Origin of the sequence: Herbaspirillum sp. AP02 (assembly GCF_015767275.1) — a bacterium.
GTDB lineage: Bacteria > Pseudomonadota > Gammaproteobacteria > Burkholderiales > Burkholderiaceae_D > Herbaspirillum.
Genome location: NZ_JADWMY010000006.1, coordinates 56,959 through 113,703, shown reverse-complemented (window position 1 = coordinate 113,703; position 56,745 = coordinate 56,959). Strand labels below are relative to the sequence as shown.

Genomic DNA, 56,745 nt, shown 5'->3' with positions numbered 1-56,745 from the left:
ACCTGAAGAACCCCTACTCGACCCTCTCCGGCGCGACCCCGGTGATGAAGTCCTCGGAACACTTCTTCTTCAAGCTGTCCGACCCAAAATGCGTGGAATTCCTGCGTGAATGGGCGCTGGACAGCAACCGCCTGCAACCGGAAGTGGCCAACAAGGCCCGCGAATGGCTGGATGGCGAAGGCGGCCTGGGCGACTGGGACATCAGCCGCGACGCGCCCTACTTCGGCATCGAGATTCCCGATGCACCGGGCAAGTATTTCTACGTCTGGCTGGATGCGCCCATCGGCTACCTGGCCTCGCTGAAGAACTACTTCGTCAAGACCGGCCGTGATTTCGACGCCTTCATGGCCGATGACAAGACCGAGCAATACCACTTCATCGGCAAGGACATCACCTACTTCCACACCCTGTTCTGGCCCGCCATGCTGAAGTTCGCCGGCCGCAAGACGCCCAATAACGTCTTTGCGCACGGTTTCATCACCGTCAGCGGCGAAAAGATGTCGAAGTCGCGCGGCACCGGCATCTCGCCGCTGCGCTACCTGGACATCGGCATGAACCCGGAATGGCTGCGCTACTACATCGCCGCCAAGCTGAACGCCAAGGTCGAGGACGTGGATTTCAACCCGGACGACTTCGTGGCCCGCGTCAATGCCGACCTGATCGGCAAATACGTCAACATCGCCAGCCGTGCCGCAGGCTTCATCGCCAAGCGCTTCGAAGGTCGCGTCTCCACCCAGTGGGCGACCGCCGACGATGCCTTCCTGGGCAAGCTGCGCGGCGTGGCTGACGAAATCCTTGGCCTCTATGAACAGCGCGAATACGGCAAGGCCTTGCGCCTGGTGATGGAACAGGCCGACACCATCAACGCCTACGTGGACGCCAACAAGCCCTGGGAGCTGGCCAAGGACAGCAGCAAGGACGCGCAACTGCACGAAGTCTGCAGCCGCCTGCTGGAAGCCTTCCGCATCCTGACCATCTACCTGAAGCCGGTACTGCCGCAACTGGCCACCCAGGTGGAAGCCTTCTTCAAGGTGCAACCCTTCCAGTGGAGCGACGTGACCACGCCGCTGGCTGATGGTCACGTCATCAATGCCTACTCGCACCTGATGCAGCGCGTCGATCCCAAGATGCTGGATGCCCTGTTCGAGGCGCCGGAAGCCACTGCAGCAGCGCCTGCTGCGGAAGAAAGCACCATCGAAGAACTGGCCCCGGAAATCTCCATCGACGACTTCGCCAAGATCGATCTGCGCATCGCCAAGATCGTCAACTGCGAAGCCGTGGAAGGCTCCACCAAGTTGCTGCGCCTGACCCTGGATGCCGGCGAAGGCCGCACCCGCAATGTCTTCTCCGGCATCGCCTCGGCCTACAAGCCGGAAGAACTGGTCGGCAAGCTGACCGTGATGGTGGCCAACCTGGCGCCGCGCAAGATGAAGTTCGGCATCTCCGAAGGCATGGTCCTGGCGGCCTCGGCCAAGGACGAAAAGGCCAAGCCGGGCATCTATGTGCTCAACCCGTGGCCGGGTGCCGAACCGGGCATGCGGGTACGCTGAGCACGACCGGCACCGGATCGCCTGCACTGGAGGAGACACCCTATGGATTTCCTGATACGCGAAGCCACATCGGAAGACGCCACCCTGATTGCCGACCTGACCCGGCATAGCTGGGCCAACAAGGTGGCGCCCACCTCCTCCGGCCACCGCGAGGCGGCCGACCATGTGGTGGAAGACCTGCAGCACGGCGGGGCCTTCATCCTGCTGCGCGGCGAGACGCCGGCCGGCTCTGTGCGCTGGCTGCCGCTCGATACCGAGAGCGACGTCTGGGAAATCCGCCGCATGGGCATCGCCCCGGCCTTCCGTGGCGAGCGCCTGTCACAGCACCTGATGGAAGCCCTGATCCACCGCGCCCAGTCGGCCGACGTGCGCGAGCTGCGCCTGGCGGTGCGCACCGACCAGGCGCAACTGGTGGACCTGTATGCCGCCTTCGGCTTCGAGATTGCGCCGGAACTGGAGTACACCCGCGCCAATCCGCACGAGGCAGCGCCGATCGTGATGCGCCGGGTGATGCGGCACTAACGCCTCACCAGGGCCTCACCGAAGCACTCCCGTCCCCTCCTCCCGAACAAGCGACGCCCTGGTGCGTCGCTTTTCTTTTGCCCGCCCCTTCCCCTGGTTCCGCGCCGCCAAACCCAGCCCGGAACAGATGTTCATCAAGCCGTAACAATCGCTCGCTACCATCGTGAAAACGTTGTCAGGCGGCCGTCCCGCCTGGCCTGCCGGGGGGCGGGTCGGGCGCATGGTCCGTTTCTTCACTTTTTCGCAATTTCGCTCTCCAGAAAAGAACAATGGCCCAAGCGGATCGACAGGAAACCGCCTACATGGCGGTGCGCGTGGCGCGCCTCTACTATTTCCAGAACATGACCACGGCGGCCATTGCCGACGAGATCGGCACCTCGCGCGCGACCGTCTCCCGGTTGTTGTCCTACGCGCTGGACCGGGGCCTGGTGGAAATCCGCGTACACGATCCGCAGCAGGTCTCCGGCAGCCTGGAAGCCGCCATCGCCCACCACTTCCGCCTGCGCTCCATCCAGGTGGTGCCGGTGGCCGCCGCCGCCACCGAGAAGGAGACCCTGCAGCGCGTGACCTGCCATGCTGCCGCCTATGTCAATTCGCTGGTGACGCCGGGCACCGTCATCGGCCTGGCCTGGGGTACCACAGTGGCGCAGATCGCCGACCAGTTGCTGCCGCGCCATATGCATGACGTGGACGTGGTGGCGCTCAATGGCTCCGGCAGCGGGGCCAGCTTCATCAACAGCTTCAGCGAATCCATCGTCTCCCGCTTTGCCCAGAACTACGGCGCGCGCGCCCATCACCTGCCGGTACCGGCCTTCTTCGACTATCCCGAGACGCGCAGCGCGCTGTGGCGCGAAAAGAGCATCAAGGCCATCCGCGACCTGCAGGAACGCGCCTCCATCCTGCTCTTCTCCATCGGTGCCGAGGCCACCGGCAGCTACATCCACACCGCCGGCTACCTGGGCGCGGACGAGCGCCGCATCCTGCGCGAAGACGGTCTGGTGGGCGACATCGCCACGGTCTTCTTCCGCGCCGACGGCAGCTGGCGCGACGTCGCCTTCAATGCCCGCAACAGCGGCCCGGACATGGACTGCTTCGCCCGCGCCACCCATGCGCTGTGCGTGGTCTCCGGCATCGGCAAGCTGCCCGGCCTGAAGGCAGCGCTGCGGGGCGGCTTCATCAACGAGCTGATCATCGACGAAACCAGCGCGCGCCTGCTGGTGGAGCAGATCCGCAGCGGCGCGGCGGCGGCCTGATCGCCCGGCCCGCATCCTTAGTCCATCACCAGGAACAGCACATGGCAGCGATTTCCCTGCGCGGCGTCGGCAAACACTGGGGCCAGGCCCAGGCAGTCAAGGACATCGATTTCGAGGTCAAGTCAGGCGACTTCACGGTCCTGCTGGGACCATCGGGTTGCGGCAAGTCCACCACCCTGCGCCTGATTGCCGGGCTGGACAAACCCAGTAGCGGCAGCATTCATATCGACGGCCAGGATGTGACGCAACTGGCACCGGCGCAGCGCCAGATTTCCATGGTGTTTCAGTCCTATGCGCTGTTCCCGCACCTGACGGTGCGCGACAACATCCTGTTCGGCGTGCGCGTGCGCAAGGAGCCGCGCAGCGGCCATGCGGCGCGCCTGCAGCGCGTGGCCGACCTGCTCGGCCTAAGTCACCTGCTGGAACGCCGCCCGGCGCAACTGTCAGGCGGCCAGCAACAGCGTGTGGCACTGGGGCGGGCAATCATCGCCGATGCCCCGGTCTGCCTCATGGACGAGCCGCTGTCCAACCTCGACGCCCAGTTGCGCCAGGAAATGCGGCGCGAAATCCGCACCCTGCAGCAGCAACTGCAGATGACCATGATCTACGTCACCCACGACCAGACCGAAGCCATGAGCATGGCCGACCAGGTGATCCTGCTGCGCGAAGGCCACATCGAACAGGATGCGCCCCCGGCCGAACTGTATGCCCGACCCGCGACCGCCTTCGCCGCCCGCTTCATCGGCACGCCGCCGATGAATCTGCTGGCGCTGGCGCCGCATCCCCAGGGCATGGCCATCAGCGGCAGCACGGTGCTCATCCCCACCGCCAGCCAGCTGCCGCTGCAGCTGGGTCTGCGTCCCGAGCACATCCGCCTGGCCGACCAGGGCGTGCCGGCGCAGGTGGAGACGGTCGAGTACTTCGGTGCCGACACCATCGTGGGTGCGCGCATCGGCGCGGCCTCCCTGCTGGTGCGCGCCCCCGGCCAGCACCGACTCGCCATTGGCGAGACCGTGCACCTGGCCTGGGATGAACGTGACCAGACCTTCTTCGAAGGCGACAGCGGCCGACGCCGCCCCTGAACCAACGACCGATTTCCGCAGCAAGCCAACCTTCCACCTCATGGAGATGCATCATGCGTAGAACCTTCCTCAAGTCCCTGGCCGCACTGGCCGTCAGCGCCGCTTTCAGCGCCCCGGTCCTGGCCGCCAACCCGGTCGAGATCAGCTTCTATTACCCGGTCGCCGTCGGCGGCGCAGTGACCAAGACCATCGACAGCATGGTGGCCGACTTCGAAAAGGCCAACCCCGACATCAAGGTCAAGGCCATCTATGCCGGCACCTACCAGGAAAGCATCGTCAAGGCGCTGACCGCCTTCAAGGGCGGCACCCCGCCGACCCTGGCCGTGCTGCTCTCCACCGACCTGTTCACCCTGATCGACGAAAACGCCATCGTTCCCATCGACAGCCTGGCCAACAGCGCCGAAGACAAGAAGTGGATCGACGGCTTCTACAAGGGCTTCATGGAAAACAGCCAGACCGAAGGCAAGACCTGGGGCATCCCCTTCCAGCGCTCGACCATCGTGATGTACTACAACAAGACCCTGTTCAAGGACGCCGGCCTGAACCCCGACAAGGCGCCCGCCACCTGGAATGAGATGGTGGAGGCCGCCAAGAAGCTGACCAAGCGCGACGCCGCCGGCAACGTCAGCCAGTGGGGTGTGAAGATTCCTTCCACCGGTTTCGGCTACTGGATGTTCCAGGCCATGACGGCCTCCAACGACACCCTTCTCATGAACAGTGCCGGCACCAAGACCTATTTCGACAAGCCCGGCGCGGTGCAGGCCCTGCAGCACTGGGTTGACCTGGCCGCGCGCGACAAGGTGATGCCGGCCGGCGCCATCGAATGGGGCACCACGCCCAAGGACTTCCTGGAACAGAAGGCCGCCATGGTCTGGACCACCACCGGCAACCTGACCAATATCCGCACCAACGCCAGCTTCCCCTTCGGCGTGGCGATGCTGCCGGGCATCAAGCATCCGGGCAGCCCCACCGGTGGCGGCAACTTCTATGTCTTCAACAAGACCTCCCCGGCCGAGCAGCAGGCGGCGATGAAGTTCATCCGCTTCGCCACCGAACCGGCGCGCGCAGCCCAGTGGTCGATCGCCACCGGCTACGTGGCACCGCGCCAGGACGCCTGGGATACGCCGGAAATGAAGAAATACCTGCAGGACGTCCCGGCCGCCGACGTCGCCCGCGAACAGATGAAATATGGCGTGGCCGAACTCTCCACCCACGACAACCAGCGCGTGACCAAGGCCTTGAACGACAACCTGCAGGCCGCGCTGTCCGGCACCAAGACCCCGGACGCCGCCTTGAAGGACGCCCAGCGCGAAGCCGAGCGCATCCTGCGCGCCTACGGTCGCTAAGCGCCGCCTGCACAAGGCCTGCCGATGAAACGCCTGCCCTCCTCCGTGCTGCCCTGGCTGCTGCTGTCGCCGGCGATGGTGCTGCTGATCGCCTTCACGCACTATCCGGCGCTGGCGACCCTCTGGCACAGCTTCTTTTCCACGCCCAAGGGGGCAAGGCCGTCGGTCTTCGTCGGCCTGGACAACTACCGGCTCATGGTCGAGGACCCGGTGTTCTGGCAGGCCCTGTGCAACAACCTCTGGTTCGCCCTGGGCACCATCCCGGTGGCGATCGCCCTGGCCATCCTGATGGCGCTGTGGGTCAACGAGAAACTGGCCGGGCGCGGCGTGCTGCGCCTGGCCTATTTCACGCCCACGGTGTTGCCGATGATCGCCGTGGCCAATATCTGGCTGTTCTTCTACACGCCGCAGTACGGCCTGCTGGAGCAGATCACCGGCGCGCTCGGCCTGCCCTCGCACAACTGGCTGGGCAATCCGCATAGCGTGCTGGCTGCGCTGATGGTGGTGGCGATCTGGAAGGAAGCCGGCTTCTTCATGATCTTCTACCTGGCCGCGCTGCAACAGATTTCGCCAGTGCTGGCCGAGGCGGCGGCGCTGGAGGGGGCATCGCGCTGGCAATACTTCTGGCGGGTGCAGTTTTCCTTGCTGATGCCGACCACCCTGTTCGTGCTGATCAACGCGCTGATCAATGCCTTCCGCCTGGTGGACCATATCGTGGTCATGACCCGGGGCGGTCCCGACAACGCCAGTTCGCTGCTGCTGTACTACATCTATGAAGTCGGCTTCGCCTTCTGGGATTCGTCGTATGCGGCGGCCCTGACGGTGGTGTTGCTGGCCTTGCTGGGCGTCATCGCGCTGGTGAAATTCCGCATTCTCGACCGCAGGACCCACTACCAATGAACGCCCCTGGCTCCCCCTTCGGCCAGCACCGCCGCGTGCTGGAAACCCTGTCCGCCTGGGTGCTGGCGCTGCTGTGGCTGTTGCCGCTGCTGTATGCGCTGTGGACCGCCTTCCACCCGGCTGCCTACGCCACCCGCTTCGTGCCGGATGCGCCGCTGACCTTGCAGAACTTCGTCAATGCCTGGCAATCAGCGCCGTTCCTGCGTTATTTCCTCAATACCTTCCTGCTGGTGACGATGATCCTGGCAGCCCAGGTGGTACTGGCCACGCTGGCCGCCTATGCCTTCGCGCGCTTCACTTTCCGTGGCAGTAATGTGATGTTCATGCTGGTATTGCTGCAATTGATGGTGATGCCCGACATCCTCATCGTGGAGAACTACCAGACCATGAACCTGCTGGGCCTGCGCGACACCATCCTCTCCATCGGCCTGCCCTACTTCTCCTCGGCCTTCGGCATCTTCCTGCTGCGCCAGACCTTCAAGACGGTGCCCCGCGAACTGGATGAAGCCGCCACCGTGGAAGGGGCCTCGGCCTGGCAGATCCTGATGCAGGTCTACGTACCGCTGGCGCGGCCGATCTACATCGCCTTCGGGCTGGTATCGGTGAGCACGCACTGGAACAACTTCCTGTGGCCGCTGATCGTGACCAACTCGGTGCAGTCGCGGCCGCTGACGGTGGGCCTGCAGGTGTTTTCGTCGACGGACCAGGGGGTGGACTGGTCCATCATCACCGCCGCCACGCTGATGACCTCGGCACCGCTGCTGCTGGCCTTCCTGCTGTTCCAGCGGCAGTTCGTGCAGTCGTTCATGCGGGCGGGGATACGCTGAAGAAATGCAGTCAAGTCAGGGGTTTCGGCGTGCGAGCTGTAGTACCACCTGTGCCAGCAGATGGTCAATCTCGGCCATCGCCAGTCCGATGTCGGCATCGCTTACCGCAAGGCGCGCTGCACCAAGCTGGGTCGACGAAATGGCCTGGCTTGCGTGGCGCACTTCGGCGATACGCAATTGCGTCTTCGCCAACGCCAACTGGGCATGAGCGACAGTGATGGCCTCCTGTGCCTCGGAAACTTTGGACAATGCATTCTGTCGTTCGATTTCTTGGTCTCGCTGGATCTTGTCGAGCCGGATGCGGGCCTGTTCGTAGACCGCCACCGCCTGCACCACGCGCTGGTCTTTCTGGCCACCGTCGAAGATGTTCCAGCGCAATTGAATGCCGACGCTGGCGCGCTCCCGGCCGAACTCGTCATAGACGCGGCCATATCCGCTATCAGCCCTACCCGTTCCCGAATAACGTGCAACCAGATCGACCAAGGGGCGGTAATCCGCTTGCGCCTGGCCTATGCGCGCCTTGGCGGCATCCATTTCCCCCTGTGCCGTCATGCTCTCACTATCTTGGATCAGGTTGAGTTCTCCAAAAATACGCTCTATACCAATCGATGCGGGAGGCTCGGACAAGTGTGGCAGTCCGGCCGTCCCCTGCCTACCCGGCGTCATCCCTAACGAAAGAACGTAACGAAGCTGGGCATCGCGCAAGGCACGCGCGGCTCCCCGTTGCTCGATGTCGGCCTTCTGCAGCTCCAGCAACTTGGCCTCCCGCTCAACAAGGGCCAGCAAGCGTTTCTGTAATCGAACGGCCGACTCCTCTGATTCCGCTCGCGCCTGTAGCAGCCGATGGTCGGCGCGCTGCATCGTCAGTTGGGCCTTTTGCAGGCCCCAATAGGCAGCGGACAACTCCTGCGCGATCTTTTTCCGCGTCGAATCGTGACGTGCCTGCGCCTGCGTCTTCTCCGCCCTGGCTTCGTCGACCCGCGCAGTACGTGCACCGCCTGAATAAACTCGATAACTCAACTCCAGCGCGCCGCCCGCCTGATAGCCTGGCGTCGTACTTTTGACCTGGATAGGGATACTGACATTGTTGAATTTTCCATTAATGTCCAGGCCGGAGAAGTCATCGTAGGAACGTACACGTTGCAGCTGCGAGGACAAGTCGAGGGAGGGGAAAAATGCGCCGCGCGCCTCTTCGACGCGTGCCTGCAGCCGTACCAGGTTGAGGCTTTCCATGGCCACCTCATCACGAATGGACAAGGCCAGACGCAGCGCGTCTTCGAAGGAAGCCGGAGCGGGCTGTTCAATCACGGCCCCCGAGGCCACGGCTGCCGCGACCAGCAAGCCGCCAGCGGCCAGGGAGGTAAGCAGTCTTCTATTCATAACGTAATGCCGTCACCGGGCGCAAACGCGCTGCCCGTTGCGCCGGGATCAAGCCCGACAATAACCCGACCACAATCGACACCAACAATCCAAGCAAGGCCATCGACCAGGAAGGAATCAGCGGAAATCCAGTCAACCATGCCAGTGCAATGCCAATCAAGACGCCTGCGAGCAAGCCCAGCAGGCCTCCCAATGTGCTGATGAGTACCGACTCCATTAGAAACTGGAACAGAATATGTTGGCCAGTCGCACCGACGGCCTTGCGCAGGCCAATTTCGCGGGTACGTTCCATGACCGACGTACTGATGACATTCATGATTCCCATCCCCCCCACCAGCAAAGAGATTGAAGCAGCCACCACGCCAATGAGAGAGACGCCACGCAAGATTCGCTCGGCCGTACCGATGTACTTAGCCATGGTGTCGGACTGGTAGGCATATCGATGCTGATGCGCACGCTCGAAGAAGGACACTAGCTCCGCCGCAGCCGCGTCGGCGCGCTCCAGCGCAATCGCTTCGGCTTGAACGAAGTGGATGATCTTGCTCCCCAGTTGCTGCTGCAAGGTGGTGTATGGGAGGAGAATTTGGTTATTGCTATCCTGCCCACCGGCTGACCCTATGCTGGCGAGAAAGTCACGACTTTTCCGCTCCGTCAGGCCGATGACGGTGTATCTTCGTTCGCCAATGCGCAAAGCCTTGCCCACCGGATTACTGGAGGAACCAAACAGGTCGGCGGCGACGGTCGGGCCGATCACGGCCACGCCATGCCTTTTGACGATATCGTCCGGAAGGAAGAAGCGCCCGCTAGACAGCCTGTCGTTGTTGATGGCCAGGTAATGGCTGTTGACTCCGATGACCTGTGCATTGCTGTAGGCGCTGGCCGCTCGCACCAGCCATTGCCGCTCGCGCACTTGAATCACTGGCGAGAGACGCCTGACGTCGTTACAGCAATGTTTCTCCATCAGATCCAGATCGCTATTATCAAAGCCAGTCCCCTGACGTTGGGTCGTATCTGGTTTCTTCTCCTGATTCAACCGGAATACCCATACCGACCGCAGCCCGAAGGTCTCCAGTTCGTCGAAAATCAGACGCCGCCCGCCTTCACTGATCGTGCCGACAGCCATGACGGCCGCCACACCGACAGCTACGCCGAGGATGCTCAGCACGCTGCGCAGGCGATTATCCTGTAGCGAGATACCGGCCTGAACTAGCCCGTCCTTGCAGAAGCGCCAGTAATGGTGAAGCTGGTTCATACGAGCCCTCCATCCAGCCGACCGTCCCGCAAACGGATGATCCGGCCGGCGAAGGCGGCTATTTCTTCATCGTGCGTCACCATCACAACGGTGATGCCCCTGCGATTCAGTTGCGAAAATAATTGCATGATGTCGGCGCTGGATAACGAGTCCAGGCTACCGGTGGGTTCATCGGCAATGATGATGTCAGGGTCGTTGACCAAGGCACGCGCGATGGCTACGCGCTGTTGCTGTCCGCCTGAGAGTCGCGCCGGCGAATGTTCAGCTCGATCCACCAAGCCCACCATTTCCAGCATTTTCCCGGCTTTCTCGCGACGCCGCTCCGCGCTCAGGCCGGCGTATAGCAGCGGCAACTCCACGTTTCTGATAGCGCTGATGCGCGGCACAAGGTTGAACAATTGAAACACGAAGCCCAAGCGCCGGTTTCGTATTCCGGCTAGCGCCGACTCCGATGCGCCTGCCAGCTCGACGCCATCCATTCGGTAACTTCCACCATCGGGCTCATCCAGGCATCCGATGATATTGAGCAAGGTCGACTTGCCCGAGCCTGACGGTCCCATGATGGCGATGAATTCGCCACGCCTGACCGCAAGCGATATTCCGTGCAAGACGCCTACCGTCTTGTCGCCCAGTAGATAGGACTTCTCCAGGTCTCGGATCTGGATCATCGCGCAGCTCCGGCAGAGGATACCTTGACGGCGTCCCCATCATGCAGCGCCTTTCCCTGGTCCAGCAGAACCATTTCACCCTCATTCAGTCCCGACAGAATTTCGCTACCACCGAAATCCTCAATGCCCGTCTTCACTTCCCTGAAGCGAACGCGATTTTGCACTGCGGTGACGACATAACGCTTCCCATCTCGCGACAGGATCACCTTAGAGGGCAGCTTCAGAACATTTTCACGCGCAGTCACTTCCAGCCGAACGTCCACCTGCTGTCCTAGCAGCAATGGCGCCGTGATATTGGCCATCCCGACTCGGAAAGCCAGTTGATTAAGCGAACCATCACGGCTGGTCGCGGGAGCAACCCAGGTGATCGTCCCCGTCCACACCTGGCCCGGAAAACCCTCGCTGGTGATCAGCACGGTCTTGCCCAGAGTGACAGCAGCGCTATCACCGGCATCCAGACGTGCTTCGATTTCGCGCCCTTGCAACGGACTCAGGCGAAACAACACATCCCCTATCCACTACGACCGGCCCGGCTTTTGCAACTCCGCCAAATTCGGTATCTCCTTTAGCCGCCATAACGGGGCCTTGTTCCAGCTTTTTGACATTGAGTTCCATGATCTTCCTTTCACATATGAATGCAACAAATCGGCTGTTGCGGCCGTGCCTCCGGAAGCGGAGGCGTAACTACGCCTTCTACCTTACTTCGTCGGTTCGATCTCTATTTCGTGGCCCAACTCAGCAAAAACAGCGATGAGATCGGAAACGGTGGATAGGTCATTGAGCCGCTGAAGGTAACGATCATCCACCTGGATATTGAAACGCTCCTCCAGTGTCCAGAGCACCGTGGCAAAGCCCAGAGAATCAATCCCGATATCGGAGAGCAGATCCGCCGGCCGCAACGTTCTCACCTCCTTGACCTGAACAGTGTTGGCAAAGAGGATGGAGGAAAAATCGTCGTAAGTTAGTTTCATCGATACGCCCCAAAAATGAGAGAAACGTTGTTATTTCCGAACCCGAACGAGTTCTTCATTGCAATCCGTATTTCCTTGCGAAGGCCCGATCCAACCAAAATGTTCAGGCCAGAACTGCGGTCGGCATACCGTATCGGCGTCACGAATGATTCCTCGATGGACTTGATGACGTGCAGCGATTCCAATGCCGCCGACGCGCCAAGAAGATGCCCGCTCAGTTGCTTGGTCGGTGTTACGTGAATCCTGTCAAGCGATTGACCGAACACGGTTCGCAGTGCAAGTAGTTCGGCATCGTCGTTGAGCCTGGTTCCTGTGCCATGTGGATTGATCAGGTCGATTTCATCCGGGGCTACTCCAGCATCGACGAGCGCGGCCTTCATCGCCGCCACCAGGTCGGCGCCGTCGGGCAGTGGTGCAACCGGGTGGTAGGCGCCACCCGAGGCACCGTAGCCTAAAAGCTCGGCATGGATTCTGGCACCACGCTTGATGGCGCTGGACTCAGCCTCCAGCAGCAACATGGCAGCACCTTCGCCCATGACGAAGCCGTCGCGGTCATCGGAAAATGGGCGGCAAGCGACAGCGGGCGTATGGTTCCTAGTTGTCATCGCTCGCAATCGGTCAAAACCCGAGAAGACCAGTGGCGACATCGTAGCTTCCACGCCGCCGGTCAACACCGCATCGCAGCGACCACTGCGAATCATGTCCGCTGCAACGCCAATAGCATGGGCGCTGGAGGAACAGGCGGTAGAGATGGTCAGCTGTGGGCCTGTCAACTTCCACTGGATGGCAACCCGACTCACAATGGCATTGGGGTCCACGAAGGGCACAGTCAACGGGCTGATACCACGCGACCCGTTCCGGTGGAGCGCCGCGATTGCCTCCTCCGTGAAATACATACCACCCAGTCCACTGCCAAGACACACTCCCATGCTCCGTTGCGTCATCGCGCTCAAATCCTGCTCATGCACAAGGTCAGCTACAGTAGCGAGCGAGAAGCGGGTGTTGCGTGAAACAAGTTTTAAGTCAAATCCAGAAGCTGAGTCGAGAGCGTGATTGTCATCAACCTCTGCTGCAATCGTAGTCCGATATCCAGAGGTATCAAACCGCGATATCGGAGCCGGCGCCGAGCACGCTTGCCGCAATGCTCCCCAGCTCTTCTCAATGCCATAACCGAAAGGGGTCACACATCCCATGCCAGTAACGACGACTCGCCTGTTCATTTTTCCCGATGTCATGGTGGTCTCCTCCTTGAAATTACGTGCAGCCAGCTATGCGATGACCCTTGAGTAGAATCACGAAATTCGTGTTAGCGCCTCTCCGGAAAAATTCACCGGCCTCCAGGCCGATTGGTGCGCTCAATAAACCTGATCGTTGGCGGAATATATCGGCGAAAAACGCAAATACCAGTTCGTGGCCGGATGTAGTTCCATTTTCTTTAAAGACTACGAGATTTTTTTTGCTGGATTTCTATTTATGACTGCTTCGTTGCCATCATTAGAAAGTCACAACTGCCGACGGAATAATGTTTGCGTACGCTCGTAGCGAAGGGGCAATGAGGGAGTACCGACGCGTCGGACGGTCAAGTGGAGATGAGTAAAGGCCAGTCAAATAAGTCGACAACGGCCCGTAACTCTGATGGGATGGAGAAGATGAAATTGCAGAAGGACGACGCGATTTGACCAGGGGTTGCCACGTCGGTACAAACTAGTGGCCCGATATCTCCGAAATCGACATCCGCACCACCTTCCGGGTGGTCATGTCGAAATGGACGTTGAAGAGGCGATCCTCGTGGACGTAGTGGTATTTCCAGTCCCACACTTCCTCATTCTTGCGGGCAAACTGCACCACGCTGCGCGGGCGGCCGAACTGGCGGCGGATCTGCTCGGCGCTCATGCCCGGGCGGATGGTGTCGAAATGTTCCTGGGTCAAGACCTGGGTGTAATCGACCAGCGTGCCGGAGGCGCCGATGGCGAACATCCAGGTGCGGATGCCTTCCGGGCCTTTCGGATATTCCAGTGTGCGGGCGCCGTTGCCGTCGTCCCAGATGGTGTCGGGCTGGCCCATGACGCCGCGTACGTCGGCCTCGCTGGAAATGCCCTTCTGCAACTTGTCCAAACCGAACTCCTGGATGGGATTGCCGTTGCGGTCGCAGCCGAACATTGCCAAAGCAGCAAGAAAAGCGCCGAATTTTCCGGCATGGCGACGCAGGCGTATGAATAAGGGTTCACGCATAGGTATTTGATTATCCCTGATGAAGACAAGGTAAAATACGGCCTCTGTGTAACATTTGGCCTGAAAATATCATGCTCTTCGGAAAAAAGACCACCTACGTATCTGAGATCACCCAGTTCATCGACGAACTGAAGACGAAGAACCCGAAGCTGGAAGAATCGCAACGCGACGGCCGCGCCCTGCTGTGGGACAAGGAACCGCTGGACCTGGACAAGTCCGCCCGTGACAAGGCCTCGCGCGTAGCGCAGCAGCCCTACGTCTACCAGAGCCACTAAGCTTTTCGCATGACGGCTCAAGCAGGTGGCGCCGAATCCGCCGGTCAGGCCGGCGCGGAACCCAGCGCCGACGCCATCGACATCACCCCCGCAGGACAGCAGGACAGCACGCCCGATGTGATCGACGGCGTGGCATTGGCACGTCTGTATGGCGAACCGCTGTTCCAGCTGCCCAATGACCTCTACATCCCGCCGGATGCGCTGGAGGTCTTCCTGGAAGCCTTCCAGGGACCGCTGGACCTGCTGCTGTACCTGATCCGCAAGCAGAACTTCAACATCCTCGACATCCCGCTGGCGCAGGTCACCGCCCAGTACCTGGAATACGTCGAACAGATCCGCAAGCAGAACCTGGAGCTGGCCGCGGAATACCTGCTGATGGCGGCCATGCTGATCGAAATCAAGTCGCGCATGCTGCTGCCGGCCAAGAAGGCCGAGCCCGGCGAGGACCCCGAAGACCCCCGTGCCGAGCTGGTGCGACGCCTGCTGGAGTACGAGCAGATCAAGCTGGCCGCCCAGGAGCTGGACCAGTTGCCGCAGGTCGGCCGCGACTACGTGCGCACCCAGGTGCATATCGAGCAGACCGTGGTCACCCGCTGGCCCGACGTTGACATGAACGACCTCAAGGCGGTCTGGGCCGATATCCTCAAGCGCGCCAAGCTGACCCAGCACCACCACATCAGCCGCGAGGAACTGTCGGTGCGCGAGCACATGACCGGCATCCTGCGGCGCCTGCAGTCGGCGCGTTTCGTGGAGTTCTCGGACCTGTTCGATCCCTCGCGTGGCGTGCCGGTGGTGGTGGTCAACTTCATCGCCCTGCTCGAGCTGGCCAAGGAGACGCTGATTGAGATCACCCAGGCCGAAGCCTTCGCCCCCATCTATGTCAGACTGTCGTACTCGCCCAGCTAGGCTGGCGAGGATCACTGACATCCCCGGGCAGCGCGCACATGGCAGCCGCGCCGTCCGACCCGCAACCAGAGACTCCGCATGAAAATCATTTCCTCCATCGAAGAACTCCGCGACCACCTGCGCGGCCAGTTGCGCACCGCCTTCGTGGCGACCATGGGCAACCTGCACGAAGGTCACCTCTCGCTGATGCGCCTGGCGCGCACTCACGGCGACCCGGTGGTGGCATCAATCTTCGTCAATCGCCTGCAGTTCGGCCCCAACGAGGACTTCGACAAGTATCCGCGCACCTTCCAGGACGACGTCGAGAAGCTGGAGAAGGAAGGCGTCTACGTGCTCTTCGCGCCGACCGAAAAGGACATGTATCCGGAACCGCAGGAATACCGCGTGCAGCCGCCCAACGATCTGGGCAACATCCTGGAGGGCGAGTTCCGCCCCGGTTTCTTCACCGGCGTATCGACCGTGGTGATGAAGCTGTTCTCCTGTGTGCAGCCACGCGTGGCGGTGTTCGGCAAGAAGGACTACCAGCAGCTGATGATCGTGCGCAACATGGCGCGCCAGTTCGCCCTGCCTACCGAAATCGTCGGCGCCGAGACCTACCGCGCTGAAGACGGCCTGGCGCTGTCCTCGCGCAATGGTTATCTCTCGGCCGAGCAACGTGCCGAGGCGCCCTTGCTCTACAAGGTGTTGAACGATGTCGCCAATGAAGTGCGCGGCGGTCAGCACAATGTGGCGCTGGTGGAGCAACTGGCCATGGAACGCCTGGCCGGGCGCGGCTGGCAGCCCGACTACGTGGCCGTGCGCAAGCGCATCGACCTGCAGCCGCCCTCGGCCGCCGATATGGAACAGGGGACGCCACTGGTGGTGCTGTCGGCCGCCAAGCTGGGTGCGACCCGTCTGATCGACAACCTCGAAGTCTGACGCATGCGGGCGGCCGCGCCATTCGGACTGGCCGTCCTGGCCGTGGCCACCAGCGTTGCCGCCCATGCGGCCATCACCGTGCAGGACGACCTGGGCCAGAACGTGACTCTGGCGCAACCTGCACAGCGCATCGTCAGCCTGGCACCACATGTGACCGAACTGCTTTACGCGGCCGGCGCCGGTGCACGAGTGGTCGGCGTCAGCAACCATAGCGACTATCCTCCGCCAGCAGCCAGCCTGCCCACCCTGGGCGGCTACAACGCGCTCGACATGGAGCGCATCCTCAGCCTGAAGCCGGACCTGATCGTGGCCTGGCACAGCGGCAACAAGCCGCTGCAGCTGGCACGTCTGCGCAGCTTCGGCATCCCCATCTATGAGAGCCAGCCGGCCGACTTCGGCATGGTGGCCGGCTCTCTGGAAAAGCTGGGCCACCTGGCGGGCAGCGATGCCGCCGCGCAAGCTGCTGCTGCGAGCTTCCGCGCCCGCTGGCGACAACTGGCCACGCAATACCAGGGTCGCCCGCCGGTGAGCGTGTTCTACCAGATCTGGAGCCAACCGCTGATGACGCTCAACGGCCAGCACATGGCCTCAGCCGTGCTACGTCTGTGCGGCGGCCGCAATCTCTTCGCCGACCTGCCGCAACTGGTGCCCACCATCAGCGCAGAAGCCGTGCTGGCGGCCGATCCCCAGGTCATCCTCACCCCCGGTGACGCACGCGACCAGCCGCTGGAACGCTGGAAGCAATTCCCCCGCCTGCGGGCGGTGCGCGACGGGCAGCTTTATACGATCAATGCGGACTGGATGAACCGGGCCGGGCCGAGAGTGCTGGAGGCCGCCGAAGAGGTCTGCGGAAAGCTGGAGCAGGCGCGCCGGATGGCGCCTGCACAATAAAAAACATCCCTCGCCAGGAGGGATGTCGAGGATCAGGGAGTGATCTTCAGAAGCGGTATTTCAGGCCGGCTGCGAAAAAGTTCACGTCGGCATTGGAGTGGCCGGCCAGATCTTCATAACGGGTGTAGCCGCCATTGATGCTGACGATCTCGCTCAGATCGTATTCATAGCCCAGACCCAGCAGGTAACCGGTCCCCGACTTGGACGCCCGTTCGCTGACGCTGCCGGAGAATCCGAGATCACGATACTCATAGTGAGCGTCTTCGGTGAGCTTGGCCTGGGTGATCCCCCCTTTGAAATAGAGTCCCGGCAGGACGTTGGAGAATTTGTAGGAGGCGGTCAGATCGAAACCGCTCACGCGTGCCTTGGCACTGTCTCGCGAGAAGTGGTCCGTCTTTTCCACACTGGTTGCGCCGATGCGGAAGTAGCCCATCTCGACAGAGAAATTGGGAGTGAACTGATACCCGCCCCCAAAGCGAAACATGCCAGCATCGTTTTTCTCGATGGTGCCTGGCGAACGCTCGACATCAAGATCGTAGTGCGCTGCGCCGCCTTCGAGACCGACATAGAAGCCCTGCCCGGACTTCACGGCCTGTGCCGACGCGGTGACACTGACGACCGACAGCACGCCGGCGGCCAATAATTGCATTTTCTTCATCTGTTCCTCTTGTCATGATGTGAAAGAAACTTCCCGGCAGACTGAACCGACTGGACGGGAGCGGCTACCGGAAACACGAGGTACGTGGCCCGGATAGCCGGCGGCGATGATAGAAGTGGTGCAAATGCAGAGGAAGCGTAGCGAAAAATGGCAACGGAAATCTCGAAGACTCACGACAGCCAAATTAATAAATGTGGAGATTGAAGCGAATTTTGCGACGTCGATGTGGCGCGCAAGCGACGTCGCATTTAGTCGAGCGGCAAGGGCAGGAACTGCACCACCCCGTCTGCGGCGACCGGCACAAAGCGACAGCCGAAGGCGGCCTCCAGCGCCGCTGGCCGGCATATCTCCTGCGCAGGCCCAGCCCAGCGCTGCCCCTCACCGAGCAAGAGCACATGGGTGGCGAAACGGCTGGCCAGGTTGATATCGTGGCAGCTTGCCACCACGGCCTTGCCTTCTGCCGCGAGGGCGCGCAGCAAGGTCATGAGCTGCAGTTGCGCGGCGACGTCCTGGTGCGAGGTCGGTTCATCCAGCAGATACAGACCAGGGTCCTGTGCCAGCAAGGTCGCCAGGCCGACACGCTGGCGCTCGCCACCGGAGAGCCGGAGCAGGTCCGCGGCAACCAGCGACGACAGGCCCACCCGCTCCAGCGCGTCCAGCGCCAGTATCCGATCCTGCGCGGCCGGCTGCCATCCGCCTCGATGTACGAAACGTCCGGCCAGCACCGCCTCGATCACGGGCATGGAAAAGGCATCATGCTGCTGTTGCAGCAGCAGGCCGCGATGACGGGCCATCTCCGCCGGCGAGAGAACTTGCAGTACCTGTCCCTGCAATAGCCACTGCCCGGCGTGGGTTGCCTGCAGGCCGGCGGCGGCGTGCAGCAGCGTGCTCTTGCCGATACCGTTGCGCCCCAGCACGCACCAGAATTCCCCGGGTCGCACCTGCCAGTCCAGGCCTTCCAGCAGGATGCGGGAGCCCACCTGCAACGACACCTGCTGCGCCTGCAATAGGAAGAAAGCAGGGGCGCTCATGAACGCCCCCGCGCCAGCAACCACAAAAAGCAAGGCACCCCGATCAGCGCCGTGATCACGCCCACCGGCAACTGCACCGGGGCGACCACGGTACGCGCCAGCAGGTCAGCCAGGGTCAGTGCCGCGCCGCCGCCCAGCATGGCGCCCGGCAACAGCAGCCGCTGGTCGTTGCCGATCAGCAGGCGCAGACCATGCGGCACCACCAGCCCGACAAACCCGATGGTGCCGGCCATGGCCACCGCCATCGCGGTGCAGGCCGCAGCCGTACACAACACCATCACGCGCAGCCGCAGCACCGGCACGCCCAGCAACTGGGCGAAGGCATCGCCCCGCGTCAGCAGGTTCAGGGCCGGTGCAAAGCGCAAGGCCCATAGCAGGGCCAGTAGCAGTACCGCCGCGGTCGCCGGCAGCAGCCGGGCATCGTCAAGATCGCCGATCAGCCAGAACACCATGCCGCGCAATTGCGCATCAGGGGCCACCGACAAGGCCAGGGAGATCAGCGCACCGAAGCCGGCCGCCAGCATCACCCCGGTCAGCAACAGGCGCTGGCTGGACAGCAGGGGCGAAATCGCCAGATGCCGCAGGGACTGGCGCACCAGCCCGAACAACAGCAGCATCGCCACGGCCGCGCCCAGCAGGGCGCCCGGCGCGGTCGCCAACTGCACCGGCCAGCCCAGATGCAAGGCCGCCAGCATGGCCAGCAAGGCGCCCGCCGCCGAGCCGCCAGAGAGGCCCAGTACATAGGGATCCGCCAGCGGATTGCGCAGCAGCACCTGCATCAGGGCGCCCGAAAGGGCCAGTGCCGCCCCCACGGCAAAGGCCGTCAGCGCACGCGGCACGCGCAGGGACAGCAGCAGCGAAACCGTGTCGACCGAGGCCGAAGGACGCAGGCAACCGGTGCTGCCGCACAAGGCCGCTGCCGTCAGCGACAGCAGGGACAACAGCAGCAAGGTGCACAGCACGGGGAGGAAGCGTCGCATCGGCGGCAGGCTCGGGTCAGGAAGGAAAAATCAGTGGCTCCGCATCAGAAGTCATAGCGGGCCGTGAATTTTACCGCCCGCCCATCTTCCGGGTAGATGCCCGAGACCGAACCGCCACTGCAGTCATAGGCCTGGGAGTAATACTTGCGGTCGGCCAGGTTGGTCCCGGTCAGGGCAAATTCCCAGGCACTCACGCGCAGGGCGTAGCGGGCGTCGAAGGTGGTGAAGGAAGGCATCCTGGCGCAGGTGTTGGCGAAATCGTTGCCCATGCGCTGGCGGTCCACCCAGCGCGCACCGACATCGGCGCTGTGCTGGCCGGACTTCCAGTTGAGCCGGGTGGTGAAGGTATTGGCCGGCACCAGCGCCAGTTGCTTGCCGCTGTTGGCCCCCTCCTCGAAGCGGGCGTCGATGTGCTGGTAAGTGGCGTTCACGCCCAGGGTCTCGGTCAGCTGCAGCCGGCCCTCCACTTCCACGCCCTGGTGGCGGGTAGGCGCCAGGTTGCTGTTGGCGCCGAAGCCGCCATTGGCGGTGGGATCGTAATAGAGCTCGTCACGCAGACGGTGGCGGAACCAGCGCAGCGTCAGCTGCTGCCCGGTCTTGCCCAGGGTGGCCCCCAGCTCCAGGTCGTGCGACACCTGAGGCTTGAGCACGGCACCGGTGGGCAGCGCGGTGTAGCCGTTTTCGTCAGGCGTGGCCAGGCGATAGCTCTGGCCGGTCTTGGCAAAGGCGCGCAGCAGTGGCAGCGGCGCATAGCTGGCCTGCAGGTCCCAGGCATTGACGGCGCTGTTGCGGTCGTACAGGCCGGAGTCGCTCTGCTGGTTGAACACTTCGCGCCGTACGCCGGCGGCCACGCGGGCGTTGCGGGCGAATTCGATTTCGTCGCGCAGGTAGAGCGCCTTGGAGCGCTGGGCGGCATCGCTGTTGCCGTAGCTGGCGTTGTTATAGGCCGTCCATTCGGCCAGGTCGATGCCGGCGATGGCTTCGTTCTTCCACGTCCCCTGGTCAATCACATGACGCAGGCGCGGCGAGAATTGCGTGCCACGGATGTTGACCTGGGCGCTCGAGGCGCTGCTGATATAGCTGGAGCGGGAAATCTTTTCCCGGTGCGCCAGTTCGGCGGCGACATCGAAGGCGCCGAAACGGCGCTCCAGGAAGGCCGTCACGCTGTCGTTGTCGTAGGAACCGCGGTCCTGCGGCTTGCTGCTCTGGCGCGGGTTGGCCTCGTATTGCGCCTGGGTCAGGCTGCCGGGCAGGCCGAAGTCGGCACGCGACAGAGTGGCGCGCAGGCCAAAGCGCCAGTCGCTGGCGAACCACTGCACGGTGGAGCTCAGGTTTTCCTGGCTGGACTGGGCATTGTCGCGCCAGTTGTCGCTGCGCGACTTGGCATAGCTGGCATCGATGGAGAAGTTGTCCCAGCCGCGCGAGACCAGTGCCCGCCCGCCGCGCAGCCCCTGGCTGCCGACCTCGCCCACCACGGTGCCGTGGCCGCTGTTGGCCTGCGGCCGGCGCGTGATGATCTGGATGGTGCCGCCGGTGGCGCCGCTGCCGTACAGCACGCTGCTGCCGCCCCGCACGATCTCGATGCGCTCGATGTTCTCGATGGGGATGGAGGACAGCAACGGCGTGCTCAACTCGTTTTCGGAAATGCGCACGCCATCCAGCAGCACCACCATGTTCTGGTCGCCATTGGTGCCGAAACCGCGCAGGTCCAGCGGGAAGTCCTTGGGCCCGGCCAGGCTCTGGCGGCCATAGACCCCGCCCAGCTTGCGGATGGCTTCGTTGGCGTTGTCGATGCCGGCTTCGCGGATCTGCTCGGCGGTGATGACGGTGGCGGCCACCGGCGGGAAGGTCGGATCATTGGGGAAGCGCGAGGCCGACACCACCACCGGTGCCAGGGGCGCCGCCGGGTCGCTGGTGCTGACGGCGGTGACCGCCATGGCGGCCTGCGCCAGGGTGGACAGCATCAGGGTGGTACCGACACGCAGGGCAAAACGGGGACGCTGGCCGCCGAGGCTGGCCTGGGGATAAACGATATGCATGGAAAAGAGACTCGGTGAAGTGGTCCGGCCTGCCTCCCCGCGGGCCGGAATCAACGGAAGCCACGCCCGGCATCGCCACGCGCAGCTTCCTCCCGTTCTGGCCGGTCTCCGGGCTGCAGGCATGACCATCGGCCTTCCCATGCAGCGCCATGTTCGTCAGCCAGCCAACGCTGGCCGACTGAACCGGACACGGAATCTGCACAGTGGCATGGGGGATGGTGTTGCCGGCAAAACGCGACGTCTCGTCACTGTCTGGCCGGCGCCTGGTTACCGTTGCGGGGGCAGCACACCTTGACCAGCCCGGCCGCGTGCAGCGAACCAGACTGGTGCGTGTTTCCCGTTTAACTGCCGGCAAGAACACACCGACGGGCACCAAAACGGCGCCATTGTAGGTGCGCCCCGCCCGCACCACAAGCCGGCGGCGGTCAAATGCAGTCCACCGGGGCCAAATAAATGTCAGATGCTCGCCAAAAAGCAAGCCCGGCGCTGATCATGATGTAAATCAGCACAAGCCCGGCATGTGTATTGCTTTCAAGAAAAAGACGGATAGAATCCGAGGTTATATCGAAAAAATTCGAGATTCATGCGAATTTATTTCGGACAGTCGCGCCGGCCAGAGTGGTGGCAAGGGGCGAAAAAACGAAACAAATGGGGGGATTTCACTCGCTGTTTGGCCGATGAGATGGCCGTACCCGGCCCTATACTCGGCGCCATGGCATCGTCGACCCGCTGACCGTCTGGTCCGCTGGCCTCACCTGTCATCCCTGAATCGTTGTCGTGGTCTGCGAGCCTTCAGACTCCGCCCTTGTCTGCCGATATCTGTTTGATATCGCGGATGGGATGGTTGCTGTGCCTCCTGGAACGACGCATTTGATCCGCCTACGGGCAACTTTGCATAGCAGTGCGCTGCCGAGCGCACCAAATTTGTTGGGAGAATCAGTAATCATGAGCGACGACGTTGATCTGGAAGCATTGTTTGACGAAATTTCCTCACAGACATTACCGGCCATGAGTGCCGGTGAGGCCGCCGAGGCGCCCGGCGGCGCAGCCAGTGCTGGCGACGACGCCCAGCAGGGGCAAGAGGATCAGAGCGACAAGCCCATGTATGAACGCCTGGGCGGCATCGTTCGTCTGCTGCACGATTCGATGCGCGAACTGGGCTACGACCGCTCCCTGACCGACGTGGCCGAACAGATCGGCGACGCCCAGAGCCGCCTGGAACACATCGCCACCCTGACCGAACAGGCCGCCAACAAGGTGCTCAACGCGCTGGACTCCGGCATGCCGGCCCAGGACCGTCTGCAGGAGCAGGCCAAGGACATCAACGACCGCTGGACCAAGCTGTATGCCGGCCAGATGTCCATCGAAGACTTCAAGAAGCTGGCCGGTGACTCGCAGAAATTCTCTTCCTCGGTGATCGAATCGACCGAAGCGGAAAAGGCCCGCATGCTGGAAATCATGATGGCCCAGGACTTCCAGGACATCACCGGCCAGCTGATCAAGAAGATCGTGGGCATCACCGCCACCGCCGAGCGCGAACTGGCGCAATTGCTGCGCGACAATGCGCCGGCCGAGGTGCGCGCCCAGATCGAAGCGGAAAAGCCGGTGACCCTGATGAACGGCCCTGCCACACCGGGCACCGCCATGGGCCAGACCGATGTGGACGACTTACTCGATAGCCTGGGGTTCTAATGGATGACGAAATGCTCAAGGATTTTGTCGTTGAAGCGTTGGAGCTTGCGACCAACGTGGAAGAGCATCTGCTGACGCTCGAACGACATCCTGATGACCTTGAAATCCTCAATGCGGTCTTCCGCGCATTCCACACCATCAAGGGCGGAGCCGGGTTCGTCAACCTGCCGGCCATGGTGTCGGCCTGCCACCTGACCGAAAACCTGTTCGATGCCCTGCGTACCGGCAAGGCACCGGTCACGCCACTGGCCATCGAAGCGGCACTGCAGGCCAGCGGCTTCGTGGCCGACCAGCTGACCGAACTGTCCAACGGCGCTGCGCCCGACAGCCTGGCCTCGATGCCGGCCGAACTGGAGGACATCCTGACCCAGGCCATCGAAGGCAAGAGCGCTGCCGCTGCCGCTGCCGTCGCTGCGCCGGCCGTTGCTGCCGCCCCGGTGGCAGCAGCACCGGTGGTCGAGGTCGCCGTCAGCGCACCTGTCGCTGTGATCGATGACAGTGCCAGCGTGATGAAGAACGGCGAACTGGACTGGGCTACGCTGTACCAGGCGCTGGTGCCGGGCGCCGCGGTGGCAACTGCTGGCGCGCCGGCCGCAGTCGACGCTGCTCCGGCGGCAGCACCTGTGGCATCTGCCGCAGCTGCAGCCCCGGCCGCAACAGCGCCGGCCGCCGATGGCGAACAGAAGGCCGCGGCGCCGGCCCAGCACAATCGCCGTGCGAGCGACACGGGCACCAGCGCCAAGGAAGAAAGCATCCGTATCGATGCCGGCAAGCTCGATGCCCTGCTGGAAGTGGCCGGCGAATCGGTGCAGGCCGCCAACCAGGCCTCCGTACTGCTGGAAAAGCTGCAGCAGTTCAAGTTCGAAGGCAATGCTGCCGCACTGATGTCGACCCTGGCGGAAACCCTGGGCCGCGCCTCGCGTTATTCCAGCGAACTGCAACGCGCCACCTTGTCGACCCGCATGCAGCCGGTAGGCCGCCTGTTCCAGAAATTCCCCCGACTGGTGCGTGAACTGGCCAAGGACCTGGGCAAGGACGTGGACCTGGTCATCACCGGTGCCGATACCGAAGTCGACCGCGTGGTGGTGGATAGCCTCTACGACCCGCTGGTGCACATGCTGCGCAACTCGCTGGACCACGGCATCGAAGTGGACCGCGCTGCCGCCGGCAAGTCCAACAAGGCGACCATCTCGCTGCACGCCTGGCAAGCCGGTAGCAGCGTCATGATCGAAGTGTTCGACGACGGCAAGGGCATGGACCCGGACATGCTGCGCAACAAGGCGCTGGCCAAGGGCCTGATCACCGAACACCAGGCGCTGACCTCGGACGAGGCGCTGCAACTGGTGTTCCTGCCCGGCTTCTCGACCAAGGAAGTGGCCTCCAGCGTCTCCGGGCGCGGGGTGGGCATGGACGTGGTCAAGACGGCGGTGGAAAAGCATCGCGGCACCATCCGCATCGACTCCACCGTCGGCCGCGGCACCAAGTTCTCGATCCGCCTGCCGATCGAACTGTCGATCATCCCGACCATGCTGGTGCGCTGCGCCGGCGCGCCGCTGGCCCTGCCGATGGCGGTAGTCGAACGCGTGGTGGAACTGCCGGAGACCTTCGACGAAGTCGGCGGCGCCCCGGTGCTGCGCGACCAGGGCCGTCCGCTGCCCGTCAAGCCGCTGGCCGGCGTGCTGGGCTACGAGCCGGGCAATGAGCGCGTGGGTATCGTCATGGCGGTGCCACACCCCTACATCCTGGGCGTGGAATCCGTGGAAGGCACGGCCGACCTGGTGATCAAGCCGCTGACCGCGATCCACACCGCCGGCATCACCGGTACGGCCCGTTCGGCCGAGGGCGAGCTGGTGCTGGTGGTGGGCCTGTCCTTCCTGCTGGATGGTTGCCGTGACATGGAGCGTACCGCCGTAGCCTAAAGCCGCACTGCCGTACGCACAAGGCAAGACGGCCGGATCTTCATCGATCCGGCCGTCTTGCTTTCTTCGGTTTGCGTGCTTGTCCGTCAAGGGACTGGCTTAGAGTTCGTACATGTCCTTCTCACCCTCCATCACCTGGGTGATCAGCTTGCGGTTCAAGGTCGGCGCCAGCAATTCGATGAAGGTATAGACATAGCCGCGCAGGTAGGCGCCCTGCTTCAAGGCCACGCGCGAAACATTGGTGCCGAACAGATGACCCGCCGGAATCGCCCGCAGGCCGCGATCGCGCTCGGCATCAAAGGCGATGCCGGCGATGATGCCCACGCCCATGCCCAGTTCCACATAGGTCTTGATGACGTCGGCGTCGATGGCTTCCAGCACCACGTCCGGTTTCAGCTGGCGCAGCGAGAACGCATGATCGATCTTGCTGCGGCCACTGAAGGCCGAGTCATAGGTGATCAGCGGGTTGGACGCGATCTCTTCCAGCGTCAGGCTCCTGGATTGCAGCAGTGGATGCTCGGGCGGCACCACCACCACGTGTTCCCACTGATAGCAGGGCAGCGACACCAGCCCTTCGCCGGAGGCCAGGGCTTCGGTGGCGATGGCGATGTCGGCCTGGTCGTTGCGCACCATTTCCGTGATCTGCTTGGGATTGCCCTGCAGCAATGAAAGATGCACCTTGGGATACTTCTGCATGAAGGCCTGTACCACCTTGGGCAAGGCATAGCGGGCCTGGGTGTGGGTGGTGGCGATGGTGAAGCTACCACTGTCGTGGGCGGCAAACTCCTTGCCGATGCGTTTGAGGCCATCGACCTCCTGCATGATCAGCTCCACCGAGCGCAGCACTGCCCGGCCTGGCTCGGTCAGGCCGCGGATACGCTTGCCATGGCGGGTAAAGATATCCACACCCAGCTCTTCCTCCAGCTCGATGATGGCCTTGGAGACGCCCGGCTGGGAGGTATAGAGGGCCTTGGCAGCCTCGGTGAGGTTGAAGTTCTGCCTTACCGCTTCACGTACGAAACGGAACTGATGAAGATTCATGTGGGAATTCCTTCGCTTCTACCTAGCGCGGCGTCTGCATGTGTGTTTGTGTTTGCGACGTTCGCCTGCTTCATTTGCCGCATTTCCATATGCCAAAGGCGTATATAAGCAAATAAATACTATGTAGTTTGGTTTGAAGCATAAGTTTATTACGATTCGCAGACTAATGGGCGAGGTGTTATGACTGTTTCTTATGTAGTAAGCGGATTTGCCGTAGGACTGCTGGTCGGCCTGACCGGGGTCGGCGGCGGCTCGCTCATGACGCCCCTGCTGACCTTGCTGTTCGGCATCCATCCTTCGGTGGCGGTCGGTACCGACCTGGCCTTTGCCTCGGCCACCAAGACCGCCGGCACCCTGGCCCACCGCTTCAAGGGGACAGTGCGCTGGGACGTGGTACGCCGCCTGTCCTATGGCGCCCTGCCCGCCGCGCTGGTGACCACGCTGCTGCTGAAGCATTTCGGCGCCGTCAGTGACGGTATCGCCCTGACCATCCGTTATTCGATCGCCATCTCGGTGTTCCTGACCGTGATCGCGCTGCTGTTCCGCTCGCGCATGCAGGCCTGGCTCAATGCCAACCCGCAGCGCCAGCTGCAAGGCGCCGCACTGTCCAACGCCACCATCGCCGCCGGCGCCCTGCTGGGCACGCTGGTGACCATCTCCTCCATCGGCGCCGGTGCCGTGGGCGCGACCTTGCTGGTCTTGCTGTATCCTCGCCTGACGCCGGCCGAGATCGCCGGCACCGACATCGCCTATGCCGTCCCGCTGACCGCCATTGCCGCACTGGGTCACTGGTGGCTGGGGTCGATCAACTGGGAGTTGCTGGCCACCCTGCTGCTGGGGTCGGTGCCGGGCATCACCATCGGTTCTCTCGCGGCGCGGGCGGTGCCGGAGAAATTCTTGCGTGGCCTGCTGGCCATCACGCTGACGAGCGTGGCAGTCAAGCTGATTTGGTAGGCTGATTTTCAATCGGGCGCACCTGCCTCCAGGGTCGCCCATCAAGACGTTAACAGGGAAAACAAGATGTACCGCTATGACCAATACGATCACCTGATCGTCAAAGAGCGAGTCGCACAATACCGGGACCAGGTGCGTCGGCGCCTGTCGGATGAGCTGGCCGAAGATGAATTCCGCATCCTGCGCCTGCAAAATGGCCTGTACCTGCAACGCCATGCCTACATGCTGCGCATCGCCATTCCCTACGGCATGCTGGCCTCCAACCAACTGCGCAAGTTCGCCGAGATCGCCGTCAAGTACGACCGCGGCTACGGTCACTTCACCACCCGCCAGAACATCCAGTTCAACTGGATCAAGCTGGAAGAATCCCCGGAAATCCTGGAACAGCTGGCCAGCGTGGAAATGCACGCCATCCAGACCTCCGGCAACTGCATCCGCAACACCACCTCGGACGAGCTGGCCGGCGTGGCCGCCGACGAGATCGTCGATCCGCGCCCGTACGCCGAACTGATCCGCGAGTGGAGCACTTTCCACCCCGAGTTCGCCTACCTGCCGCGCAAGTTCAAGATCGCCATCAGCGGCGCCGCCGAAGACCGTGCCGCCACCGCCGTGCATGACATCGGCCTGCACGTGCTCCGGAACGAAGCCGGCGAAGTGGGTTTCCGCGTGCTGGTGGGCGGCGGCATGGGTCGTACCCCGATCCTGGGCAGCGTCATCCGTGACTTCCTGCCCTGGAAGCACGCCATGTCCTATCTGGAAGCCATCCTGCGCGTCTACAACCAGCATGGTCGCCGCGACAACATGTACAAGGCCCGCATCAAGATCCTGGTCAAGGCCATCGGCCCCGAGGAATTCGCGCGCCAGGTCGAGGCGGAATGGGCCGACATCAAGGACGGCCCCTCCACCCTGACCGAGGAAGAACTGCAGCGCGTGGCCAAGTTCTTCACCGACCCGGCCTACGAAAACCTTCCTGCCGTCGACGCGGAATATGAACGTCTGAAGGCTGAAGACCGCGGCTTCGCCAACTGGATCAAGCGCAACGTCAAGGCACACAAGAAGCCCGGCTACGCCGCCGTGCTGCTGTCGCTGAAAAAGCCGGGCGTGCCCCCGGGCGACATCACCGCCGACCAGATGAACTTCGCCGCCGACCTGGCCGACCAGTACAGCTTCGGCGAGCTGCGCGTGACCCACGAACAGAACCTGGTGCTGGCCGACGTCAAGCAGTCCGGACTGTACGCGCTGTGGAAGGCTGCCAAGTCGCACAGCCTGGCTACGCCCAACATTGGCCTGTTGACCGACATCATCTGCTGCCCCGGCGGCGACTTCTGCTCGCTGGCCAATGCCAAGTCGATCCCGATCGCCCAGGCCATCGCCGAGAAGTTCGAGAACATCGATTTCCAGCATGACATCGGCGATATCGAACTCAACATCTCCGGCTGCATCAACGCCTGCGGTCACCACCATGTGGGCAACATCGGCATCCTGGGCGTGGACAAGGACGGTTCCGAGTGGTACCAGGTCTCGCTGGGCGGCGCCCAGGGCAACGAGTCCTCGATCGGCAAGATCATCGGCCCCTCGTTCTCGGCCACCCAGATGCCTACCGTCATCGACCGCCTGCTGCAGGTCTATGTGCAACAGCGCAATGAGGAAGAACGCTTCATCGATACCGTGCGCCGCATCGGTGTGACCCCGTTCAAGGAATTCGTATACGCAACGCCGATCCGTTCGGCCGACTATGTCGCAGGAGAAGACGCCAATGCCTGACATCATCAAGAACAAGACCGTCGTCAGTGACGACTGGAGCGTGCTGCGCCTGGCTGAAGGCGAGTCCGCAGAGACCATCACCGTGCCGGCCGGTCGCGTGATCGTGCCGCTGAAGGTCTGGCAGGCACAGGGCGAGGCGCTCAAGTCGCGCGCCGAGATCGGCGTCTGGCTGGCCAGCGACGAGCGCGCCGAAGAGCTGAAGGGCCAGCTGGACAGCTTCCAGGTGATTGCCGTGGACTTCCCCAAGTTCGCCGACGGCCGTGGCTACTCCATCGCCTACAACCTGCGTGCCCGCCTGGGCTATGCCGGCGAGCTGCGCGCCATCGGCGACGTGCTGCGCGACCAGCTGTTCTACATGCAGCGTGTGGGCTTCGATGCCTTCGCCGTGCGTGCCGACAAGAACATCCATGACGCCGTCAAGGGCCTGACCGACTTCTCCGAGAAGTACCAGACCTCTTGGGATGAGAAGAACCCGCTGTTCCGCCGCGTCAAGCGCGAAACCGCGCAGGCCGCCGACTGAACGGCCATGTTGAACGAGGAAGGACAGCCCATGGCTAACCCAGGCTTGCAAGAACTGATCGCCAAGACCCAGGCCACGCTGGAACACATCGCCGCCGAATACGCCCCGGCGGCGCTGGCCTCCAGCCTGGCGGCCGAAGACATGGTGCTGACCGACCTGATCCTGCGCGGCAAGCTGCAGGATCGCATCAGCATCTTCACCCTGGAAACCGGCCGCCTGCACAAGGAAACCGTGGGCATGCTGGACCGCATCCGCGAAACCTACGATTACGAGGTCGCGCCCTACCGTCCGCAACCCGAGGCCATAGAAGCCTACGTGCAGAAGAACGGCGCCAATGCCTTCTATGACAGCGTGGAACTGCGCAAGGAATGCTGCCACATCCGCAAGATGGAGCCGCTGAACCGCGCCCTCACCGGCAAGGCCTCCTGGGTCACCGGACAGCGTCGCGCACAGTCGGTCACGCGTGCCGAACTGCACGTGCAGGAACGCGATGAAGCCCACGGCATGGAGAAATTCAATCCGCTGGCGGACTGGTCGGAACAGGACGTCTGGGACTACCTCCGCGCCAACGAAGTGCCCTACAATCCACTGCACGATCAGGGTTACCCGTCCATCGGCTGCGAGCCCTGTACCCGCGCCATCCAGCCCGGCGAGGATATCCGCGCCGGCCGCTGGTGGTGGGAGAACCCGGACTCCAAGGAATGCGGCCTGCACGTGGTCGATGGCAAGCTGGTGCGTATCAAGGCGCACGCGGCGGGCTGATCAAGAATTCAACCAGAGCAACAATCAAAGCCACAACAAGCAAAGCATCGGAAGGCCCGGCATGAACACTGCGGTAGACAAACTCTTTTTGGACAACGCCAGCAACCGTCACCTCGACTGGCTGGAATCGGAAGCCATCCACATCATGCGCGAGGTCGCGGCCGAGTGCAGCAACCCGGCGCTGCTGTTCTCCGGCGGCAAGGACTCGGTGGTGCTGCTGCGCATCGCCGAGAAGGCCTTCCGCCCGGGCAAGTTCCCCTTCCCGCTGGTCCACATCGACACCGGCCACAACTTCCCGGAAGTCATCGAGTTCCGTGACCGCCGCGCCAATGAACTGGGCGAGCGCCTGGTGGTGCGTTCGGTGGAAGACTCGATCAAGCGCGGCACCGTGCGCCTGCGCAACCCGCTGACCGATTCACGCAATGCCGCCCAGGCCGTGACCCTGCTGGAAACCATCGAGGAATTCAAGTTCGACGCCTGTATCGGCGGCGCGCGCCGGGATGAAGAAAAGGCCCGCGCCAAGGAACGCATCTTCTCCTTCCGCGACGAGTTCGGCCAGTGGAACCCCAAGGCCCAGCGCCCCGAGCTGTGGGACCTGTATAACACCCGCGTGCATCCGGGCGAGAACATGCGCGTCTTCCCCATCTCCAACTGGACCGAGCTGGATGTGTGGCAATACATCGCCCGCGAAAACCTGGCCCTGCCCTCGATCTACTTCGCCCACGAGCGCGAAGTGATCCCGCGCAATGGCCTGCTGGTACCGCTGACCGACCTGACCCCGGCCCGCGACGGCGAGACCGTGGAAAAGCAGGTGGTGCGCTTCCGCACCGTAGGCGACATCTCCTGCACCTGCCCGGTGTCCTCGGACGCCACGTCGGTGGACGCCATCATCGCCGAGACCGCAGTGACCCAGATTACCGAGCGCGGCGCCACCCGCATGGACGACCAGACGTCCGAAGCCTCGATGGAAAAACGCAAGAAGGAAGGATATTTCTGATGAACGCCGCCGCAACCCAAGAACAACTGGCCAACGCCGCCGCGCCCGCGCACGAACGCGGCCTGCTGCGCTTCATCACCGCCGGTTCCGTGGACGATGGCAAGAGCACCCTGATCGGCCGCCTGCTGTTCGACAGCAAGGGCATCTTCGCCGACCAGCTCGACGCCATCTCGCGCGCCAAGCACAAGCGCACCGTGGGTGACACGGTGGACCTGTCGCTGCTGACCGACGGCCTGGAAGCCGAGCGCGAGCAAGGCATCACCATCGACGTGGCCTACCGCTACTTCGCCACGCCCAAGCGCAAGTTCATCATTGCCGACACCCCCGGCCACGAGCAGTACACCCGCAACATGGTCACCGGCGCCTCCACGGCGGACGCGGTGATCATCCTGGTGGATGTGTCCAAGGTAAAGCTCGGAGATGACGGTAGCGTCGAACTGCTGACCCAGACCAAGCGTCACTCCACCATCGCCCACCTGCTGCAGATCCAGCACGTGATCGTGGCCGTCAACAAGATGGACCTGGTGGATTACGACCAGACCGTCTACGACCGCATCGTCGGCGCCTACCAGCAGTTCGCCCAGCAGCTGGGCCTGAAGGATGTGCATGCCATTCCGCTGTCGGCCCTGGCCGGGGACAACGTGGTCACCGCCAGCGAGCGCCTGTCCTGGTACCAGGGTCCGACCCTGATCACCCTGCTGGAGTCGCTCTCGGTCTACGAAGATGCGCACGAAGAAGCCTTCCGCTTCCCGGTGCAGCTGGTGGCGCGCCACAACGGTCATGAAGCCAACGATTTCCGTGGCTACATGGGCCGCATCGAAGCCGGCAAGGTCGCCAAGGGTGACAAGCTGGTGGTGCTGCCCAGCGGCCAGAGCGCGACCGTCAAGGACATCCAGACCCTGGACGGTTCCCTGGAGTCGGCCACGGCCGGCCAGTCGGTGACCATCCTGCTGGACGAATACCTGGACATCTCCCGCGGCGACCTGCTGGCCGCTGCCGCCCAGCCCTCGACCATCCTCAAGACCGTCAATGCCGATGTCTGCTGGCTCTCGGAGGAACCGCTGGATCTGCGCCGCAAGTACTGGCTCAAGCACACCACCAAGCAGGTGGCAGCGCGTGTGTCCAAGGTCGATACGCTCTTGGACATCAATACCCAGGAACGCCGCCCGGCCGATACCTTGAAGCTCAACGACATCGCCCGCATCAGCGTGAACGTGCAAGCCCCCATCGCTGCCGACGGCTACCAGGATATCCGCGCCACCGGCGCCTTCATCCTGATCGACGAAGTGAGCCACCAGACCGTGGCCGCTGGTATGATTCGGATCGACTGATTTTCCTTCGATCCGCAATCGTACCTTGTACCAAGGCCATGGCCACCGAACAGGCAGCAAACCCATCCTCTTCCGACTCACCCACACCCAGCCCGGAACATCCGGGCTGGGTGTGGCTGATCGGCTCCGGCCCCGGCGCGGCTGACCTGCTGACGGTACGCGCTGCGCGCCTGCTGGCGCAGGCCGACATCGTGCTGCATGACGCCCTGGTCACTGAAGAAATCCTGGCCCTCTGCCCGCAAGCCGTACAGGTATCGGTAGGCAAGCGCAGTGGCCAGCGCTCCACCGCCCAGCCGGTCATCAACCAAAAACTGGTGGAAGCCGCCCAGCAATACCGCCGCGTGGTGCGCCTCAAAGGCGGTGACCCCATGCTCTTCGGCCGTGCCGACGAGGAAATGCGGGCCCTGGAAGAACACCATATCCCCTACGAGATCGTCCCCGGCATCACCGCCGCCCTGGCCGCCGCCTCGGCGGCCAAGCGCCCGCTGACCCGGCGCGGCATCGCGCGCAGCGTGTCGCTGTTCACCTCCAGCACGGGCGTGGACGAGCCGGACGAAGTGCGCATGCCCAATGGCGATACGCTGGTGCAGTACATGGGTGGCCGCGAAGCCACGGCCACCGCGCAGCGCCTCTTGGCGCTGGGCCATGCGCCCGATACCCCGGTGGTAGTGGTGGAAAACTGCAGCCGCCCCGACCAGCACATCTACCACCTGCAACTGGCCGGCCTGGAAGCCGGGCTGCAGGCCTGCAGTGGACCGGTGCTGGTGATGATCGGTCCGGCCCTGGCCGACCGCGACTGAAAACGCCATGCACCTCCTGCACGACACCAATGCCCCCGCCGCCGACGCCATCGATTTCGACGCCTTCCTGAAGGTCGATATCCGCATCGGCACCATTGTTGCCGCCGACGCCTTCCCCGAAGCCCGCAAGCCAGCCTTCAAGCTGAAGATCGACTTCGGCCCCGGCATCGGCGTACGCCAGAGCAGCGCCCAGATCACCACGCATTACATGCTGGAGCAGTTGGTGGGCCGGCAGGTGGCGGCGGTGGTCAATTTCCCGCCGCGCCAGATTGGCAAGTTCATGTCGGAAGTATTGACGCTGGGCTTCCCCGATGCCCAGGGCGAGGTGGTGCTATTCCAGCCCGACCAGGCAGTGCCGAACGGCGCGCGCCTGTTCTGATCCGGCCACAACCCAGTCAGCTGCCCCAAAAGAAGATGGCCCGTCACGACGGGCCATCCTTGTTTGCAGCGCCAGCGGAGCGGACCCGTCAGGTCTGCAAGGTCCCGATGCAATAGGCGGCAATCGCCTGCAGCACGGCCTCATCCTCGCCCACCGCCGGCACGGTGCGAATCTCCACCTCCGGATGTGCCTGGCGCAACTGCTCCAGCAATTGCGGCAGGTCGCGCCGCACATGCCCCCCCTGCCCCAGGAATACCGGGATCACCGTCACACGCCGGCTACCGGCCGCCACCTGCTGCGCCACCACGGTGGGCAGGTCCGGTTGCATCAGTTCCAGGAAAGCCAGCTCCACGCCGACAGCCGGCATGGCTGCGCGGGTCAGCGTGCGCAGACGTTCGAACGGTGCGGCCCAGGCCGGGTCGCGGGCGCCATGGGCGAAGAGGATCAGGCTTTGTTGCATGCGGATGTCGTATCGGGTTGAGACGGGATCAGCTGAGATCAACTGGGGTCAGGTGCGTTCCACCCACCACAGGGCGCCGATCGCCAGCGCCATGAACAGCAGGCTGGGGAGCGCCGCCGTGACGAAAGCCGGCCAGGTATTGAGCAAACCCAGGTGGGAAAAGAGGCTGTTGATCAACTGGAAGCACACGCCGATCATGATGCCGGTGAAGATCTTCAGGCTCACGCCACCGGCGCGGAAGTGCAGGTAGGCGAAGGGCAGCGCCAGCGCCATCATCACGAAGATGGACAGCGGGTAGACGATCTTCTTCCAGAACGCGATTTCATAGCGGTCGGTGCGCTGGTTGTTGGCTTCCAGGTGCTTGGTATAGGCCAGCAGGTCATAGGCCGACATGCGGTCCGGATCGGCAAACAGGACCGACAGGATTTCCGGCGTCACCTCCGAGACCAGCTTCATCTGGGCCGTCTTGACGGTCTTGACCGGCTCGGTGATCTTGCGGTCACGGCCGCCGGTGAAATCGGACTGCACCACCTCATTGAGCACCCACTGGTGATTGCCCTCGTACAGGCCGGACTTGGCAGTGATCATGCGGGCCATGTGGAAATCGGTATCGAGTTCATAGAGCTTGACGCCCTCGATACGGCCATCCGGTTGCACGGTCTGGATGTTGATGAAGCGGCTGCCGGTGACGTTGCCTTCCAGACCCTTGTCCTTGATCACGTCCTTGGCCCACATGCCCGAGCGGAACTGCGACGACATCGACGCCCCCTGCGCCTGCAGCTTGAGCTTCTCGGCCCACTCGCTGGCCTTGGGCGCAATCAGCTCGCCGAAGACGATGGTCAGCACCGCAAAACCGACACCGATGCGCAGCAGCACCTTGGCCGCCATGCCGGTAGACATGCTGGAGACCCGCATGATGGTGAATTCGGAGCGCGCCGCCAGTTGCGAGAGGGTGTAGATGGTGCCGATCAGCACCGCCGTGGGCATCAGTTCATAGACGTTGCCGGGCAAACCCATGAGCACGTAGAACACCGCCTCCTGCAGCTTGTAGCCATTGCGGCCGACCTGCTCCAGCTGGCCCATCATTTCAAAGAAGGCGAACAGCGCCAGGAAGGCCGCCAGCGCGAACAGCACCGAGCGCGTGATCTCGGAGGTGAAGTAACGTTGGATGACTCTCATCTCAGGCCTCGCGCTGGAACGTCATGGCGCGGCGCACACGGCTCCACAACCGGGATGGGTGATAGGGATGGTTGATATTGAGCCGCAGCACGAACATGCCCACGATCAGTGCTGCCACGATCACGTGCACCGGCCACCAGGCCATCATGAAGCTGGTGCGCTGCTGCGCCACCGAGGCCTGGAACACGCTGACCGTATTGCTGTAGACCACGAACAGCAGCAGCGCCACCAGCAGGCCCAGCGAACGGCCGGCACGCGGGTTCACGAAGGACAGCGGGATGGCCAGCAGCATCAGGGCCAATGCCATCAGCGGCAAGGCGATACGCCACAGCAGTTCGCCGCGCGCATAGCCGTCGCTCTTCTGTAGCAGCTCACCCATCTGCAGCGCCCGTGCCGAGCGCTCGCCGGCAGCCGCCTGCGACTGGTTGCCGATCAGCAGGCCATAACGTTCGAAATCGACGATCTGGAAATCCGGCAGGCTGGGCGAGCCGTCATAGCGGCGACCCTTGTTCATGACCACGAACTTCTCGCCATCGGGATCGATGACGGTCTCGCCTTCCTTGGCCACCACCACGCTGTTCTTGCCGTCGGCATTGATGGTATTGACAAAGATGTTGCGCACCTTGGAAGCGTCGCCGGAAATGCCCTCGACGAAGAAGATGCGGTTGGCCGCGGCCGATTCCTGGAACTTGCCGGGGGAGACGCGGGCGATGTCCTCGCGCTGCTCGAAGCGGCTGCGGTACTCGCTGCTCTGTTCGTTGGCCCAGGGCGTGACCACGAAGGACAGCGTCGCCACCAGGGCCACGATGGGCCAGCCGAATTTCAGTATCGGCACGATCCAGCGCGTGAGCGACAGACCGCAGGCGAACCAGACCACGATCTCGGAATCCTGGTAGCTGCGCGTCATCACCAGCAACACCGAGATGAAGCCGGTCAGGATCAGGATGATGGGCATGTAGTTCAGCGACTGGAAGCCGATCAGGGCCAGTACGTCTTGCGACGCCACCTGCCCACCGGCGGCCTGGCCGAGGATCTTGATCAGCATCACGGTCAGCGTGATGGTAAACAGCGTCGTGAAGACCCCACCTGCGGTGCTGGTCAGTTCGCGACGCAGAGCGCGCTGGAAAATCATGGGAATGCTGGAATTGTCTCTGGTATCGGGGTCAATGAATCGGTGGCCTGGCCCTGCGACGCATCCGGAACTGGCCGAGCTGGCCGAACTCACGCGCGCGTGGCGTCGAAATGGGCTCTATAATCGCCAGGTAATTCATACAAAGGACGAACGATGGACTTTAGCACAAAAACATTGGACGCAAAAACCGCCGTGACCGCCGTCAAGACCGGCGCGCTGGTCGTTGGCATCTATGAAAACCGCAAGCTGTCCAAGGCAGCCGGGGCACTGGACAAGCTGGGCGCGATCAGCGCCGCGCTGAAGTCGGGCGACATTTCCGGCAAGCCGGGCTCGACCCTGCTGCTGCGCGGCGTCACCGGCATCGCCGCTGAACGCATCGTGCTGCTGGGCCTGGGCGCCGACGAAGAGATCGCCGACAAGAGCTTCGCCGCCGCCAGCGCCGGCCTGGTGCGCTGCCTGGCCACCCTGGGCTGCGACGACGCCGCCCTGGCCCTGCCCTTCGATGGCATCAAGGGCCGCGACCTGGCCTGGGCCATCCGCAACGTGGTACTGGCCGGCCGCGACGCAATCTATCGTTCCGATACCCTGAAGAGCAAGAAGGACCCCGCTCCCACCGGCGTCAGGAAGATCACCCTGCTGGTGAACGCCGCCGACGGCGTGGCCGCCAAGGCAGCTCTGGGCGAGGCCGTGGCCCTGGCCAACGGCATGGCGCTGACCAAGGAACTGGGCAACCTGCCCGGCAACGTCTGCACCCCGACCTACCTGGCCAATACCGCCAAGAAGCTGGCCAAGGAATTCAAGCTGGGTGTGGAAGTGCTGGACCGCAAGCAACTGGAAGCCCTCAAGATGGGCAGCTTCCTGTCGGTCACCAACGGCAGCGACCAGCCGCCCAAGTTCATCGTATTGAAGCACCTGGGCGGCAAGTCCAAGGACGCCCCGGTGGTGCTGGTGGGCAAGGGCATCACCTTCGACACCGGCGGCATCTCGCTCAAGCCGGGCCTGAACATGGACGAGATGAAATACGACATGTGCGGCGCCGCCTCGGTGCTGGGCACCTTCCGTACCATCGCCGAACTGGGCCTGAAGCTCAATGTCATCGGCGTCATCCCGACCTGCGAAAACATGCCCTCCGGCCGCGCTACCAAGCCGGGCGACATCGTCACCTCGATGTCCGGCCAGACCATCGAAGTGCTCAACACCGACGCCGAAGGCCGCCTGATCCTGTGCGACGCCCTGACCTACGTGGAGCGCTTCAAGCCAGCCGCCGTGATCGACATCGCCACCCTGACCGGCGCCTGCGTGGTGGCCCTGGGCCATCACAACACGGGCCTGTTCACCCGTGAAGACGAGGCCCACGACCAGTTGGCCAATGGCCTGCTGGCCGCTGGCCGCGACAGTGGCGACACCGCCTGGCGCATGCCGATCCAGGAGGTCTACCAGGAGCAGTTGAAGTCCAACTTCGCCGACATCGCCAACATCGGCGGCCAGCCGGGCGGCAGCGTCACCGCCGCCTGCTTCCTGGAGCGCTTCACCCGCAAGTACACCTGGGCCCACCTGGACATCGCCGGCACCGCCTGGAAGAGCGGCGCCGCCAAGGGCGCCACCGGCCGCCCGGTGCCGCTGCTGACCACCTGGCTGCTCGGCCAGGCGCGGGCCCGCTCGGCACGCGGCTGAGGCGATTCCAAACGAGCTCAGGCGGGCCCACCAAGGTAGCCCGCCAGATGCCGTAACGGCCACCGCGCAAGCGGTGGCTTTTTTTCGTCCCGGCGCCATGCATTACCCTTCGGCAAGAACAGGTCATACGACCGGCCGCCAGCAAGCAAAGCGCTTCCCGTCTAGACTGTTGATCCATTTTCGGAACGCTGCCGATCCGCCGTGGTCGGTAACAGGGTCGACCACTGTCGCCCCCTTCAATGCCAACAAGAAAGGAACAGCATGACCAACGCCAATACCAGTGCCAACGTCCACGCCAGCAGTGACCTGTTCAAGCCCATGCAACTGGGTGCGGTGCAACTGCAGAACCGCATCGTCATGGCCCCGCTCACGCGCAGCCGCGCCCAGGCCGGCGATGTCCCCACGCCACTGGCGGCCGAGTACTACGCCCAGCGCGCTGGTGCCGGCCTGATCATCGCCGAGGCCACGCAGATTTCGCCGCAGGGCAAGGGCTACGCCTGGACTCCCGGCATCTATGACCAGGCCCAGGTGGCCGGCTGGAAGAAGATCACCGATGCCGTGCACGCCAAGGGCGGCCGCATCTTCCTGCAGCTCTGGCACGTGGGCCGCATCTCCCACCCTGACCTGCAACCCGGCAATGCCCTGCCGGTAGCGCCCTCGGCCGTCAAGCCCGAAGGCAACGCCTTCACCGAAAGCGGCTTCAAGCCCTTCGTCGAACCGCGTGCGCTGGAACTCTCCGAACTGCCCGCCCTCGTCGAGCAATACAAGACCGCCGCCCAGCTCTCCATGCAGGCCGGCTTCGACGGTGTCGAAATCCACGCCGCCAATGGTTATCTGCTGGACCAGTTCCTGCGCGACAAGACCAACCAGCGCACCGACGCCTACGGCGGCAGCATCGAAAACCGCGCCCGCCTGCTGCTGGAAGTGGTGGCCGCCGTCACCTCGGTCGTGCCCAGCGAACGCGTGGGCATCCGCCTGTCCCCGATCAGCCCGGCCAACGACATTGCCGACAGCGATCCCAAGGCCCTCTTCAGCTACGTGGTGCAGCAGTTGAACCGCTACAAGCTGGTCTACCTGCACGTGGTGGAGGGCGCGACCGGCGGCCCGCGCGAGGTGGCCGGGGGCTTCGACCTGCAGGTGCTGCGCGACCTGTTCCAGGGCATCTACATCGCCAACAACGGCTATGACCTGGAGATGGCCGTGAAGGCGCGCCAAGGCAACCTGGCCGACCTGGTGGCCTTCGGCCGCCCCTTCATCGCCAATCCCGACCTGGTGGAGCGCTTCAAGGCCGGCGCCGACCTGGCCGACTTCAACCAGGCCACGCTGTATGGTGGCGGCGCCGAAGGCTATACCGACTACCCGCCGATGCAAGCGTCCTGAGGCTTCGTCGCTGACGAAGGCTGAAGAAGGCTCAACACGCGCCGACAATGGCCTGCCGCAATGGCAGGCCATTGTTCATCGTTGTTCATTGCCACGTTGCCCCGGCTGTTGCTGACCGGCCGCATCTGGCCAGCACCCCGGCACGCAAGCCGCCGGGGCAGCCTGACGACCGCTACAATGCCATCTGGCTCCACCACCACTGCCTATCATGAAAACAATACTCGCCACCCTGACCCTGGCCTGCTGCGCCCTGCCTGCACTGGCCCAGCAAGCCGACACCAGCGCAAGCAATACCGCGAGTGCCGATCCGCTGCAACTGCACGACCGCATCACCGGTGACCTCGGTGCCGGCGCCTACCGGCTCGAACGCAACGGCCTCGACCGCAGTGCCCGCAACACGGTCCTGCCCTACACCTACTTCGACTACGGGCGTTTCTTCGCCCGCCTCGACACCTTCGGCATCAAGACCGCGCGCATGGGCTACGGCTACCTGGAGCTGGCCGGACGCGTCGACCTGCAAGGCTTCGATGCCGACCGCGGCCTGCAACGTCGTTCCGATCCCATCCCGCTGGGCCTGGGCACCTACCAGGAAACCCCGTTCGGCGCCTTCTTCCTCAACGTCTTCCGTGACTTCAACAAGTCCCATGGCACCCTGGCCGAAGCCATCTATGCCGCCCAGTTCGATGTCGGACCGGTGAGCTTCTACCCACAGGTCGGCGTCGAATATCGCAGCGCCAGCTACAACGATTATTTCTTCGGCGTCTCGGCCAGCGAATCCGCCGCCAGCGGCGTGCGTCAGTACCGCGCCGGCGCGTCCACCAGTCCCACCCTGGGATTGGCTGCCGATGTGCCGCTCACCGGCGACTGGCACCTGAACCTGCACTGGCGTCGCAAGTGGCTCGACAACAGCGTCAGCGACAGTCCGCTGGTACGCCGCCATACCGACGACACCGCCATCGTGGCAGTAAGCTACCGCTTCAAGTAATCCCTCCCCACCTGGCTCTGCAGGGTCATTACGGCCACTGCAGAGCTTGCCTCTTAAGGCCGAGCTTGATCAAGCTCGACCTCATCCACAAGTGCAGATTTTCCGACGCCTCTTTCGCTGCGCTTTTCCAACTGGCGGGAACGCCTGAGCGCTTCAAAAACTTAGTTTCTGCACCCAAACAAATCCACACAGAAATTTAAGCTCATCGTCGGAAACCCTTTACCAGAGCGACTTCCAGGAATCCTACAGCGCAACACCTGTTACCTGTAAAACGTAATAATCAGTTGTAAAAGTTAGTATTTTTCTATTATTCTCTGCACGTCCCGTCGAACAAAAATCAAAAACAGGGACACCCCGCGTCGACCTCGCCAACATCAATAACAAAACCCGTCGACGTAAAAAATCCCCCTTGCAGTGCTTTCAAAATCAACCAATCAATCGAACCCGAAAGAGGTATCCCAATGAAAAAACTGTTGAGCAGTTTCCTGATCGCGTCCGCGTTCGTCGCCATGGCATCCTCGGCCAGCGCAGCCGATCTGGAACGCACGCGTGCACTGGTCTGGACCGACGCCACGTCGACCTTCAGCGCCCGCTATGGCGACAACACCACCGGCCAGACCTTCCTGGAAAACTTCACCTTCAACGTCGGCGGTGCTGGCACTGCGGTGTCGTCGGCCCTGGTCTCGATCGCACTGGATGGTCTCTCCCGCGTGGGCATCAGCAGCTTTACGCTCAGCGGCAATGGTCAGACCTACACCGGCACCCAGCTCTCCAGCGGTGACCTGCAGACCTTCAGCCTGCGCACCAACGGCCTGACCGGCGGTCTGTACACCCTGTCGGTAGCGGGTACTGTCCTGGGTTCGGCGGGCGGCAGCTTCGCTGGCAACATCAGCGTGGCACCGGTACCGGAAGCCTCCACCACCGCCATGATGATCGGCGGCCTGGGCCTGGTCGGCTTCGCCGCCTACCGTCGCCGCCGCAAAGCCGGTGATGACGGCGCGCAGATGACCAGCGCGCAGATGATGCCGGCTTGATCGTCGCCGCACTCTGATCGTTGACAAGCGCGAGGGGAACGGCCGCAAGGCCGTTCCCCTTGTCGTAGCTATCGTCGGTGGGACGCTATGCCACTTGTCAGCTGGTACGCATGCTCAGCACGCTCAATTAAATAAATCTATAGAAATTACATAAATCGATAGCATCAATACCAAGTGCATGTGAAACTTTTATCGTACGGCCCCACCTAACATTCATAACGCTTGACGCATAACGCTCAACGTTATACGGTATCTCCATGATACTTAGCTTCCGATGCCAAGACACCGAAGCGCTGTTTCAAGGGCGCGCCGTCGCAAGATTTTCAAACTTCCGCAAAGTCGCAGAACGCAAGCTTCAGATGCTTGATTCGGCGTCGACGCTGGACTACCTGCGCTCGCCCCCGGGAAACCGCCTGGAAGCGCTCTCCGGCAGCCGCGCCGGCCAGCACAGTATCCGAATCAACAGCCAATACCGCATTTGCTTCGTCTGGCACGACCAAGGTGCTGTCGGCGCTGCAAACGTGGAGATTGTTGACTACCACTGAGAGGGAAACATCATGAATGCACCAGTCAACGGAATGCGCCCCATCCATCCGGGCGAAATACTGCGGGAAGAATATTTAGCTGAACTGAACATGAGCGGCAACGCGCTGGCCAAGGCACTGCGCGTCGACGCGCCTCGCATTTCTGCGATCCTGCGGGAAGAGCGCGCTGTGACTATTGATACGGCATTGCGCCTGGCCCGTTTTTTTGGCGGCGATGCCCAGTCCTGGCTCAATCTGCAATTGGCTTACGATCTCAAGATGGCTGAAATTGAGCTTGCGGGACGTATCGCCGAAGAGGTGCAGCCATTGGCTCGCGCCGCGTGAGGGACGCCCCGATATCGCTCCACCCGCAGAACAGGGCCAGCTGCTGATGCTATAGTGGCGCCCCAGCAATACTTTGCGCGCACGTCCACGCCTTCCAGGGTGAGTAGCCAGGTGGGTAGCCAGGCAGATCTTCCAGCTACCCATACCGCGCAAAGCCGCGCCACAAAAGGAATTTGCAACCACCATGAAAATCGCCACCTGGAACGTCAACTCCCTCAAGGTCCGCCTGTCTCAGGTCCTGAAATGGCTGGAAGAAAATCCGGTCGACGTGCTCTGCCTGCAGGAAACCAAGCTCACCGACGACAAGTTTCCCGCCGCCGAGATCGCCGCCGCCGGTTATCTGGTCGAATTCTCGGGCCAGAAGACCTATAACGGCGTGGCCATCCTGTCGCGCCATCCGATGAGTGGCGTGGTCAAGAACAACCCCTTGTTCCCGGACGAGCAGCAGCGCATCATCGCCGCCACCATCGAGGGCGTGCGCTATGTCTGCGCCTATATTCCCAACGGGCAGTCGCTGGAGTCCGAAAAGTATCCCTACAAGCTGAACTGGCTGGCGGCGCTACACGAATGGCTGGCGCAGGAGAAGGCCAAGAACCCGCGACTGGCGCTGCTGGGCGACTACAATATCGCGCCCGAAGACCGCGATGTGCACGATCCGGTGGCCTGGCAAGGTCAGGTGCTGGTGTCGGAGCCGGAACGCGAGGCCTTCCGCAAGCTGCAGGCGCTGGGCCTGACCGACTCCTACCGGTTGTTCGAACAGCCGGAGAAGATGTATAGCTGGTGGGATTACCGGCAGATGGGTTTCCGCCTCAATCGTGGCCTGCGGATCGACCACATCCTGCTGTCCGAAGAGCTGGTGCCGCGTTGTACCGCCTGCGTCATCGACAAGGTGCCGCGCAAGTGGGAGCAGCCTTCCGACCACGCGCCGGTGATTGCGACGCTGGCCGACTGACGCCGCCCAGGTGCAAGCCGGTATCGACGGACGCCACCTCAGGGTGGCGTTTGTTCTTTCTTGTTGCGCATGTTCTTTTCGAACTGCACATCGAGCTTGCTGACACGCTTGGCCTTCTGCGGTCCTTGGGCGTTGACGAAGCTGACGAAGTCGTCCAGTTCCATGGCTTCATTGAGCTTTTCCAGCGGCTGGCCGGCCACGCGGCGGGTCAGGATGAAACGCTCATCGGAGGTGCGCAGCATGGAATACTCGCGCGATTCGGTGCGGGTGTTCAGGCGCTCGATGGCGCTGGCGGCGCGGGTCGATCTCATCATTGGGCCTCTTGCAATTTGAGCTGCCAGTAACCGACGTCGATCCAGCGTCCCATCTTGTAGCCGACCTCGCTGAAGACGCCGCATTTCACGAAGCCCAGGCTCTCGTGCAGGGCCACGCTGGCCGCATTGGGCTGGGCGATGCCACCGATGACCAGATGCACGCCCAGGGGTTTCAACTGCGCGAACAGCTCACCGTACAGCAGCTTGCCGATGCCGCGTCCGCCGGCGTCGTGACGCAGGTAGACCGAGCTTTCCACCGAGCGCTGGTAGGCCGCGCGCGGCTTCCATTTGCTGGCGTAGGCATAGCCCAGCACCTCGCCCTCCTGTTCGAACACCAGCCAGGGGAACTGCGCCTGCACATCCGCAATACGGGCGGCCATGCCCTCGACAGTCACAGCTTCGGTCTCGAAACTGATGACGGTGGTGTCGACGTAGTGGTTGTAGATGCCACAGATGGCAGCGGCGTCGGCGGCAGTGGCCGGGCGGATTGAGGGATGCATGACCGGAAGCTTTGAAGAGGGACGATGGGATGAAGTTGCCAGTGTAACCAAATTACGGCATCAGCGGCGGCCAGGTCCGGTATCGGCCGCCGCTTGCTGGCAGGGATCAGTCGCGCAGCGCCAGTCTCACCTGCTCCAGCGCTGCCGGGTCCTCGATGGTGGGCAGGTCGCCCGGATCACGACCTTCGCAGATCGACTGGATGGCTCGCCGCAGCAGCTTGCCTGAGCGCGTCTTGGGCAGGCCGGTGACGAAGAACACCCGTGCCGGGCGGCCGACTGCGCCGATCTGCTTGTCGACCACACCCATGATCTCGGCTTCCAGCGCCTTCCTCTGCTCCGGGGTGGCAATCGCGTCAGCCTGTTTGGCGATGGCGAAGGCAATCGCCACCTGCCCCTTCAACTTGTCTTCCACGCCGACCACGGCCACTTCGGAGACGTTGGGATGGCTGGAGATGCTCTCCTCGATCTCGCGGGTCCCCAGGCGGTGGCCGGCGACGTTGATGACGTCGTCGGTGCGACCGAGGATGAAGTAGTAGCCATCCTGGTCCTGGATGCCCCAGTCGAAGGTGGAGTAGACCTCCCGCGGCAGGCTGCGCCAGTAGGTGTTGACGAAGCGCGCATCGTCGCCGTACACGGTCTGCATGCAGCCCGGCGGCAGCGGGCCTTCGATGGCGACCACGCCCTTCTGGCCGGCCGCGCAGGGCTCGCCGCTGGCTTCGTCGAGGATGGCCAGGCGGTAGCCCGGCATGGGCACGCCGGGACTGCCAAGGCGGGTGGGCTTGTCGCTGATGCCCTTGGCAATCGAGATGATGGGCCAGCCCGATTCGGTCTGCCAGTAGTTATCGATCACCGGCACCTTCAGCGCCGCCGAGATCCAGTTGGAGGTGGTCTCGTCCAGCGGTTCACCGGCCAGGTAGAGCGCCTTGAGCGAAGAGGTGTCGTAGCGCTCCATGCATTCGGCCGGCTGTTTCTTGAGCACGCGGATGGCCGTCGGTGCGGAGAACATGCGGGTCACCTGGTACTTCTCGACGATGCTCCACCAGATGCCGGCGTCAGGCCGGATCGGCAGGCCTTCGTAGAGCACGGTGGCCATGCCGGCGATCAGCGGGCCATAGACGATGTAGGAGTGACCCACCACCCAGCCGATGTCGGAGGTGCAGAAATAGGTCTCACCCGGCTTGCCGCAGAAGATGTGCTGCATGGACGACGCCAGCGCCACCGCATAGCCGCCCACGTCACGCTGCACGCCCTTGGGCTTGCCCGTGGTGCCGGAGGTGTAGAGCACGTAGCTGGTTTCATTGGACTCCAGCCAGGTCACCGGCACCGGCCGGTCCAGGTGCTGTGCGCGCAGGACGGCGTAGTCGACGTCGCGTTCCGGCGTGCGCGCCATCGGCGCCAGGCCGCGATCGACCAGCAGCACACGCTGCGGCTTGTGCTGGGCCAACTGGATAGCATCGTCCAGCAGGCCCTTGTAGGGAATCACCTTGCCACCTCGCGAGCCGGCATCGGCCGAGACGATCAGGCGCGGCTGCGCGTCGTCAATACGCGAAGCCAGGCTGTTGGACGCAAAGCCGCCGAACACCACCGAATGCACCGCCCCGATGCGGGCGCAGGCCAGCATGGCGAACACCGCCTCGGCGATCATGGGCATGTAGATCAGCACCCGGTCGCCGCGCTGCACGCCCAGGGCCAGCATGGTGGCGGCCATGGCCTGGACTTCGCGATGCAGTTCGGCGAAGTCGTAGACGCGCTCGCTGTTGGTCTCGGTGGAGATGGCGATCAGCGCTGCCTGCGAGGCGCGTTCGGCCAGGTGACGATCGACCGCGTTGTAGCAGAGATTGGTCTTGCCGCCGATGAACCAGCGCGCAAAGGGCGCACGCGAATAATCGAGGGTGCGGGTGAAGGGTTCATCCCAGTGGATGCGCTGCGCTTCCTCGGCCCAGTAAGTGTCGGGATGCTCGATGGAGCGGCGATAGAAATCCTCGTATTGCATGACGTCTCCTCATGTCTTTCGTATTGGAAAACTGTTTTCGCCCTGGACATGCGTGGTCTGCGGGTCGATCGTCGCTGGCTTGATACCGGGTGCCGTCCTGCAGCACCCCCTGTCCGGCCTTCATGCGACGTTTGATCCAGTCTTGCACCTGAAGCTTACGGGTGGCTGAATTCGCCCAGCCGGCGCCGCTTTGCGGCTGATGCAGATCAAGCGCGGCGACGAAAAAAGCGGATGCGATATCACCGGTACGAGACCGGCGACATGCCAGAAGAAGAGGAAACGAAGGAGGTGGGAGAAACGCGCCGCGGTCAGCTCATCGCCACGGCACGCTGCACAGAGGATGCAATCAGCGCGTGCGGCAATCGTTGGCGAGCTGCTGCCCGATCTTGGAATTGAGCAGCATGGACTTCGACGGAATCTGGATCCACACCAGGCCTTCGCCCTTGTTCTCCAGTCGCACTGCACCGGTCGAGGTGCTGACCGGGTTCATCATGTAGCTGTTGCCCTTCCACACCAGCGTGACGCCATCGGTCACCCGGCCATCCATGCGGATGTCGACCTTGTTGCCCATCTCGCAGCTGAAGGCGCCGGTCTTGAGCTGGGTCGCCCAGCTGGGCTGGGTGGCCGCTGGCGCCTGCAGCAACTGCGGCAAGACCGGCTTGGTGTCGCTGACCGGTACCGGGGTGTTGGAAGAACAGGCGGCCAGCACGGCACTGGCGGCCGCGCACAGGCAGACCTGCTTGAAAAGACGACGGGAAGCGATGGCAGCAATCATCGGATGATCCATGGAGAGTCGGGGATGAGGACGGGCCGAAAACGGCCCGACCGCATCTTAGCAAGTAATTACACCGGACTCGACCACATGTAACGCTTGTTACAAATCCGGAAGGCGACGGCCGCTCACGCGGGCCGTCGCTTCCATCGCTGCACTGCTGCACTGCTGCACTGCTGCACTGCTGCACTATTGCACTGCGGCGCTACTGCTCCCCTTGCTCCCTTCCCCTACCCTGCTGCCCGCTCCCCTTACTTGCGCTTGGCGATGGGCACGAACTTCAGATCTTCCGGGCCGACATAGTTGGCCGACGGGCGGATGATCTTGTTGTCGATGCGCTGCTCGATGATGTGCGCCGCCCAGCCCGAGGTGCGGGCAATGACGAACAGCGGCGTGAACATCGCGGTGGGCACGCCCATCATGTGGTACGACACGGCCGAGAACCAGTCCAGGTTGGGGAACATCTTCTTGATGTCCCACATGACCGTTTCCAGGCGTTCGGCGATGTCGAACATCTTGGTCGAGCCGGCTTCCTTGGAGAGCTTGCGCGCCACTTCCTTGATGACCTTGTTGCGCGGGTCGGAGATGGTGTAGACCGGGTGACCGAAACCGATCACCACTTCCTTGTTTTCGACACGACGGCGGATGTCGGCTTCGGCTTCGTCCGGGTTGTCGTAGCGCTTCTGGATCTCGAAGGCCACCTCGTTGGCGCCACCGTGCTTGGGGCCGCGCAGCGCGCCGATGGCGCCGGTGATGGCCGAGTGCATGTCCGAGCCGGTGCCGGCGATGACGCGACCGGTGAAGGTGGAGGCGTTGAACTCGTGCTCCGCATACAGGATCAGCGAGGTGTGCATAGCCTTTTCCCAGGACTCGGAGGGCTTCTCGCCGTGCAGCAGGTGCAGGAAGTGGGCGCCGATGGAATCATCATCGGTTTCCACTTCGATGCGGTTGCCGTTGTGGCTATAGTGGTACCAGTACAGCAGCATGGAACCGAGCGAGGCCATCAGGCGGTCGGCGATGTCACGGGCGCCGGGGGTGTTGTGGTCATCCTTCTCCGGCAGCACGCAACCCAGCGCCGAGACGCCGGTGCGCATCACGTCCATCGGGTGCGAGGCCGCGGGCAGCCACTCCAGCGCCGCCTTGACGTTGGCCGGCAGGCCGCGCAGGGCCTTGAGCTTGGCCTTGTAGGCGCGCAGTTCGGCGCTGGTGGGCAGCTTGCCATGCACCAGCAGGTGGGCGATCTCTTCGAACTCGCAGCTGTCGGCCACGTCCAGGATGTCGTAGCCGCGATAGTGCAGGTCATTGCCGGTCTTGCCGACGGTACACAGGGCGGTGTTGCCGGCGGTGACGCCGGAGAGGGCAACGGACTTCTTGGGCTTGAAACCTGCGGCTTGTTGTTCGCTCATCGTGTTCTCCTCGTAGCGTGTTCGGTGAAAACTGAATTATCGGAAGGAATTACTTGTTCTTCTGCTGGGCAAACAGCGCATCCAGGCGCTGCTCGTAGCTGTGGTAGTCGATGCGGTCGTACAGTTCCATGCGGGTCTGCATGGTATCGACCACGTTCTTCTGGGTACCGTCACGGCGGATCGCCTGATAGACGTTCTCGGCCGCCTTGTTCATGGCGCGGAAGGCCGACAACGGATAGAGCACCAGGCCGACGTCGGCGCCCTTCAGTTCGTCCACGGTGAACAGTGGAGTCGAGCCGAACTCGGTGATGTTGGCCAGGATCGGCACCTTCACCGCATTGGCGAACTGCTTGTACATGCCCAGGTCGGTGATGGCTTCCGGGAAGATCATGTCGGCGCCGGCTTCGACGCAGGCCACGGCACGCTCGATGGCGGCCTCCAGCCCTTCCACGGCCAGCGCATCGGTACGCGCCATGATCACGAAGTTCTCATCGGTACGGGCATCCACGGCGGCCTTGATGCGGTCCACCATTTCCTGCTTGCTGACGATTTCCTTGCCCGGGCGGTGACCGCAGCGCTTGGCGCCGACCTGGTCTTCGATGTGCATGGCGGCGGCGCCGAACTTGATCATCGACTTCACGGTGCGGGCCACGTTGAAGGCCGAGGCGCCGAAGCCGGTATCGACATCCACCAGCAGCGGCAGGTCGCACACGTCGGTGATGCGGCGCACGTCGGTGAGCACGTCGTCCAGATTGGAAATGCCGAGGTCAGGCAAGCCCAGGGAACCAGCCGCGACCCCACCACCGGACAGGTAGATCGCGCGGAAGCCGGCACGCTTGGCCAGCAGGGCGTGATTGGCGTTGATCGCGCCGATCACTTGCAAGGGGGATTCTTCCTGGACGGCCTGGCGGAACGCTGCGCCTGCGGAGTGGAGAGCCATGATGGACACCTTCTGTAAGGGTTGCTGGAGGTAGCGGACTATGGAGGGCCTTATTGCAACGGCCGTGCCATCGCACTGCAACATCCTGCGAAACCTGGCAGGCCTCTTTTGGGCTTATATGAAACTTCCTTCCAGATCAATGACTTGCGAACGAACATGGCATTCCTGCCACGCCAGCAGGCAGGCCGGACGGGCAGTCCAGAGGCATGCCCCCCTGTTTCATCAGTGTTACACTAACGTTTCACTGAAACATGGTGAACGTTTCTTCCTGGCTGGCTTCAGGCCTTTCCAGCCACCCTGAGTCGTCGTCAATCACCCTCAGCCACCCAGCGCCACGCCCATGAAACGCCCTGCCCCCACCGACCGCCACGCCGACAAACCTGTGATCTGGACCGCTTCGGTGTCGCGCCTGTCGGAGCTGTTCCGTGACATCACGCTGGAGTTCGACGCCCTGGCCGACATCGAGCCCATCCACCTGGGGTTCGACGAGGCCGTGCGCGAGATCCGCGAGCGCCTGGCCACGCAGCGCTGCGACGTGGTCATCTCGGCCGGCTCCAACGGCGCCTACCTCAAGAGCCGGCTGCCGGTGCCGGTGGTGGTGGCGCGCGCCAGCGGCTTCGACGTGATGCAGGCGCTGGCGCGGGCGCGCCAGATCACCACCCGCATCGGCCTGGTCAGCTATCAGGAAGAGATGCCGGCACTGGCCGAGTTCCAGCAGATGTTCGGACTGGACATCGCCCAGCGCACCTATGCCACCGAAGAAGATGCGCGGGCCGTGGTCAATGAACTGAAGGCCGGTGGCATCGAGGCCGTGGTGGGGGCCGGCCTCATCACCGACCTGGCCGAAGAGGCGGGCATGCACGGCATCTTCCTGTACTCCTCGGCCACGGTGCGCCAGGCCTTCGAGGATGCACTGGAACTGGCGCGCCTGACGCAGCTTGAGAGCAGCCGTGGCCCGCTCCTGCCGGTGGCCGACAGCCTGCGCGCGCGCCATCACCTCAAAGACCTGCGGGGCGACTCGGCCGCCATGGAAACGGTACGGCAATCGATCACACTGTTTGCCCGTTCACCGGCCAGCGTGCTGATCCAGGGCGAGACCGGCACCGGCAAGGAGCTGGCGGCGCAGGCCATCCATCGCGCCCATCCGCTGATGCAGGGCAAGACCCAGGCAAGCCATCCCTTCGTGGCCATCAATTGCGGCGCACTGGCCGAGTCGCTGCTGGAGTCCGAACTGTTCGGCTATGAAGAAGGTGCGTTTACCGGTTCGCGTCGGGGCGGACGCGCCGGCGTGTTCGAGGCGGCCCATCGCGGCACGCTGCTGCTGGATGAGATCGGCGAGATGCCGCTGCCTCTGCAGACCCGCCTGCTGCGCGTGCTGGAAGAGCGCGAGGTGGTACGCGTCGGCGGCACGCGGCCGATCCCGGTGCAGGTGCGCATCATCAGCGCCACCCATTGCGACCTGGAGGCCAAGGTGCGCGAAGGACGTTTCCGGGCCGACCTGTATTACCGGCTCAGCGTGCTGCGCCTGCCCCTGCCGCCGCTGCGCGCACGCAGCGAGGATGTGCCGGCACTGGCCGAATGGCATCTCAAGCATGCGCTGGCGGCGCTGGATGCCCGCCCGCATGCCAACCTGGGTGCGGAAATCCTGCGTTGCTCGCCGCTGCTGTGCGCCTACGCCTGGCCGGGCAATGTGCGCGAACTGCGCAACCTGATGGAACGGCTGGCCCTGTTCCTGGCGGCCGAACCGCTGCAGGCGCTGACCCCGGCTTTGATCCTGCGGGTCGCACCGGAACTGGGGCAGCACGCCAGCATGGCAAGCGCGACCGCGCAGGAGGCAGATGTCATCACGGCCGCGCCTGACGATGCGCAGATCCAGGCCGTGCTGCGCCGCTATCGCGGCAATCGCGCTGCCGCCGCACGCCATCTGGGGATGAGCCGGACCACCCTGTGGCGCCGCTTGAAGCAGTTATCGGATGAGGTCGACGAAGCTCAGCAATGAGCCATCTGGCGTCAATCATTTACCCGATGCGACAGGCTTCCTGCGTCCTGATAATCCACCGCAGCGCGCCTTGACAGCCCCGCACTGCGGCGCCTATCCTCGCCCGCTGTAACGCCCACGGCCGACCGCATTTGCCCCGTGAGCGTGACAGGGAGCCCATAACCATCATTCAACCAGCCAGGCAGTCGTCCGCCCCGCCCGGGCGAGACCGACGCGCTGCTCCTCCATCCACAGCTATCCATCAGGGAGTCTCCATGACCAGCAACACCACGGCGCCTGGCGCCGCCACCACGCATCCGCAGGCGCGGCGCGCGATCATCTCGTCTTCCATCGGCAATGCGCTCGAATGGTTCGACATCCTGATCTACGGCGCCTTCGCCGTGGTCATCGCCAAGCAGTTCTTCCCCACCGGCGACGACAGCGTTTCGCTGCTGCTGACCTTCGCCACCTTCGGCGTGTCCTTCTTCATGCGTCCGCTGGGCGCGGTGGTGCTGGGCGCCTATTCCGACCGCGCTGGCCGCAAGGCCGCACTGATGCTGTCGATCATGCTCATGACCGTCGGCACGGCCATGATCGCCTTCATGCCCAGCTACGCCAGCATCGGCCTGCTGGCACCGGCCGGCATTGCGCTGGGCAAGATGATCCAGGGTTTCTCGGCCGGTGGCGAGTTCGGCAGCTCCACCGCCTTCCTGGTGGAACACGCACCGCATCGCCGTGGTTACTTCTCCAGCTGGCAGGTGGCCAGCCAGGGCATCAGCCTGTTGCTGGCGGCCATCTTCGGTGCCGTGCTCAACAACATGCTCACGCCTGAACAACTGGCCTCCTGGGGCTGGCGCGTGCCGTTCTTCTTCGGCCTGCTGATCGCACCGGCCGGCATCTACATCCGTCGTCACCTGGATGAAGCACCGGAATTCAAGGAATCCAGCGAAAAGACCAATGCCCCCCTGCGCGACACCTTCACCAGCCAGAAGCTGCGCCTGCTGATCGGCTCGGGCAGCGTCATCATGGCCACCGTCTCGGTCTACCTGTCGCTGTACATCCCGACCTACGCGGTCAAGCAGCTGGGCCTGCCGGCCTGGTCGTCGTTCGCCGCGATGTCGGTGGCCGGCCTGATCATGTTCATCGGTTCGCCCCTGGTGGGCGCGGCCTCCGACAAGATCGGTCGCACCCCCTTCATGATCGTCAGCAGCGCCCTGTACATCGTGCTGACCTATCCGATGTTCGTGTTCCTGACCAACTCGCCGGGCTTCCTGCAACTGCTGTTGCTGCAGACCGTGATCGGCGTGCTCATGACCATGTACTTCGCGGCCATGCCGGCCCTGCTGGCCGACATCTTCCCGGTGGCCACGCGTGGCACCGGCATGTCGCTGGCGTATAACATCGCCGTGACCATCTTCGGTGGTTTCGCCGGCCTGATCATTACCTGGCTGATCGACTTCACCGGCAACAAGCTCTCGGTGAGCTACTTCGTCATCTTCGGCGCAGTGCTGAGCCTGATCGCTTCGGTGGCGGCGCGTTATGTGCTGAAGCTGCGCTAAGCGGCGATCGCGTAAATGATATAAATCATTTCCCCGTCACTGCGACGGGAGAAAATAAAAATGGCCTGGATCGCGAGATCCAGGCCATTTCCTTTTTTGTTTGCCGCCGCCCCTTCCCCTTGTCTGTCCTGCCCACGCGGCGGCACGCGGGCAAGCCTCCCTGCTTGACCTCACGTATCGACGATCAATCGTCCTCGGCGCCGCCGATGCCCAGCTCCTGGATCTTGCGGGTGATGGTGTTGCGGCCGATGCCCAGGCGCACGGCGGCGTCGTTCTTGCGACCGTGGGTGTGCTTGAGGGCGATCTTGATCAGCGCGGCTTCGAACTGGCGACCGAGGATGTCCATCACCTCCGGCTGCTCCGAGGCCAGCATCTGCGCGGCTTCGGTTTCCAGTAGCGAGATCCAGTTGCCGGCGGCGGCTTCCACCGGTACCGCGCCTGCCGACAGCTCGGGCTGGGCCAGCGGTGCGGCCGCACCGGCAGACGAGGCCGGTGCCGACACGGTCTGCGCCGGCTGCGGTGCATGCACGCGTTCTTCCACCAGGTCCTGTGGCAGGTCCTTGATTTCCACGGTCTGGCCCGGCGCCATCACGGTGATCCAGTTGCACAGGTTTTCCAGCTGGCGCACGTTGCCGGCGAATTCCAGTTGCGTCAGGAACTGCATCGCCTGCGGTGACAGGCGCTTGGCTTCCACGCCCAACTGGCGGGCACTCTGGGTGAGGAAGTAGCGCGCCAGGATGGGAATGTCTTCGCTGCGCTCGCGCAGGCTGGGCAGGCGCAGGCGGATGACGTTGAGGCGGTGGTACAAGTCCTCGCGGAACAGGCCCTCGCGCACCCGGTGCTCCAGGTTCTGGTGGGTGGCGGCGATCACGCGCACATTGGCCTTGAGCGATTGGTGGCCGCCGACACGATAGAAGTGGCCGTCGGAGAGCACACGCAACAGACGCGTCTGCAGGTCCAGCGGCATGTCGCCGATTTCGTCGAGGAACAGAGTGCCGCCCTCGGCCTGCTCGAAGCGGCCACGGCGCATGGCTTGCGCACCGGTGAAGGCGCCGCGTTCATGGCCGAACAGTTCGGATTCCAGCAGGTCCTTCGGGATGGCCGCCGTGTTCAATGCCACGAAGGGCTGGCTGGCGCGCGGGCTGTGCTTGTGCAGGGCACGTGCCACCAGCTCCTTGCCGGAGCCGGACTCGCCGGTGATGAGCACCGTCACGTTCGACTGCGACAGGCGACCGATGGCGCGGAACACGTCCTGCATGGCCGGCGCCTGGCCGAGGATTTCGGGGGTCTGGGCAGCGCCTTGCTCGATATCGGTTTCGCGCAGGCTTTCATCGAGTGCGCGGCGAATCAATTCGACCGCCTTGTCGACGTCGAAGGGCTTGGCCAGGTATTCGAAGGCGCCGCCCTGGAAGGCCGAGACCGCCGAGTCCAGATCCGAGAAGGCGGTGATGATGATCACCGGAATCCCGGGATGCTTGGCCTTGACGGTCTGCAGCAGTTCCAGCCCGGAGGCGCCTGGCATGCGGATGTCGGAAACCAGCACTTGCGGCGTGCCGTTCTGCAGGGCCGCCATGGCATCGCGTGCGCTGGAAAAACTCTGCGTGGCGAGATTTTCTCGGGCCAGTGCCTTTTCCAGCACCCAGCGTATCGATTCGTCGTCGTCAACAATCCAGATCGGTTTCATAAATAGCTTTTTCCTGCGTTGGTCATGCTGTTAATGCTCCCGTGGCCACGCCGCTTCTGGCGCCGTGCCACAGCCCCCATGATGACGGGATGCCTTCCGTCATTCCGGCTTTGGCGCGCCGCCTGCGGCCATGGGCTCACGGCAGCGGTATAAGTATTCTGAAATCGGTACAACCCGGCCGGCTGTCGCATTCGATCACGCCCATATGCTGATGCACGAAGGTCTGCGCCAGGGTCAGCCCCAGTCCGCTACCACCTTCCCGACCCGACACCAGGGGATAGAAGATTCTTTCCTGGATGTCTGGCGGAATACCCGGACCGTTATCGATGATATGCAAGTCTAGTGCCAGCCGGTATCTGACCTTGGATAGCGTCACCTGGCGGGAAACACGGGTGCGCAGGATCAGCTCGGCGTCACCCGCACGGATGCGGTCGGCCAGGGCCTGGGCCGCGTTGTGGACGATGTTCAGTACCGCCTGGATCAACTGCTCCTTGTCGCCCCGAAAGTCGGGGATGGAGAGGTCATAGTCGCGCTTGATGGTCAGGCCCTGCGGGAACTCGGCCATCACCAGGCTGCGCACGCGCTCGCACACTTCGTGGATGTTGACGTCGCCCACGATGTGCGGATGGCGGTGCGGCGCCAACAGGCGATCGACCAGGGTCTGCAGGCGGTCGGCTTCCTTGATGATGACCTGGGTGTATTCGCGCAATTCCTTGAGGTGGCGCTCGGGCAGTTCCAGCTCCAGCAATTGGGCCGCGCCACGGATACCGCCCAGCGGATTCTTGATCTCGTGGGCCAGGTTGCGGATCAGCTCCTTGTTGGCCTGGCTCTGGTCGAACATCCGCTCTTCACGGTCCAGCTTGAGTTGCTGCACGTTTTCGCGCAGCTCCAGCAGGACCGGCATGTCGGTGCTGTCCAGCGGCGTGACGATGGTATGCACCTGCAGCGGTTCGCGGTTGGCGCGTTCCAGTACCAGGTCCAGGCGCTTGTCGGCGAACTGGTGTTCGATGGCCTGGTAGAACAGCGCTGTCAGCTCCTTGCCATTGAGGAAGAGCTCCGAGAGCTTCTGCTGCGAGAGCACCTTGAAGGAGCTCTCCAGCAGGTTCTCGGCGGCGGCATTGGCGTAGACGATACCGCCGGCGGCGTCCAGGATGATGACGGCCGAGGCCAGCAGGTCAAGACCATCGAGGGAAGGAAGAGGTGTCTTCATGGGAGGATTCGTGATGCCTGGGGTCATGTCGTCTTGCTTGGAATTGCACGGACTTGCGCAGTCATTGCGGAGTCATTGATTAGTCGTCGAGCAATCCTGACTAGCAATTTCCGGGCGCACTTCCCGTCCATGGGCCGCGCCGCTGCGCATAAAAAAAGGGGAAGCAAGCTTCCCCTTTTTCTCCGGATGCGGATTCGATTACAGCGAGTAGTACATATCGAATTCGATCGGGTGCGTGGTCATGCGGAAGCGTTGGACTTCCTGCATCTTCAGCTCGATGTAGGCATCGATCATGCTGTCGGTGAACACGCCACCACGGGTCAGGAACTCGCGGTCCTTGTTCAGGTGATCCAGGGCTTCGTCCAGCGAGGCGCAGACGGTCGGGATCAGCTTGTCTTCTTCCGGCGGCAGGTGGTACAGGTCCTTGGTCGCAGCTTCGCCCGGGTGGATCTTGTTCTGCACGCCATCCAGACCGGCCATCAGCAGAGCCGAGAAGCACAGGTACGGGTTGGCCAGGGGATCCGGGAAGCGGGTTTCGATACGACGGCCCTTCGGGTTGGCGACGTGGGGGATACGGATCGAGGCCGAACGGTTACGGGCCGAGTAGGCCAGCTTGACCGGGGCTTCGAAGCCGGGGACCAGACGCTTGTAGGAGTTGGTGCCGGGGTTGGTGATCGCGTTGAGTGCCTTGGCGTGCTTGATGATGCCGCCGATGTAGTACAGCGCGAATTCCGACAGGCCGGCGTAGCCGTCGCCTGCGAACAGGTTCTTGCCATCCTTCCAGACGGATTGGTGCACGTGCATGCCGGAGCCGTTGTCGCCGACCAGGGGCTTGGGCATGAAGGTAGCGGTCTTGCCGTAGGTGTGGGCGACGTTCCAGATCA

Annotated in this window: 54 protein-coding genes and 1 riboswitch (2 of these 55 cut by a window edge); of the genes, 30 read left to right on the top strand and 24 right to left on the bottom strand. The window is 63.2% G+C overall.

Annotation, left to right across the window (positions count from 1 at the left end; genetic code table 11):
• From metG to I5R65_RS13915, 7 genes are all read left to right on the top strand, one after another.
• Positions 1-1,550, top strand: the 3' portion of a protein-coding gene (gene metG / locus I5R65_RS13945; protein ID WP_180668246.1) for a methionine--tRNA ligase. The gene continues 514 nt to the left of window position 1, outside the view; 1,550 of the gene's 2,064 nt are visible here — the last part of the coding sequence; its start codon lies beyond the left edge, outside the window; it ends in the stop codon at positions 1,548-1,550.
• A gap of 42 nt (positions 1,551-1,592) precedes the next feature.
• The gene (locus I5R65_RS13940) at positions 1,593-2,072 is read left to right on the top strand and encodes a GNAT family N-acetyltransferase (protein ID WP_006465467.1); all 480 of its coding nucleotides are present in this window, start codon (positions 1,593-1,595) and stop codon (positions 2,070-2,072) included.
• Between the two features lie 269 nt (positions 2,073-2,341).
• Complete coding sequence (locus tag I5R65_RS13935; protein ID WP_180668245.1) at positions 2,342-3,325, top strand: sugar-binding transcriptional regulator; 984 nt, start codon at positions 2,342-2,344, stop codon at positions 3,323-3,325.
• Between the two features lie 41 nt (positions 3,326-3,366).
• A complete protein-coding gene (locus I5R65_RS13930) occupies positions 3,367-4,407 on the top strand; it encodes an ABC transporter ATP-binding protein (RefSeq protein ID WP_180668244.1) in 1,041 nt (346 codons plus the stop codon).
• A gap of 53 nt (positions 4,408-4,460) precedes the next feature.
• Positions 4,461-5,753: an ABC transporter substrate-binding protein gene (locus I5R65_RS13925; RefSeq protein ID WP_180668243.1), complete on the top strand. Its 1,293-nt coding sequence runs from the start codon at positions 4,461-4,463 to the stop codon at positions 5,751-5,753.
• Positions 5,754-5,777: 24 nt separating this feature from the next.
• Entirely contained in the window at positions 5,778-6,653 is an 876-nt protein-coding gene (locus I5R65_RS13920) for a carbohydrate ABC transporter permease (RefSeq protein ID WP_180668242.1), read from the top strand.
• Positions 6,650-7,480, top strand: a complete 831-nt coding sequence (locus I5R65_RS13915; protein ID WP_180668241.1) for a carbohydrate ABC transporter permease — start codon at positions 6,650-6,652, stop codon at positions 7,478-7,480. The genes I5R65_RS13920 and I5R65_RS13915 overlap by 4 nt, the downstream gene beginning before the upstream one ends.
• A gap of 15 nt (positions 7,481-7,495) precedes the next feature.
• On the opposite strand, the gene I5R65_RS13910 is transcribed toward I5R65_RS13915, so the two are convergent.
• The 7 genes from I5R65_RS13910 to bamE form a co-directional block, all read right to left on the bottom strand.
• Positions 7,496-8,860, bottom strand: a complete 1,365-nt coding sequence (locus I5R65_RS13910; protein WP_180668240.1) for a TolC family protein — start codon at positions 8,858-8,860, stop codon at positions 7,496-7,498.
• On the bottom strand, positions 8,853-10,112 hold the full coding sequence (locus I5R65_RS13905) for an ABC transporter permease (protein WP_180668239.1): 1,260 nt from the start codon (positions 10,110-10,112) through the stop codon (positions 8,853-8,855). The genes I5R65_RS13910 and I5R65_RS13905 overlap by 8 nt, the downstream gene beginning before the upstream one ends.
• Positions 10,109-10,780 (bottom strand): ABC transporter ATP-binding protein, encoded by a 672-nt coding sequence (locus I5R65_RS13900; RefSeq protein WP_180668238.1) that lies wholly within the window; start codon positions 10,778-10,780, stop codon positions 10,109-10,111. Before I5R65_RS13900 ends, I5R65_RS13905 begins: the two co-directional genes overlap by 4 nt.
• Complete coding sequence (locus tag I5R65_RS13895; RefSeq protein WP_180668237.1) at positions 10,777-11,286, bottom strand: efflux RND transporter periplasmic adaptor subunit; 510 nt, start codon at positions 11,284-11,286, stop codon at positions 10,777-10,779. The genes I5R65_RS13900 and I5R65_RS13895 overlap by 4 nt, the downstream gene beginning before the upstream one ends.
• 192 nt (positions 11,287-11,478) lie before the next feature.
• Complete coding sequence (locus I5R65_RS13890) at positions 11,479-11,751, bottom strand: acyl carrier protein (RefSeq protein ID WP_180668236.1); 273 nt, start codon at positions 11,749-11,751, stop codon at positions 11,479-11,481.
• On the bottom strand, positions 11,748-12,986 hold the full coding sequence (locus I5R65_RS13885) for a beta-ketoacyl synthase (protein WP_180668235.1): 1,239 nt from the start codon (positions 12,984-12,986) through the stop codon (positions 11,748-11,750). Before I5R65_RS13885 ends, I5R65_RS13890 begins: the two co-directional genes overlap by 4 nt.
• A 469-nt stretch (positions 12,987-13,455) precedes the next feature.
• Positions 13,456-13,983 (bottom strand): outer membrane protein assembly factor BamE, encoded by a 528-nt coding sequence (gene bamE / locus I5R65_RS13880; RefSeq protein WP_006465473.1) that lies wholly within the window; start codon positions 13,981-13,983, stop codon positions 13,456-13,458.
• 71 nt (positions 13,984-14,054) lie between these two features.
• On the opposite strand from bamE, the gene I5R65_RS13875 reads away from it, so the two are divergent.
• The 4 genes from I5R65_RS13875 (at position 14,055) to I5R65_RS13860 (ending at position 16,973) form a co-directional block, all read left to right on the top strand.
• Positions 14,055-14,258, top strand: coding sequence for a DUF3460 family protein (locus tag I5R65_RS13875; RefSeq protein WP_180668234.1), 204 nt, complete (start codon positions 14,055-14,057; stop codon positions 14,256-14,258).
• 9 nt (positions 14,259-14,267) lie between these two features.
• The gene (locus tag I5R65_RS13870; RefSeq protein ID WP_180668233.1) at positions 14,268-15,164 is read left to right on the top strand and encodes a ScpA family protein; all 897 of its coding nucleotides are present in this window, start codon (positions 14,268-14,270) and stop codon (positions 15,162-15,164) included.
• A gap of 78 nt (positions 15,165-15,242) precedes the next feature.
• Entirely contained in the window at positions 15,243-16,082 is an 840-nt protein-coding gene (gene panC, locus I5R65_RS13865) for a pantoate--beta-alanine ligase (RefSeq protein ID WP_180668232.1), read from the top strand.
• Between the two features lie 3 nt (positions 16,083-16,085).
• Complete coding sequence (locus I5R65_RS13860) at positions 16,086-16,973, top strand: cobalamin-binding protein (RefSeq protein WP_180668231.1); 888 nt, start codon at positions 16,086-16,088, stop codon at positions 16,971-16,973.
• Between the two features lie 46 nt (positions 16,974-17,019).
• On the opposite strand, the gene I5R65_RS13855 is transcribed toward I5R65_RS13860, so the two are convergent.
• The 4 genes from I5R65_RS13855 to I5R65_RS13840 all read right to left on the bottom strand — a co-directional run bounded on the left by I5R65_RS13855 (position 17,020) and on the right by I5R65_RS13840 (position 21,681).
• Positions 17,020-17,631: a porin family protein gene (locus I5R65_RS13855; protein ID WP_180668230.1), complete on the bottom strand. Its 612-nt coding sequence runs from the start codon at positions 17,629-17,631 to the stop codon at positions 17,020-17,022.
• Between the two features lie 248 nt (positions 17,632-17,879).
• Entirely contained in the window at positions 17,880-18,662 is a 783-nt protein-coding gene (locus tag I5R65_RS13850; RefSeq protein WP_180668229.1) for an ABC transporter ATP-binding protein, read from the bottom strand.
• A complete protein-coding gene (locus I5R65_RS13845) occupies positions 18,659-19,642 on the bottom strand; it encodes an iron ABC transporter permease (protein WP_180668228.1) in 984 nt (327 codons plus the stop codon). The genes I5R65_RS13850 and I5R65_RS13845 overlap by 4 nt, the downstream gene beginning before the upstream one ends.
• Positions 19,643-19,686: 44 nt before the next feature.
• Entirely contained in the window at positions 19,687-21,681 is a 1,995-nt protein-coding gene (locus I5R65_RS13840) for a TonB-dependent receptor (protein WP_180668227.1), read from the bottom strand.
• An 81-nt stretch (positions 21,682-21,762) separates the two neighbouring features.
• Positions 21,763-22,073, bottom strand: a riboswitch (cobalamin riboswitch).
• Between the two features lie 553 nt (positions 22,074-22,626).
• On the opposite strand from I5R65_RS13840, the gene I5R65_RS13835 reads away from it, so the two are divergent.
• Positions 22,627-23,373 carry a protein phosphatase CheZ gene (locus I5R65_RS13835; protein ID WP_180668226.1) on the top strand — a complete coding sequence of 249 codons (747 nt, stop codon included), beginning with the start codon at positions 22,627-22,629 and terminating at the stop codon, positions 23,371-23,373.
• On the top strand, positions 23,373-25,292 hold the full coding sequence (locus I5R65_RS13830; protein ID WP_180668225.1) for a chemotaxis protein CheA: 1,920 nt from the start codon (positions 23,373-23,375) through the stop codon (positions 25,290-25,292). Before I5R65_RS13835 ends, I5R65_RS13830 begins: the two co-directional genes overlap by 1 nt.
• A gap of 99 nt (positions 25,293-25,391) precedes the next feature.
• On the opposite strand, the gene I5R65_RS13825 is transcribed toward I5R65_RS13830, so the two are convergent.
• Positions 25,392-26,333, bottom strand: a complete 942-nt coding sequence (locus I5R65_RS13825) for a CysB family HTH-type transcriptional regulator (protein ID WP_180668224.1) — start codon at positions 26,331-26,333, stop codon at positions 25,392-25,394.
• A gap of 180 nt (positions 26,334-26,513) precedes the next feature.
• On the opposite strand from I5R65_RS13825, the gene I5R65_RS13820 reads away from it, so the two are divergent.
• The 8 genes from I5R65_RS13820 to I5R65_RS13785 all read left to right on the top strand — a co-directional run bounded on the left by I5R65_RS13820 (position 26,514) and on the right by I5R65_RS13785 (position 33,840).
• A complete protein-coding gene (locus tag I5R65_RS13820) occupies positions 26,514-27,287 on the top strand; it encodes a sulfite exporter TauE/SafE family protein (protein WP_180668223.1) in 774 nt (257 codons plus the stop codon).
• 66 nt (positions 27,288-27,353) lie between these two features.
• Positions 27,354-29,051 carry a nitrite/sulfite reductase gene (locus I5R65_RS13815; RefSeq protein ID WP_180668222.1) on the top strand — a complete coding sequence of 566 codons (1,698 nt, stop codon included), beginning with the start codon at positions 27,354-27,356 and terminating at the stop codon, positions 29,049-29,051.
• Entirely contained in the window at positions 29,044-29,571 is a 528-nt protein-coding gene (locus I5R65_RS13810) for a DUF934 domain-containing protein (RefSeq protein WP_180668221.1), read from the top strand. Before I5R65_RS13815 ends, I5R65_RS13810 begins: the two co-directional genes overlap by 8 nt.
• Positions 29,572-29,601: 30 nt before the next feature.
• The gene (locus I5R65_RS13805; RefSeq protein ID WP_180668220.1) at positions 29,602-30,333 is read left to right on the top strand and encodes a phosphoadenylyl-sulfate reductase; all 732 of its coding nucleotides are present in this window, start codon (positions 29,602-29,604) and stop codon (positions 30,331-30,333) included.
• A 61-nt stretch (positions 30,334-30,394) separates the two neighbouring features.
• Positions 30,395-31,330: a sulfate adenylyltransferase subunit CysD gene (cysD, locus tag I5R65_RS13800; RefSeq protein ID WP_180668219.1), complete on the top strand. Its 936-nt coding sequence runs from the start codon at positions 30,395-30,397 to the stop codon at positions 31,328-31,330.
• A complete protein-coding gene (locus I5R65_RS13795; protein ID WP_180668218.1) occupies positions 31,330-32,661 on the top strand; it encodes a sulfate adenylyltransferase subunit 1 in 1,332 nt (443 codons plus the stop codon). The genes cysD and I5R65_RS13795 overlap by 1 nt, the downstream gene beginning before the upstream one ends.
• 38 nt (positions 32,662-32,699) lie before the next feature.
• On the top strand, positions 32,700-33,461 hold the full coding sequence (gene cobA, locus I5R65_RS13790; RefSeq protein ID WP_180668217.1) for a uroporphyrinogen-III C-methyltransferase: 762 nt from the start codon (positions 32,700-32,702) through the stop codon (positions 33,459-33,461).
• Between the two features lie 7 nt (positions 33,462-33,468).
• Entirely contained in the window at positions 33,469-33,840 is a 372-nt protein-coding gene (locus tag I5R65_RS13785; protein ID WP_180668216.1) for a tRNA-binding protein, read from the top strand.
• A gap of 88 nt (positions 33,841-33,928) precedes the next feature.
• Here I5R65_RS13785 and I5R65_RS13780 read toward each other — a convergent pair whose 3' ends face one another.
• Genes I5R65_RS13780 through lptF form a run of 3 tightly spaced genes read right to left on the bottom strand, consistent with a single transcriptional unit; the run spans position 33,929 to position 36,611 of the window.
• Entirely contained in the window at positions 33,929-34,300 is a 372-nt protein-coding gene (locus I5R65_RS13780) for a sirohydrochlorin chelatase (RefSeq protein WP_180668215.1), read from the bottom strand.
• A 48-nt stretch (positions 34,301-34,348) separates the two neighbouring features.
• Positions 34,349-35,479: an LPS export ABC transporter permease LptG gene (gene lptG / locus I5R65_RS13775; protein WP_006712775.1), complete on the bottom strand. Its 1,131-nt coding sequence runs from the start codon at positions 35,477-35,479 to the stop codon at positions 34,349-34,351.
• 1 nt (position 35,480) lies between these two features.
• Positions 35,481-36,611 carry an LPS export ABC transporter permease LptF gene (gene lptF, locus I5R65_RS13770; RefSeq protein WP_180668214.1) on the bottom strand — a complete coding sequence of 377 codons (1,131 nt, stop codon included), beginning with the start codon at positions 36,609-36,611 and terminating at the stop codon, positions 35,481-35,483.
• Positions 36,612-36,764: 153 nt separating this feature from the next.
• Between lptF and I5R65_RS13765 the strand changes: the two genes are divergently transcribed.
• The 7 genes from I5R65_RS13765 (at position 36,765) to xth (ending at position 43,505) form a co-directional block, all read left to right on the top strand.
• On the top strand, positions 36,765-38,285 hold the full coding sequence (locus tag I5R65_RS13765; RefSeq protein WP_180668213.1) for a leucyl aminopeptidase: 1,521 nt from the start codon (positions 36,765-36,767) through the stop codon (positions 38,283-38,285).
• A 261-nt stretch (positions 38,286-38,546) separates the two neighbouring features.
• Positions 38,547-39,665, top strand: coding sequence for an alkene reductase (locus I5R65_RS13760; RefSeq protein ID WP_180668212.1), 1,119 nt, complete (start codon positions 38,547-38,549; stop codon positions 39,663-39,665).
• A gap of 208 nt (positions 39,666-39,873) precedes the next feature.
• Entirely contained in the window at positions 39,874-40,650 is a 777-nt protein-coding gene (locus I5R65_RS13755; protein WP_180668211.1) for a MipA/OmpV family protein, read from the top strand.
• Positions 40,651-41,111: 461 nt separating this feature from the next.
• Positions 41,112-41,684: an FxDxF family PEP-CTERM protein gene (locus I5R65_RS13750; RefSeq protein ID WP_180668210.1), complete on the top strand. Its 573-nt coding sequence runs from the start codon at positions 41,112-41,114 to the stop codon at positions 41,682-41,684.
• Between the two features lie 257 nt (positions 41,685-41,941).
• The gene (locus tag I5R65_RS13745; RefSeq protein ID WP_180668209.1) at positions 41,942-42,229 is read left to right on the top strand and encodes a type II toxin-antitoxin system RelE/ParE family toxin; all 288 of its coding nucleotides are present in this window, start codon (positions 41,942-41,944) and stop codon (positions 42,227-42,229) included.
• A gap of 12 nt (positions 42,230-42,241) precedes the next feature.
• Entirely contained in the window at positions 42,242-42,553 is a 312-nt protein-coding gene (locus I5R65_RS13740; protein ID WP_180668208.1) for a HigA family addiction module antitoxin, read from the top strand.
• Between the two features lie 184 nt (positions 42,554-42,737).
• Positions 42,738-43,505, top strand: coding sequence for an exodeoxyribonuclease III (gene xth / locus I5R65_RS13735; protein ID WP_180668207.1), 768 nt, complete (start codon positions 42,738-42,740; stop codon positions 43,503-43,505).
• A 38-nt stretch (positions 43,506-43,543) separates the two neighbouring features.
• Here the strand turns inward: xth and I5R65_RS13730 are convergent, their stop codons facing one another.
• The 6 genes from I5R65_RS13730 to prpB all read right to left on the bottom strand — a co-directional run bounded on the left by I5R65_RS13730 (position 43,544) and on the right by prpB (position 49,430).
• The gene (locus tag I5R65_RS13730) at positions 43,544-43,816 is read right to left on the bottom strand and encodes a hypothetical protein (RefSeq protein WP_102664331.1); all 273 of its coding nucleotides are present in this window, start codon (positions 43,814-43,816) and stop codon (positions 43,544-43,546) included.
• Positions 43,816-44,319, bottom strand: coding sequence for an arsinothricin resistance N-acetyltransferase ArsN1 family B (locus I5R65_RS13725; RefSeq protein WP_006712791.1), 504 nt, complete (start codon positions 44,317-44,319; stop codon positions 43,816-43,818). Before I5R65_RS13725 ends, I5R65_RS13730 begins: the two co-directional genes overlap by 1 nt.
• Positions 44,320-44,425: 106 nt before the next feature.
• Positions 44,426-46,312 (bottom strand): propionate--CoA ligase, encoded by a 1,887-nt coding sequence (locus I5R65_RS13720; protein WP_180668206.1) that lies wholly within the window; start codon positions 46,310-46,312, stop codon positions 44,426-44,428.
• 346 nt (positions 46,313-46,658) lie between these two features.
• Complete coding sequence (locus I5R65_RS13715) at positions 46,659-47,087, bottom strand: hypothetical protein (protein WP_180668205.1); 429 nt, start codon at positions 47,085-47,087, stop codon at positions 46,659-46,661.
• 248 nt (positions 47,088-47,335) lie between these two features.
• Entirely contained in the window at positions 47,336-48,490 is a 1,155-nt protein-coding gene (gene prpC / locus I5R65_RS13710; protein WP_180668204.1) for a 2-methylcitrate synthase, read from the bottom strand.
• Positions 48,491-48,539: 49 nt separating this feature from the next.
• Entirely contained in the window at positions 48,540-49,430 is an 891-nt protein-coding gene (prpB, locus tag I5R65_RS13705) for a methylisocitrate lyase (RefSeq protein ID WP_180668203.1), read from the bottom strand.
• A gap of 340 nt (positions 49,431-49,770) precedes the next feature.
• Between prpB and prpR the strand changes: the two genes are divergently transcribed.
• Positions 49,771-51,429 (top strand): propionate catabolism operon regulatory protein PrpR, encoded by a 1,659-nt coding sequence (gene prpR / locus I5R65_RS13700; protein WP_180668202.1) that lies wholly within the window; start codon positions 49,771-49,773, stop codon positions 51,427-51,429.
• Positions 51,430-51,683: 254 nt separating this feature from the next.
• Positions 51,684-52,967 carry an MFS transporter gene (locus tag I5R65_RS13695; RefSeq protein WP_180668201.1) on the top strand — a complete coding sequence of 428 codons (1,284 nt, stop codon included), beginning with the start codon at positions 51,684-51,686 and terminating at the stop codon, positions 52,965-52,967.
• Positions 52,968-53,151: 184 nt separating this feature from the next.
• On the opposite strand, the gene ntrC is transcribed toward I5R65_RS13695, so the two are convergent.
• The 3 genes from ntrC to glnA all read right to left on the bottom strand — a co-directional run.
• Positions 53,152-54,651 carry a nitrogen regulation protein NR(I) gene (gene ntrC / locus I5R65_RS13690; RefSeq protein WP_180668200.1) on the bottom strand — a complete coding sequence of 500 codons (1,500 nt, stop codon included), beginning with the start codon at positions 54,649-54,651 and terminating at the stop codon, positions 53,152-53,154.
• A gap of 136 nt (positions 54,652-54,787) precedes the next feature.
• A complete protein-coding gene (glnL, locus tag I5R65_RS13685) occupies positions 54,788-55,861 on the bottom strand; it encodes a nitrogen regulation protein NR(II) (RefSeq protein ID WP_180668199.1) in 1,074 nt (357 codons plus the stop codon).
• 198 nt (positions 55,862-56,059) lie between these two features.
• Positions 56,060-56,745 carry the end of a type I glutamate--ammonia ligase gene (glnA, locus tag I5R65_RS13680; protein WP_180668198.1) on the bottom strand. Its footprint extends 730 nt past the window's final position, so only the last 686 of its 1,416 coding nucleotides appear in the window; its start codon lies beyond the right edge, outside the window — the gene reads right to left on this strand; the stop codon is at positions 56,060-56,062.

Bases quoted from the DNA above. Each gene is read 5' to 3' on its own strand.
- I5R65_RS13940 (WP_006465467.1), top strand. From the start codon at position 1,593: ATGGATTTCCTGATACGCGAAGCCACATCGGAAGACGCCACCCTGATT.
- I5R65_RS13935 (WP_180668245.1), top strand. From the start codon at position 2,342: ATGGCCCAAGCGGATCGACAGGAAACCGCCTACATGGCGGTGCGCGTG.
- I5R65_RS13930 (WP_180668244.1), top strand. From the start codon at position 3,367: ATGGCAGCGATTTCCCTGCGCGGCGTCGGCAAACACTGGGGCCAGGCC.
- I5R65_RS13925 (WP_180668243.1), top strand. From the start codon at position 4,461: ATGCGTAGAACCTTCCTCAAGTCCCTGGCCGCACTGGCCGTCAGCGCC.
- I5R65_RS13920 (WP_180668242.1), top strand. From the start codon at position 5,778: ATGAAACGCCTGCCCTCCTCCGTGCTGCCCTGGCTGCTGCTGTCGCCG.
- I5R65_RS13915 (WP_180668241.1), top strand. From the start codon at position 6,650: ATGAACGCCCCTGGCTCCCCCTTCGGCCAGCACCGCCGCGTGCTGGAA.
- I5R65_RS13910 (WP_180668240.1), bottom strand. From the start codon at position 8,860: ATGAATAGAAGACTGCTTACCTCCCTGGCCGCTGGCGGCTTGCTGGTC.
- I5R65_RS13905 (WP_180668239.1), bottom strand. From the start codon at position 10,112: ATGAACCAGCTTCACCATTACTGGCGCTTCTGCAAGGACGGGCTAGTT.
- I5R65_RS13900 (WP_180668238.1), bottom strand. From the start codon at position 10,780: ATGATCCAGATCCGAGACCTGGAGAAGTCCTATCTACTGGGCGACAAG.
- I5R65_RS13890 (WP_180668236.1), bottom strand. From the start codon at position 11,751: ATGAAACTAACTTACGACGATTTTTCCTCCATCCTCTTTGCCAACACT.
- I5R65_RS13885 (WP_180668235.1), bottom strand. From the start codon at position 12,986: ATGACATCGGGAAAAATGAACAGGCGAGTCGTCGTTACTGGCATGGGA.
- bamE (WP_006465473.1), bottom strand. From the start codon at position 13,983: ATGCGTGAACCCTTATTCATACGCCTGCGTCGCCATGCCGGAAAATTC.
- I5R65_RS13875 (WP_180668234.1), top strand. From the start codon at position 14,055: ATGCTCTTCGGAAAAAAGACCACCTACGTATCTGAGATCACCCAGTTC.
- I5R65_RS13870 (WP_180668233.1), top strand. From the start codon at position 14,268: ATGACGGCTCAAGCAGGTGGCGCCGAATCCGCCGGTCAGGCCGGCGCG.
- panC (WP_180668232.1), top strand. From the start codon at position 15,243: ATGAAAATCATTTCCTCCATCGAAGAACTCCGCGACCACCTGCGCGGC.
- I5R65_RS13860 (WP_180668231.1), top strand. From the start codon at position 16,086: ATGCGGGCGGCCGCGCCATTCGGACTGGCCGTCCTGGCCGTGGCCACC.
- I5R65_RS13855 (WP_180668230.1), bottom strand. From the start codon at position 17,631: ATGAAGAAAATGCAATTATTGGCCGCCGGCGTGCTGTCGGTCGTCAGT.
- I5R65_RS13850 (WP_180668229.1), bottom strand. From the start codon at position 18,662: ATGAGCGCCCCTGCTTTCTTCCTATTGCAGGCGCAGCAGGTGTCGTTG.
- I5R65_RS13845 (WP_180668228.1), bottom strand. From the start codon at position 19,642: ATGCGACGCTTCCTCCCCGTGCTGTGCACCTTGCTGCTGTTGTCCCTG.
- I5R65_RS13840 (WP_180668227.1), bottom strand. From the start codon at position 21,681: ATGCATATCGTTTATCCCCAGGCCAGCCTCGGCGGCCAGCGTCCCCGT.
- I5R65_RS13835 (WP_180668226.1), top strand. From the start codon at position 22,627: ATGAGCGACGACGTTGATCTGGAAGCATTGTTTGACGAAATTTCCTCA.
- I5R65_RS13830 (WP_180668225.1), top strand. From the start codon at position 23,373: ATGGATGACGAAATGCTCAAGGATTTTGTCGTTGAAGCGTTGGAGCTT.
- I5R65_RS13825 (WP_180668224.1), bottom strand. From the start codon at position 26,333: ATGAATCTTCATCAGTTCCGTTTCGTACGTGAAGCGGTAAGGCAGAAC.
- I5R65_RS13820 (WP_180668223.1), top strand. From the start codon at position 26,514: ATGACTGTTTCTTATGTAGTAAGCGGATTTGCCGTAGGACTGCTGGTC.
- I5R65_RS13815 (WP_180668222.1), top strand. From the start codon at position 27,354: ATGTACCGCTATGACCAATACGATCACCTGATCGTCAAAGAGCGAGTC.
- I5R65_RS13810 (WP_180668221.1), top strand. From the start codon at position 29,044: ATGCCTGACATCATCAAGAACAAGACCGTCGTCAGTGACGACTGGAGC.
- I5R65_RS13805 (WP_180668220.1), top strand. From the start codon at position 29,602: ATGGCTAACCCAGGCTTGCAAGAACTGATCGCCAAGACCCAGGCCACG.
- cysD (WP_180668219.1), top strand. From the start codon at position 30,395: ATGAACACTGCGGTAGACAAACTCTTTTTGGACAACGCCAGCAACCGT.
- I5R65_RS13795 (WP_180668218.1), top strand. From the start codon at position 31,330: ATGAACGCCGCCGCAACCCAAGAACAACTGGCCAACGCCGCCGCGCCC.
- cobA (WP_180668217.1), top strand. From the start codon at position 32,700: ATGGCCACCGAACAGGCAGCAAACCCATCCTCTTCCGACTCACCCACA.
- I5R65_RS13785 (WP_180668216.1), top strand. From the start codon at position 33,469: ATGCACCTCCTGCACGACACCAATGCCCCCGCCGCCGACGCCATCGAT.
- I5R65_RS13780 (WP_180668215.1), bottom strand. From the start codon at position 34,300: ATGCAACAAAGCCTGATCCTCTTCGCCCATGGCGCCCGCGACCCGGCC.
- lptG (WP_006712775.1), bottom strand. From the start codon at position 35,479: ATGAGAGTCATCCAACGTTACTTCACCTCCGAGATCACGCGCTCGGTG.
- lptF (WP_180668214.1), bottom strand. From the start codon at position 36,611: ATGATTTTCCAGCGCGCTCTGCGTCGCGAACTGACCAGCACCGCAGGT.
- I5R65_RS13765 (WP_180668213.1), top strand. From the start codon at position 36,765: ATGGACTTTAGCACAAAAACATTGGACGCAAAAACCGCCGTGACCGCC.
- I5R65_RS13760 (WP_180668212.1), top strand. From the start codon at position 38,547: ATGACCAACGCCAATACCAGTGCCAACGTCCACGCCAGCAGTGACCTG.
- I5R65_RS13755 (WP_180668211.1), top strand. From the start codon at position 39,874: ATGAAAACAATACTCGCCACCCTGACCCTGGCCTGCTGCGCCCTGCCT.
- I5R65_RS13750 (WP_180668210.1), top strand. From the start codon at position 41,112: ATGAAAAAACTGTTGAGCAGTTTCCTGATCGCGTCCGCGTTCGTCGCC.
- I5R65_RS13745 (WP_180668209.1), top strand. From the start codon at position 41,942: ATGATACTTAGCTTCCGATGCCAAGACACCGAAGCGCTGTTTCAAGGG.
- I5R65_RS13740 (WP_180668208.1), top strand. From the start codon at position 42,242: ATGAATGCACCAGTCAACGGAATGCGCCCCATCCATCCGGGCGAAATA.
- xth (WP_180668207.1), top strand. From the start codon at position 42,738: ATGAAAATCGCCACCTGGAACGTCAACTCCCTCAAGGTCCGCCTGTCT.
- I5R65_RS13730 (WP_102664331.1), bottom strand. From the start codon at position 43,816: ATGAGATCGACCCGCGCCGCCAGCGCCATCGAGCGCCTGAACACCCGC.
- I5R65_RS13725 (WP_006712791.1), bottom strand. From the start codon at position 44,319: ATGCATCCCTCAATCCGCCCGGCCACTGCCGCCGACGCCGCTGCCATC.
- I5R65_RS13720 (WP_180668206.1), bottom strand. From the start codon at position 46,312: ATGCAATACGAGGATTTCTATCGCCGCTCCATCGAGCATCCCGACACT.
- I5R65_RS13715 (WP_180668205.1), bottom strand. From the start codon at position 47,087: ATGATTGCTGCCATCGCTTCCCGTCGTCTTTTCAAGCAGGTCTGCCTG.
- prpC (WP_180668204.1), bottom strand. From the start codon at position 48,490: ATGAGCGAACAACAAGCCGCAGGTTTCAAGCCCAAGAAGTCCGTTGCC.
- prpB (WP_180668203.1), bottom strand. From the start codon at position 49,430: ATGGCTCTCCACTCCGCAGGCGCAGCGTTCCGCCAGGCCGTCCAGGAA.
- prpR (WP_180668202.1), top strand. From the start codon at position 49,771: ATGAAACGCCCTGCCCCCACCGACCGCCACGCCGACAAACCTGTGATC.
- I5R65_RS13695 (WP_180668201.1), top strand. From the start codon at position 51,684: ATGACCAGCAACACCACGGCGCCTGGCGCCGCCACCACGCATCCGCAG.
- ntrC (WP_180668200.1), bottom strand. From the start codon at position 54,651: ATGAAACCGATCTGGATTGTTGACGACGACGAATCGATACGCTGGGTG.
- glnL (WP_180668199.1), bottom strand. From the start codon at position 55,861: ATGAAGACACCTCTTCCTTCCCTCGATGGTCTTGACCTGCTGGCCTCG.